The sequence below is a fragment of the Spirosoma aerophilum genome (assembly GCF_054782495.1).
The window spans coordinates 2,364,537-2,422,207 of the sequence record NZ_BAAGSJ010000013.1; the positions used below are offsets into that span (position 1 = coordinate 2,364,537).

Consider the following 57,671-nt stretch of genomic DNA (forward strand, 5'->3'; position numbering starts at 1 on the left):
AGCGCCGGAACATGAATCTGGGCTAAGTCATCTCTGAAATCCGTTTCGGCAAACGCCTTGGCACAATCGAGCGTGGCTCTGTGCGAGGCTACATACGCGCGGGCAAAATCGCCGTCGAGGTGAGCCTGGCTTACCGGATGGCTGATCAGGTTGACCCCATAGAACTGTTTGCCAAACGTTTGCAAAAAAGCGGCCCGGTCTTTCTGAAGGTTCTCGGTGATTTCGTCAAAAACTTCCTTGTCAACGCCATCGGGGTTATCGTCCGTTTTGAGTAGATAAGGCGTTACAGCACTAACAAAAGCAACTTTTGATACTCGTGCACCGCCATGGCGACTCATGTACCGGGCTACTTCGCCCCCGCCCATCGAGAAACCAACCAGCGTTACATTCTGAAGATCCAACTCATCCATAACGGCTTTCAGATCGTCGGCGAGGGTATCATAATCATAGCCCCCCCAGGGTTGAGAAGACTTACCAAAACCCCGCCGATCGTAGGCGACCACCCGGAGGTTATGAGCGGGCAATTCAGCCAGTTGATAATCCCACATTTCGTGGCTCAGCGGCCAGCCGTGAATGAGCACCACCGTCGAACTGGAGTTGCCATTGCCCAGGTCCTGATAGAATAATTTAATGTCGTTGCCAAAGGCATCTGTACCAGCTTTTATATAGCTCATACCTGTTCAGTTTTTTGTTGAGTAATTGGACACACTTACTAATAGAACTGTAGGTACGATGAATGGTTAATGATGGATTTAAAAGAGCCTGATTTTTTATTGATCGAACAGAATAAGCCAAACGTTTAAGCCCTTTAACCAGTAAATGACTCAGGTGACGGTGTTGTACTTAGAACGTACCTACGGACTAAAGCCGAACGCGGCCCGGCCCGTAGGTACGTTCTAAGTACAACCAAACACATCACATTAAGACGCCCTGAAATACTTCATCCAGACGGGACACGGGCTTTATGTTGATTTTGAAACCTTTGGTGTCCAGCCCCTTCAAGTTGTACTTGGAGATAAACATCTGTTTGAAGCCCAGCTTTTCGGCTTCAGCAATGCGTGACTCAATCCGGCTCACGGCCCGTACTTCGCCACCCAGTCCAATTTCGGCGGCAAAAGCTACCGATGGGGGTATGGCAATGTCTTCGTAGCTCGATACAATGGCAGCACAAACGGCCAGATCAATGGCCGGGTCTTCAACCCGAAGGCCACCGGCAATATTCAGGAATACATCCTGCTGACCAAGGCGAAAGCCGCCACGTTTTTCCAGAACGGCCAGCAGCATATTCAATCGCTTGGCATCAAAACCCGTACTGCTCCGCTGGGGTGTTCCGTAAGTAGCCACACTAACCAGCGCCTGACTCTCGATCATGAGCGGCCGGTTTCCCTCCAGCATGGACCCGATGGTAACGCCACTGAGTGCTTCATCACGCTGAGAGATCAGAATTTCGGACGGGTTCGTTACCTGCCGGAGCCCGGAGCCGAGCATCTCGTAAATGCCCAGTTCGTCGGTGCTGCCAAAGCGGTTTTTGGTGGTACGCAAAATACGATAGGTGGTGTGCCGATCGCCTTCAAAAGTCAGCACCGTGTCGACCATATGCTCCAGCACTTTCGGGCCCGCCAGTGAGCCTTCTTTCGTGATGTGGCCAATCATGAATACCGGCACACCACTTTCTTTGGCATACTTCATGAATTCTGCGGCACATTCACGCACCTGCGACACACTCCCTGCTCCTGACTCAACCAGCGACGACTGCATCGTTTGGATCGAGTCGATGATCAGGATTTCCGGTTCGAAGTGTTCCACCACCCGAAAGATATTCTGGGTTGACGTCTCGGTCATGACGTGGCAATCGCTGGTGGGGGCATCGAGTCGTTCGGCCCGCATTTTAATTTGCTGTTCGCTTTCTTCACCCGACACATACAGCACGCGCATACCCGCCAGACTCAGGGCGATTTGCAGCAAAAGCGTTGATTTCCCGATGCCGGGTTCACCACCGATCAATACCAGTGACCCGGCTACGATGCCACCACCCAACACCCGGTTCAGTTCGCCATCGGTAGTATACGTACGAGGCTGCTCCTCGTAGTTAATGGCATGAAGGGCTTTGGGCTTTGCAGCTATCTTGACTCCTCCGGGACCGGCAGACGGGCTTCGCCAGCCCCCTTTCTCGGGTTCATCTTTCTGAACGACTTCTTCTACGATCGAATTCCACTCCCCGCAAGACGGACACCGGCCCATCCATTTGGCAGATTGGTTGCCGCAGTTCTGACAAAAAAAGGTAGTTTTTAATTTGGCCATTTTATGATGAGCAGGCTGTGTAAGCCAGGCAGGCGTAAATAATTTGTGATGCCGTTAAACTAAACGAAAGGTATGCTATCAAAGCTCCAAAAGACATCAATAGCCGCCAATAAGCCACTACAAACAGAACGCCATTCACTCAAAATAAGTTGACGCGCCGTATCGTTTCTGCTCGATTTACGTTTAACAACCAATACATTCATTTACGCAGCTAAAACATGAAAAAAATCCTGCTTTTCGCATCAATTCTCATTATGCCAGCGCTTTCGTTTGCGCAGGGCGGTTTTCAAATCGGTGTCAAGGGGGGCGTTAATCTCTCTAAACTCAGTTTCGGTGAGTTTCTTAAAACGGGCACAAACGGCACGGGTGCACCTACTGTAAATATTGACGGACAAACATTCAGAAACAGTATCAGTGATAGTTTCGACAGTAAAACGGGAACATCGTTTGGTATTTACATGCGCTTCGGCAGGAATTTATTCATTCAGCCCGAGTTGCTGTATTCGACCCGAGCGGGTCAGTTCAGCGTTATCCGGAATGGGCAAACAGAAATGGTCACCGTAACCACCAGCAGTTTCGATGTACCCCTATTGCTGGGTATTAAGGGAGGTCCGATCCGGGTTGTAGCAGGACCGGTTGTTTCGTTCCGGGTCGATGATAATCAGAAGTTAGGGCAGGCGTTGAGTCAGTACACAAGCGGCACCCTCAACGACGCTTGGTCCAAAGCGTACTATGGCTATCAGGTGGGTGGTGGTCTGGATATAGGCTCGTTTGGTCTCGATGTTCGCTACGAGGGAAATCTTTCTGATATTGCCCAGATTCAGGACAGCCAGGGAAAATTTAGCCAACGACTGAAGTCATGGCAGCTAACGCTGGCCTATAAAATCTTTTAAACACGCAGGAAAGTCGGTGTAAGTCAGTAAGCGGCTTCGCCTAAGTCAATAAGTCAGTAAGTGGCTGACGCGAGAGATTGCTTTCGCGTCAGCCACTTACTGACTTATTGACTTAGGCGAAGCCGCTTACTGACTTACACCGACTTATTGACTTAATTCAACAACCGGAGCCAGTACTGGGCCAGGCGTTGGGTGATGTCTTTCATGCGCCGACGGGAGATCGCTACTTCGCGGCCATCAGCCAGACGAACCTGACGTTCACGGTTAAAGATATTGCGCTGAACGTAAGCGAGGTTGACAATGTAAGATTTGTGAATGCGAAGAAACAATGAGCCGTCGAGTGTTTTTTCGAACTCTTTCAATGTCTTTGACACCAGATAACGTTTCCGATCACGAGTGTGCAAAAATGTATAATTACCTTCCCCCTGAAGACATAAAATATCGTCTACAGAAATGAAAATCGTGCGATTCAGATAGGGCAAGGCAATGCGTTGAGCACCCCGCTGATAAGAAGTCGGAAATTGTGGAACAACGGCTAAAGGCTGAGCGGATGGGAAAATTGAGGCTTCCATAGTAGAGAATAGTTTTGGTTCAGTGTGTAAGTTGCTGACTGATGAAACAAAACTACTTTATGGCCGCTGGTTGAAAAAAAATGGCTTGATCAGCAAGGGCCACCCAAACAGGGTAACCAGTTACTAATCAAGCCATTATCTTTAATATTGTAATGCTGTACGGGTGAATTTACCCAACTTATTGCGTAAAACTACGTAGTTGAGCCCTACGCTTATTTGCTACTTTTTATGGGCATATACCCAACATTTTTAGCTAACGGCAACGGGTTGAAAGTCGCGGATACGATCAACGAACACCTGCGCACGACGACGGGAGATTTTCACCTGCTGTCCATCAATGAGTTCGAGCTCACCCTCTTTTTTGATGAAGAACTTACGAACAAAGCCCAGGTTAACGATACAGGATTTGTGTACCCGCACAAACGCCTGGCCATCGAGCAATGTTTCGTATTCTTTTAGCGTACGGGAAACCAGCATTTTGGTCCCGTCTTTAAGGAAGAAGTTGGTATAATTGCCACAACCCTCTAGGCGAACAATTTCATCGACAGAAACTGTTCGTTTACGGTCATAAAACGGAATGAGTAGCTTCTGCAAACATGTAGAATCGGCAATTTTTTCCACACTATTGTGGAAAGGTCTGGACATGGTTTCGAAAAGAGAGTCGTTAGCGAATGCGTTCATAGTCGTCTTATGAGATGATTGTGTACTAATGATTGAGGGTTGATAATCAGATATTTAACCTACCATTTTATGAATAAAAATGGGTGTAAATACCCTCTTGTCTACCAACTACAGTTACAACAATCAGTCCTAGTTAGCCTACTATGTATATATAACTCTAAATTAATCTCAATCTTTGCCGCAACTTGCTTAAGGACAATATATTTTTACCGTTCAATAAACAAACTCTAACTAACTATTTGTATACTAAAATTCATAATTATAAATACGAAGCCTTTTCTTAAGGAATGATTAAGCGAAACACAGTGTAGACAGGCTCTACGGCTCTCCCCAGATTTACGTACCTTTGCAGAAGCAAGATGTGAACTATGTAGTGTATGCTGGATAAAGTAAAAGACATATACCAGGAGATTAACGAGTACGACATTAATACCCCCGAACAGCTTGAGCAATTCCGGATGAGATTTATTAGCCGGAAAGGGGTTATAACCGAATTATTTGAGGGCCTGAAAAGTGTGCCACAGGGCGACAGACGTGCTGTTGGACAGGAACTGAATGGCCTGAAGAATCTGGCCCAGGAGCGCTTCGATACGTTTACACAGATTATAGAAGATCAACGGTCTGCGGCCAATAGTGCCCCACCCGTCGATCTTACCTTACCAACAATACCAAATCTTACGGGCACTCAACATCCGTTGAGCCTGGTTCGCCAACGGATCATTCAGATCTTCGAACGGATCGGCTTCAACGTAGCAGACGGCCCCGAAATTGAATCGGACTGGTACAACTTTGGTGCCCTGAATTTTCCCGACAACCATCCGGCCCGCGATATGCAGGACACGTTTTTTGTGGAGAAAGCCGGGGATGGCAGTTCTTCGGACATGCTGTTACGCACCCACACGTCGAACGTTCAGATTCGGTTGATGGAACGTCAGAAAAATGCAGGTACGGCTTTCCGGCCCATCCGGTCAATTATGCCGGGTCGGGTATACCGCAATGAAACGATCTCAGCGCGTGCTCACTGCATGTTTCACCAGGTGGAGGGAATTTATATCGATAAAAATGTTGGGTTCAAAGACCTGAAAGATACCCTGTACCATTTCGTGAAGGAGATGTTTGAGCCGGGGACACAGATTCGGTTCCGCCCCTCCTACTTCCCTTTTACTGAACCCAGTGCCGAGATCGACATTTCCTGCCAGATCTGCGGTGGCAAAGGGTGCAACATCTGTAAACATTCGGGTTGGGTAGAGATTGCCGGTTCGGGCATGGTCGATCCGCAGGTGATTGCCAACTGCGGTATTGACCCCGAAGAATACACGGGTTTTGCCTTCGGAATGGGTATAGAACGCATCACGCAGCTGAAGTATGTAGTAAATGACCTTCGCCTGTACACCGAAAATGATGTACGCTTCCTGCGTCAGTTCGAAGGACTTTAATTTAAGGAGGAAAGGGAGGAGTGGGAAGCAAAGGAGGAAGGAATAGTATATTCCCCTTCCTCCCTTTCTTCCCACTCCTCCCTTTCCTCCATTTTTATGTCTCCCATTCGCCTATCTGATCTCGCATTTACGCTCGACGCCGTCATTGATGAAGCTTTCGGGCAGAAGGCCGTATGGGTTGTAGCAGAAACCAGCGATATAAAAAATTATCCCGATCGGGGCTACTGCTTTCTCACGCTGGTAGAGCGCGAGGCTAACGGCCGCGAAACGCTGGCCAAACTTGACGCCTGTATCTGGCGAAGAAATTACCATGCCATCGGTGATTTCGAACGGGCAACGGGGGTTGCTTTCGCCCGCAACATCCAGTTGTTGTTATTGGTTTCTGTCGGCTTTAGCCCGGTGTATGGCTTACGGCTGGAGATCCTGAAAATTGATCCATCCTACACCCTCGGCAACCTCGAACGGGAACGGCAGGCAGTGCTCGACACCCTCGTCAAGAACCACCCCGATCTGGTCTGGATGGAAGATGGGCAATATATTACGGCGAACCAACTGCTACCCCGACCAGCGGTCATCCAGCGAATTGCTTTAATTACCGCCCCTAACTCCGATGGCTGGCGTGACTTCCGCCATGAATTGACTCAGAATCCGTTCGGCTACGATTTCGTTGTTGATGAATACCTGACCCAGGTTCAGGGACAGGGCGCTGAACGGGCCATTTGTACGCAGTTAGAGCGCATATTGGCCACTGACGCTGCCTACGATGCCGTTGTCATTGTACGGGGGGGCGGCTCTCAGTTAGACTTCGGCTCGTTCGATTCGTATTTGATGGGGCATACAGTCGCTGGCTTTACCATACCGATTCTGGCTGGTATTGGGCATGAACGTAATGTGAGCATTACCGACCTGCTTTGCCACCAGAGTGTAAAAACGCCAACCAAAGCTGCCGGATTTCTGATCGAGCACAACCGACAGTTTGAAGAATCCTGTCTGCAACTACGTGATCGCCTGGCAGTGGTTACCCGCAATGCCCTGCAATCGGCCCGGGAGGAACTGGATCGGGAAACAGAACGGCTGCGTTTTGTTACGCAAACGTACTTTCGTGAATGTCATATAAACCTCACGGAAAAAGCAGTTACCCTACGCCACCTGGATCCGTCTAATGTACTCCGACGGGGCTACGCACTTTTACTTCGTAATGGCCGGATATTGACCCAGACAACTGATATTCAGATCAATGAAACGCTACAGGTACAAATGCACGACGGGACCCTTAGCACGCAAGTCATTGATTTACAACCTTAAAGACCGGCATATACCGCGCTTGTCACCCGACCATAACGACAAGCATACCCTGTACCGGTGCAACTGACACAACGAATGACATATCAGGATGCTTATGACCAGTTAACCACGTTGGTCTATGAAATTGAAAATGAACAGGTTCCTCTGGATGAGCTACCTGGCAAAATTCGTTTGGCCACCGAACTGATTACCTTTTGCCAGGAAAGGTTGCGAGCGGTTGAAACGGAATATCAGGAAGTTATCGAACGTTTACCAAAGCGTTGACCTTTGGAATTTATTAATGGACTCATGTGCAACCTTTGCTAAACCTTACCTAATTTTATCCCGGAGTCAATGCTTCCAGGATAATTTCTTCAGGGTGCTCAGCGTAGGTATCGGTTGTGAGGTAGTCCATAGCACCATTTTGCCTGATCGAGTCGTTATTTTATGAATTTATTTGCCAACCTAACTACTGTTTTAAATTCGGAAGTTCTCTCGCGTATAGCTGCCTATATCGACGAACCCATCGAAAAAACAAGCAAAGCCGTCGACGGCCTTGTATATACCATTGTGGGAGGGCTGATGAAACGCACAACAAGTGAAATTGGCGTTAATCAGTTGTACAACCATATCCAGAAAGGCCGTTACGACGGCACTTCACTCGATAGTCTGGCCACTGTTCTCCGGGACCCTTCCCTTACCAATACGCTGATCACGCAGGGCAACGACGTTATCAGTCACTTACTACCTGCCATGAAGAGCTCCATTGGCAGCATGATCTCCAGCTATGCCGGTATTCGGAATTCGTCGGCGATTTCGCTGCTTGGGCTAACGACCACCATTGTCCTTCAGGTACTTGGCAAGCAGGTGAAAGACCAGAAGTTAGATGCGGATGGCCTGGCGTCTACCCTATTCTCCGAACGCGAAGCACTGGTCAATCTGGTACCGGAAGAGTTTATGCCGCGGCTCGTTGAAAAAGTGGGGCTCCATCAGGTTGTGGCCGGTCTGGCAGCCCCTGCCCGGCGGGCCGTTGCCGAACCACAAGGCCGGTCGGTCACCACGGCCACCCGTCCAGCCATTACCTACGATCTGGCCGATGACTCCGACAACGACAGTGGCGCTCTAACTAAATGGGGCGTTGGCGCTCTGATTGCGGTAGGCCTTGCTTTTGGCGGCTATTACCTCTATCAGAACACGCAGAAATATTCGAACGGCGACGAAGCGAACGAGGTGTCGACCGTTGCCAATGACACGATCCAGGCCGACACCGTTACGCGGTCATTAGCGGTACCCAAAGAGCAGGCACCAAAAACAACTCCTGCATCAGCGTCGGCTACCGCAGCTTCGGCAATAACAAGTGCTACCGGGCTTTCTGGCACAGCCACTGGCGGTAGTCTGACCCAGCAACTAACTCCTTATTTAGGCAATCCGGCATTACCTAAAGGGCGTTCCTTTCCGTTAACGGGTGTTGCTTTCCAGCCAGGGTCGCTGTCCTTGACGCCAGGTTCACAGGCAACCCTCAATGAATTGTCTACGTTGCTGAAAACGTATCCGCAACTTCAGGTTCTGTTAATTGGCTTTGCCAACGACGCCCAAGGTGGGTTTACGAACAAGAGCCTGTCGTTCAAGCGCGTAAATACCATCAAACAGCAACTGGTCTCGTCGGGTATTAACTTCATGCGCATTGACGCGGTTGGTCGGGGAACGGGTGTCGCTAAAAACGATACGTCAGGTGTTCCCAAGCCAACGATGCGAAAGATAGTGCTGAAAGTAGTGTCAAAATAACAGCACCCGGGGCATTTATCATAAGCGAAAGGCCTGCCTGATAATCAGGCAGGCCTTTCGCTTATGTATTATACCTGCTTTCCGGGAAATTTAGAAAACACTTTATTAACAGCCTCATTAATCTGCTGCTGGGTTACGCCCTTTTTCCCCAGAATACTCGATACAGCGGCATCCCAGATCAAGTTCTCGCGCTGCCGGTCGACAATGTGCAGATTGAGTGTTCCCTCCCGATAGGTACCCACCGGCACTTCCTGACTCTGCCAATGATACCGGCGCTGGCCTATATAGCGCGGAGCCTCATAGATAGTTGTGGGCCGTGTCTGCGTCTTTTCGTTTACCACCGCCCCGATATTAACGAGCATATCGGGCAGTCCAGACGAAGACCGGTCATCGATTTGCCTGTATCCCCGATTAATCAGCTCGGCGGCAACCGCTTGCTTTACCTGCTCCATGGCCGATTGATAAGCGGCTCCGGGCATGGGGCTTATGCGGGTTGTATCCATAAACGCAAATGTCCGATACGCATTCCAGGTAGCTGCGTTATCGCGCTCATTTCGAATAATTTTATAGGAGGGAGAGCACCCTGCTATAAGGAGGGACGTAAGCAGAATTAATAGACTAACGCTTGTTTTCATAACGAGTCGATTTATAGGCATAAAACAGATTTCAAACCGGTTTTGTCTGCAAAAAGTCAATCTTCTAGTTAGTGGTAAACGTCAGACGGTCCAAACAACTTTCATTCGTTGCAGTTCCTTATGGGAAGTATGTATTCACGAACTAAGTAGACGTATGAATCCAGAAACAGGAAAAACTGCCCTTATCACCGGTGCCTCAAGCGGCATTGGTCAGGAACTTGCCAAACTCTTTGCACAGGATGGCTATAATCTGGTGTTAGTGGGCCGAAGCGACGACAAGCTGGACCGGTTAGGCGAAGTATTTAAAAGCAACTACGGTACTCAGCAGATTACCATTATTAATAAAGACCTGGCTCAGGAAGATGCGGCTCAGGATGTTTACCAACAGGTAAAAGACAAAGGCATTACCGTTAATGTGTTGGTTAATGATGCTGGCGTGGGCCTCTACGGGCTGTTTGCTACCGATACCGAATGGGAGCGGGAGAAAGCGATGATACACCTTAACGTATTAACGCTTACCCAGATGACCAAGCTCTTTCTGTATGACATGCTGGTGCGCAACGAAGGTAAAATTTTGAACCTGGCGTCATTGCTCTCCATCACACCTTCGCCCCTGATGGCCGTATACGCGGGTACAAAGGCGTATGTGTACAATTTCACACAATCCTTGGTCAACGAGTTGAAAGATACGAATGTGACCATTACGGCTCTGCTGCCTAATGCCACAGATACCGATTTCTTCAACAAAGCTAACGCGGAGAACACGAAAATAACCGACGAATTACAAGACCCGGCTATGGTAGCTCAAGCCGGTTATGACGCGCTCATGGCGGGTAAACCTAAAATTGTGCCCGGTGGCTTGAAGAATAAGTCGTATGAAGTGATGGCGTATGTGGCCCCACAGGAAACGATGGCATCCCTGATGCGGGACAAGATGGCGCAAAAGCCGGATCCGGAAATGGAAAAGGAAGCGTCTGTATCACTGGCATGGGGCATTGGTTTCGGGATCGCCGTCATTGCCGGGATCGCAATGACCATTGGCTACAAAAACGCCAGTCCGTATGACCGTATGCGGTACCGCTACAAAGCGAAATCGGCTGGCGACTCGCTCTCTAATACACTGTCATCTGTAGTAGACAAGGTCGTTCACGGTGTTGTGGATGCTTACCAGAACACGAAAGACAAAGCGCAGAAGCTGGCAGAGAAGGAAGAGAAACTGGAAGCCGAAGTAGCTGCCTAAATGATCAATAACCAAAACAACCCAGTGAGCTGCTAAACTCATTGGGTTGTTCTGATTTTAGCCTCAATCGAACATGAAAAACTCATCATTTTGGCGCATTGCTACGGCCGTTTTCGCGCTTGGCAGTATCATTTACACAACGACATCCAGCAGCCGGTCACGGCAGCAGAGTAAGGAACGGCATGACACGGATCAGAGCGGTTCAGAATATGAATATGATGTACCCGTTGAATACGAAGAGGTTTTTGAGAAAAATATGATTGTTCCGGCGGGCTGGGCATTCGGCGTGGTCTGGTCGACGATCTATTCCGGCCTTGCTGCATTGCTGGTGCATCAAGCCCTGCCTTCTCAGGAAAATAACCCAAGGTATAAAAATGCCTTACCCTGGTGGTGGACCAGTTGGACACTGAACGCCATATTTGGCCGGTTTTTCTCGCAAAACGATCCACGGAGCATTGTCATTTCTGATCTCACCACCAAGTTTAATCTACCGGCGGCCCTGGCCTTGCACCAGAGTCTGGAAATTGGCAAGACCGATGTCCCCTCCCCTGAAAAGTATCTTCGTATTCCTGTCAGTTTGTATGCAGGCTGGCTCACAGCAGCAACGGTTGTTGGCACACCCAACACCTTACTAACGCTTAACGCCTGGGAACCCGATGAGGCACGCGACGAGCCCGTTTCGGCCGGTATTTTAAGTGCCACAGCCGGTGCGGGTTACCTGATCGCCAATCGGCTTAATGACCCATGGTACATGGTTCCGTTCGTGGCTGGCTTTGGAGGCATCGCAACCCGGCAGTGGAAGAAAGAGCCAATCGTGGGCTGGACAGCGGCACTCCTGGCAGCGGCTTACGTGGGCGTGCTGGCCTATTGGTTACCTAAAGGTAAATTTCACGACTATCACCAACGGGTAATTGACGATACAGAAGCCGAAGTAATTTCGGGACCCGTCGAAACCTGGGAGCCTCACCAGGCCGAAATCGCCCGCGAGCGTATGAAACCCATTGAAGCCGAAGGGCTCGATTAATGATAAAGCCGCCTTGTGGAAACAGGGCGGCTTTTTTTTATCAATTGGGCAGACCGCCCCTAAGGTGCTGTGAAATGAAGCAAAAGACACTTATCAATTGACAGGACATAATTAATAGGGCTGAACCATACGTCGGCCCGCTATTTCACAGATTCAATAAATTTCATCACCTTCCTTTACTTACTGAAAGCCTTCATCCATCAGGCCATTATTTCCACTTCTGTACTTCCAAGTAATCATAAAAAACGCCATAATGTCGCGAAATAGGCTTGAAAAGGCGTTTTCTCCGACAAAATGGCGGAAAGAACAGCCCGGCCCGTGATTTGTTACTAATGCTGTATACCATAAACTAACCTAATCCTTCACTGTCATGGACTTTAAGAATTACACCCTGAAAGCACAGGAAGTCGTACAGAAAGCGTCGGAGATTGCTCTTGGCAACGGGCAGCAATCCATTGAAACAGGACACCTGCTTCAGGCGATTCTATCGGAAGATGAGAACGTCGTTGGCTATATTGCTAAAAAAATAGGTATTAATTTACAAAACACGCAGGCTGCCCTGCAAGCCATTCTGACTACCTATCCCAAGGTGTCGGGGGGCAATGGCAGCGTATATTTAAGTAACGATACAGCGGCCGCCCTGGCCAAAGCCAGTAACTATACGAAAGAGTTTGGCGATGAATTTGTCAGTGTCGAACTCATGCTGTTGGGCCTAATGGGCGGTAAAGATCAAATTGCAACCTTATTGAAAGATGCCGGTTTCAACGAGAAACAAACGAAAGCGGCTATCAACGAACTTAGAAAAGGAAACTCGGTGAAAGACCAGAACGCAGAAGCTAAATATCAATCCCTGGAGCGGTTCAGCGTCAACCTGAACGAACGCGCCCGGACGGGCAAAATCGACCCGGTCATTGGCCGGGATGAAGAGATTCGGCGGGTGCTGCAGATCTTGAGCCGCCGGACCAAAAACAACCCGATCCTGCTCGGTGAGCCGGGTGTCGGTAAAACAGCCATTGTCGAAGGACTCGCCCAGCGTATCGTATCGGGCGACGTTCCGGAAAACCTGAAAACCAAAACCATCGTCTCGCTCGACATGGGCCTGCTCATTGCGGGTGCCAAGTACAAAGGCGAATTCGAAGAACGCTTAAAAGCAGTCATCAAAGAAGTGACGGATTCAGATGGACAGATCATTTTGTTCATCGACGAGATTCACACGCTGATTGGCGCGGGAGCCGGTGGTGAAGGCGCCATGGATGCCGCCAACCTTTTGAAGCCGGCCCTGTCGCGTGGCGAACTGCACACCATTGGCGCCACCACGCTGAAAGAATACCAGAAATATATTGAGAAAGATAAAGCGCTCGAACGCCGGTTCCAGGCCGTTATGGTCGATGAACCCGACATGGCCGATGCCATCTCCATCCTGCGCGGTATCAAAGAAAAATACGAACTGCACCACGGTGTTCGGATCAAGGACGATGCGGTTATTGCAGCCGTTGAACTTTCGACCCGCTACATCACCGATCGGTTTCTGCCCGACAAAGCCATTGACCTGATGGATGAAGCGGCTGCCAAACTCCGCCTGGAAATGGACTCGGTTCCCGAAGAACTCGATGAGTTGAACCGGCGTATCATGCAGCTTGAGATCGAACGGGAGGCCATCCGTCGCGAAAACGACAAGGAAAAGGAAACTGTCCTTAACAAGCAGATTGAAGACCTGAGCGAACAGCGCAACGACCTGAAAGCCCGGTGGGAAACCGAGAAAGAATCGGTCAATGAGGGACGGACGCTGAAAGAGCAACTCGATCAGTTACGCTTTGAAGCCGAACAGGCCGAACGGGCCGGTGATTACGGCAAAGTAGCGGAGATTCGTTACGGTCGTATCCCTGAAATCGAGAACAAGCTGAACTCGCTTTCGAAAGAGGGCGGCAATAAAGACTCGTCGGACCGGATGATGCAGGAGGAAGTTACGGCGGAGGATATTGCCGAAGTGGTTGCCAAGTGGACCGGCATTCCCGTCTCGAAAATGCTCCAGAGTGACCGCGAGAAACTGCTCAATCTGGAAAAAGAACTGGGAAAACGCGTAGCCGGACAAGCTGAAGCCATTGAAGTAGTGGCCGACGCCGTTCGCCGGAGCCGCGCCGGTATGCAGGACCCCAAACGGCCAATCGGCTCGTTCATCTTCCTCGGAACTACCGGCGTTGGTAAAACCGAAGTGGCCCGAACTCTGGCCGAATATCTGTTCAACGATGAGAATGCACTGGTACGTATCGACATGTCGGAGTATCAGGAACGCCACGCTGTGAGCCGACTGATTGGTGCCCCTCCGGGATACGTGGGGTATGACGAAGGGGGTCAGCTGACCGAAGCCGTTCGCCGGAAGCCCTACTCGGTCGTGCTCCTTGATGAAATCGAGAAAGCGCACCCCGACGTCTGGAACATCCTGCTGCAAGTGCTCGATGAAGGTCGATTGACGGACAATAAAGGTCGCGTGGCGAACTTCAAGAATACGATCATCATCATGACCTCCAATATCGGCAGTCACCTCATTCAGGAGAAATTTGCCGAAGATGAAGGCTGGAACCATACGCTGGTGCTGGAAGAAGCAAAGTCGGCGGTGATGGAGTTGCTCCGCCAGACCATCCGTCCCGAGTTCCTGAACCGGATTGACGAGATCGTGATGTTCGAACCGCTAACCCAGGCCAACATCCGCAAGATTGTTGATATTCAATTCCGTCAGATCAAGCAACGGCTAGCCGAAAACGGTGTGCAGCTCGACGCAACGGATGAAGCACTCAACAAACTCGGCGAAGAAGGGTTTGACCCGCAGTTTGGTGCCCGTCCGCTGAAGCGGGTGCTGCAACGCCGGATACTTAACGAACTCTCGAAGAGCATTCTCTCGGGCGAAGTCAAGAAAGACTCTGTCGTGCTGATGGAGCTGAACCACGAGGGCGAAATTGCTTTCACCAACCTGGATGCAGAAATTGAATTATAATTGATTCATCGCTACATGAAGAAGCCCGGCTGCTGCGAAGTGGCCGGGCTTCTTTATGTAGCGATGAACTTCTTAACAGTGTACTCGCCTATAACTTTATCACCCGTTTCGATACCATTCCATTACCGATTTGCACTTGTAGCACATACGTTCCGGCGGGATACGTACCCACGTGTAGGGTTGTAATTTCTTTTGTGGTTTCCTGCTGCATCAACACCAACCCGTTGGCGGTGGCCAGACGTAGGGTGGCAGAATTTTTTGTCGACAGACCCCGTATCTGTACCGTGAGGGTAGCCGATGTCGGAATGGGATAAATGGATACAGCCGCTGCCGGCTCTTCGATGGCCAGCAACGGTATAACGGCTATGGTAGCCAAACGTCCGGCCACTACACCATTACCACACCCATTGCTAACGCTTGTCAGGTAATATGCCGTCGATTGAACTGGCTTGACCGAAAAGGTGTATGCGGGGGCGCTGGCCTGAACAGTCTGCACCGTTCCCGGACCGGCCTGTGTACTGTCCCGGTAGGAGAATGACCACGGGCCATCGCCGGTGAGTGCTACCAAAAGCGAGGCCGTTTGCCCCTGTAGAATCGTCTGGCTGCCCGTTATCGTGGCTGTTGCAAGCGGCCGGACCTCTACCTCCTGTGTTGCCTTTGGCCCTTCACACCCATTGCCGGTCTGGGTAACATAGTAGTTAAATTTACCTGGCTGTGATGTGTTGACAATGGGGGGTATTGGTGTTCCTGTTCCATTCGGACTCCCGATATACCAGCGCAAATTGAATCCGGTCGCCTGGAGCACGGGTGGTAACGCGTTCTGACAAACGGTAAGCGACTGCACTTCGGGAGCCGCCGGGGCCGATTTGATAATGATGGGCACTTCATCACTTACAGCTACCGGGTTGCTGCTAACGATCCGCACCCGGTATCGGGTCCCGGCGGTAACCGGTAACGTTCCGCTCACAATGGATACCGTATCGCCGGTTGCGCTTCCAATCGTGGCGGGACTGGCAAAACTGCCAGCTACATTAGACAATTGAAGCGTAAACACATTGTCTTTCTCAAAAGAACCATTGGTCGTAAAGGGCACGGGCAATACACTTCCTGCACAAAAGCCAGTACCTACGCTTAAACTGCCGATTTTCAGGGTCACTGGCGTAGCCGGAAAAACAATCTTTGCCTGATAAGCCCCCCGCGCCCCTTGCCTGAAGAAAGCATTCTGTACCTCATACAACGGCATCCACGTATAAACAGTAACCGAATTGATAACCGCTTTCACCAGAAAATTACAGTATCGGATATGCCACGGATAGCCGTTTCGGGCGGGTTGAAACGGGTTTGACGAAAATAGATAGCTACCCTGTTCGTTTGTCCGGGCTGTCAGAATGGGGGAGTTCGTCACAGCATAGGAAAACCAGTCGACGGGATAAACCGTCAGATCAGCATTTTTGAGGGGCCTTCCCTGGGTATTAACTACACGAATGCCAATTGTATCCGGGAAGGCATCGGTAATGTACCGTTCGCCTTCTATGGGTTGCCCGGCTGTAGCATTTAACAGACTCGTCGTATGTTCATCCCAAGTTATATTACCGTAGGGATAATTCATAATAGAGCTTACCGGCTCAAACGTTTCCTGACTGATTGGGTTGTTTTTTCCCTCTACCCGTAAGGCATAAATATCGATGGCGCCCCGGGCGTGGCCAAATTCGTGGGTCAATCCATCGGTGGCGGTCCTGGCAAAAGGGCCGTCGAAGTAATTCCATTGCCAACTATGATAGATGGTGTGATAGGCGCCATACCACCCTCCCCCCACTGTGTTATCCGAGAACCCATTGATGACAATATTGTAATCATAAGCGGGTTGCGGCCTGAAGACCACCTCTCCCACCGATCCAGCGAATACATAGACGGAATCGACCCGAAAATTATAAACGCCCTTGAAAGCAGTCGAGCTGTTGAAGTTGGCGTTTACAGTATTTAGCTGTTCCCGCACAATCTGGCTGATGGGCTTCGAGAGGTTTTTTTCGTAATAATCTGCCGTTTGTTTTTCAACGGCTACGATCAATCGGAAGGTCCAGACCGGTTGGGAAACAGCCGCTGTGCAGGCAAACAAACCAGTACAGAAAAAGAGTAGTAACCGCCGTAGTGATCTAGTCATAAAAAAAAGGGTGTGTCGTTTATCTGGCATTATACGGCAAGATAAACGATACACCCCTTTGTATGCATGACTGGCGTCAGCCAACTAATTGACCCTTAGCTTATCGAAGCAGCCCGTCTCGTTTGGCCCGATCCCGTACGCGCTGAGCGCGGCTCTGGCTATCGGGGTGGGTAGAGACGATGGTGGCTACTTTACCACCCTGGCTACCCCCACTCTGCTTGGCCAGCTTCTCAAATGAGGTGGCCAGCGCCATGACATTGTAGCCGTTCTTTTTCAGAAAATCGTAGCTGTAATCGTCGGCTTCGGTTTCCTGCTGCCGACTGAATTTAGCGCCCAGCAAATAGTCAGCAGCCGCCCCCAGTTGCGATCGGGACAACTTGCCCAATGCCCCTGACGTTGATCCAAAAAGATTCCGGATTGCCGACCGGTTCAGAGAGCTTTTTATTCCATCGCGGGAATCATGATTCGCTACGTGACCAATTTCATGCCCCATGATGGCCAGCAACTCCTGGTCGGTCATGATGTCCATAAGCCCTTTAAAAACACGCACGCTACCATCGGCGGTGGCGAACGCGTTCACATCGGCAACTTTGTACACTTTATAGTTGATAGGTATGCCGCCTATGGTCTGATGCCGACTAACAATTTTATTGAGCCGAACGGTATACGGATCATTGGCCGCGGCTACCGGGTTTTTAGCATCCATCTCTTTCACAGACTCTCGTGAAAGTTCCACCACCTGGGCATCAGATAAGGTAGCTGACGTAGCCGCCTGCATAAGCGCCTGCATGACGCTGGGACTCGAATTCGACTGGGCGCGGCTCACTCCCGAAGCCAAGGCCAGCACAAAAAATAGACTGGTTGTATATTTCATATGTTGAATGGTTTAGTCGTTCGTAACTGGTACTTCTGCTATCGAACGCTATCTATTGACTGTTTTTCGTTCAAAAAGTTTAAGCCGGGATACGAGACGGGCCACCCATCAGCCCAATCAACAACGCTGCGAACAGGCCATATAGGCCCTGACTGTACCGGAAAAGCAGATTTCTGCCGGAATTTGCCGGATGGAAATTTCGTTGGCATTTTTGCTGGCAAAAGGGACCTATTCCCTTGAATGACCAACCCGAAAAGAACCCAATGAAAGAGCAATCACGCAAAAATTTTGTCAAAAAAACAGTGGCCGCCGGACTGACGGCCAGCTTGCCAACCCTCGAAAACGCCCCGAAAGAGATGTTTGTTCACCACGTTTTATTTTATCTGAATAACCCCGGAAGTGAAGCTGATAAAGCGAAGTTACTGGAGGGTTTGAACAAGCTGGCCAAATGCCCAACCATCAAAATGGTACACATTGGCACGCCAGCCGCCACCAACAGGGCCGTCATCGAGCGGGCTTACACCTACTCATGGCTGTGCTTTTTCGACAGCCCTGCCGACGAAGAAGCTTACCAAAAACACCCCATCCACGATGATTTCCGCAACAACTACGCATCGCTCTGGGAAAAGGTCGTCATTTATGATTCCGTAGGGCCGAAGCGGTAAACATGACGATTGTACCTACGGATTTTAGTCCGTAAGCCATACTCATACTGTTTACGGACTAAAATCCGTAGGTACAATCCAGTGGTACATCTCACGCCTAAATACTACTACTAGCTTTTCCCCTCGAAAACGAAATAACTGCACCGGTCAGCACCAGTCCGGCCATGACCAGGTAAGCGTAATGCATCCCTAACAGTTGGGCATTTGTTTCTTCGGGATGTACACCATTGGCCAGCGCATACCGGTTTCGGGTGCTGTACCAAACGGCGGCAGCGAGGGCTATACCCACGACAAATCCCAGGTTGCGCATGAAGGCGATCATGCTGCTGGCAATACCCCGCTGATCCAGTGGAGCCGCATTGAGAGCGCTGCTGCTGTTGGGCGACTGGAAAAGTCCGAAGCCCAAACTCACCAGCGAACTCCGCCACACAACGTCCTGCCAGGTCCAGCTGGTGTCCAGAAACGAAAAGGCAAAATAGCCGCTGGCCGTAATCAACAACCCAAAGCTAGACAGCCAGCGCGTGCTGACCCGGCTGGATAGATAGCCACCCAGGGGCGCAACAACGCTTAGGGTCAGCGGACCCGCCAGCAGAATAAGTCCGGCCTGCGCCGGATTTAATTTGAGGAGTTGTTGCAGAAAGAACGGAATCACAAATAGATTTCCACCCGAGGCCAGAAAGCCGCAGAAAGCGGCCAGAATAGCCATAGTAAACGGCCGAACCCGAAACAGACTTAGCCGCAGCATGGGATCACTGACCCGCATTTCCCAGAAAAGAAAAGCGACCAGCAGGACAGTCCCCACAGAAAGCAGCCCAATCACCAGCGGATTATCCCAGCCATACCGGGGTTCCGGTCCAAATTCAATGGCGGTGAGCAAGGTTGTAACACCCACCAGAAATAACCCGGCCCCAACCAGATCGAATCGTTGACCCGTTACTTTGGGGCTTTCGGGCAGGATGGTCCAGGCGCGCCAGATCGCCAGCAAACCAATGGGTACGTTCACAAAAAAGATACTTGACCAGCCAAATTTCCCCAGTAACAACCCGCCAATAACAGGGCCTGCACTGGAACCTGCCGCCACGACCGAACCCATGAGCCCCATGGCCTGACCGCGCTCTTTCGATGAGAATGCATCGCTGATAATAGCCGGACCAATGGCATAAATCATGGAAGCTCCCAGTCCCTGAACGACTCGAAACGCCACCAGCGACCATAAATTCCAGGCCAATCCACAAAGCAATGACCCGAAAACAAACACGCAAAAACCGGTAATATACAGCTGCCGACGACCCACCCAGTCGGAGAGTTTACCCATGATAAGCAGGGTGCTGGTCGTAGTCAGCAGGTAACAGAGAACGATCCACTCGATGCTGTCGCCAGCGTTAAGTTCACGCCGGATCGTTGGCAGTGCAATGTTAACAATGCTGCTGTCGAGCGTAGACATGAACGTACCGAACATGACCGTACCCAAAATAATCCACTTGTTGGGTAAAGATGACGTGGTCGCAGAAACGGGTGGTGCTGACACAGATAAAAGGGTTAATTCGGAAACCTAACTGGCTGAATGAGCCGGTTGTTCAGGGCAGTATAGGGATACTTAGTGCAAAAACGACCATTCAAGAAGCAAATGGATTTTGATTGCTTATCTTACTACGTTCATTCCGCAAGCTAACCATTATTCTACAACCGCTTCGGCGGACCGACTGATGAAAACATCCAGACGAAGTTTTTTACGTAAGACCAGCCAAAGCAGTTTAGCCCTTCTTTCAACGAGTAGTCTGGCCACGACATCGCTCGAAAAGCTAACCCCAACGGCGGAGCCAACAGAACCAGTTGCTGCCCTAAAACCCGATCATGTCGTTCGGTCGTTGCCCGAAAATATGGTCTGGGGTTATTTTGGCGCGGATGTTCCACCCGTCTACAAAGTGAAGGACGGCGATGTGGTTGAGATTCAAACCGTCAACCCATCGGGAGTTAGCCGCACGAACCCGGAAGAGTTTTACACCAAAAATAATTTACCCCTCGACCAGCACGCGCAGGGAGTGATTGCCATCCTGAAAAACGTGAAGCCTGAACCATCGGGTATTCGGGGGCATATGCTGACCGGCCCTGTTTACATCGATGGAGCCCAGCCCGGCGACACGCTGGAAATTCGTATTCTTGACCTAACCTTTCCGGCTGGCTTTGGTGTCAACAGCGTATGGCCGGGCGGGGGCGGCATTCCCGACGAAGTGAAGACCCGTGAAACGTTTGTCTATCGGTACGATGCGAAGCGAAAGATAGCCACCCTGAAAGAAGGTCTTGAGATTCCACTAAAGCCATTTATGGGCGTTATGGCCCTGTCGCCACCGGCCGATATGGGTCGTCAGAGTTCAATTCCGCCCAATTTTTTTGGTGGGAATCTGGACATCAAGCATTTAACCAAGGGCACAACCCTATTTCTGCCGGTTTCCGTACCGGGTGGGTTATTTACTACCGGCGACGGTCATGGCGCACAGGGTAACGGCGAAGTGAGTGGTGTGGCTATTGAAACAGCCATCAACCTGACCGTCAAATTCATTGTGCATAAAGGCAAAGCCCTCAAGCAACCACGAGCCGAAACACCTACGCACTTTATAGCCGTTGGTCTCGACAAAGACTTAAACAAAGCGATGAAGAATGCGCTTTCCGAAGCTTGTGCCTTTATCCGGGATGAACTGGGCTTTACCTTCAACGAAGCCTTATCCATTGCCAGCACGGGTGTTGATTTCGAGGTTAGCCAGGTTGTCGATCAAACGCTGGGCGTTCATGCGATGATCCCCAAGTCGATCTTCACCAAAAAGAAATTCGATTTCTGGGCCTAACAGACGACGGACGGCTTGCTGTTTAGTGGGCCGTCCGTCATACGTCTGCTAAAATTCATACCTTTGAATTTTACAACTAGCCTCATTATGAACACAACCACCGTCGACCAATTTTATCAGCAGCTTACCGCCGGCATCGATAGTGATGTGCGCGCTTTTCTTCCCGACGGAATTAATCGGGAGATTGGTCACTTCAATGTGTTCAGTATGGTCGAGTTGACCAAACGACTTCAGAAAAATCCGGTCATGCCCTACAACCGGAGGGCCTATTACAAAATAAGTCTGATTAGTGGTCGCAACCGGGCTGAATACGCCGACAAGGTGATCAACATTGAGAAAAACGCTCTTCTGTTTGCCACGCCGAAAGTCCCCTACCATTACTTACCGCAGGATGACAACCAGACCGGGCACTTCTGCATCTTTACCGACGAATTTTTGGTTCAGAGCAAAAGTGGAGTTGTCCTCGATGAATTGCCCATTTTTAAGCCGGGCGGCTACCCCGTTTTTCAACTGAGTGATGAAGACGCCGACGACATCGGCTATATCTTCCGCAAGATGGAAAAGGAACTGGCCTCTGATTATGCCTACAAATACGACCTGCTGCGAAACTACGTACTCGAATTGATCCATTACGGACAGAAGCTCCAGCCAGCTACCTCGCTTTATCCAACGCATACGGCCTCAGCCCGGGTCTCGTCCCTCTTTATCGAACTGCTGGAACGACAGTTCCCCATCGAATCTCCACAGCAAAAGCTTGGCCTGCGTACCGCCAAGGATTATGCCGACCGGCTGTCTGTCCATGTGAACCACCTCAATAAAGTATTGAAAGAAAATACGGGGAAAACTACCACCGACATCATCAGCAGCCGGATTGTTCAGGAAGCCAAAATTTTGCTGAAACAGACCGACTGGAATGTTTCCGAGATTGCTTATAGTCTGGGGTTCGAAGAGGTCGCCCACTTTTCAAACTTCTTCCGAAAGCAAACGTCGTTTTCACCAGTAGCCTTCCGGGCTTAACACGTCCGATTTGAATTTCGCAACGATCGGATTGATGTTTGCAACCAAACTCCTCCCCTCCAGGCCGACCTTTGTTCCGTCAAATTCACAAACAACTGATGGAAAATACAGCATTATCAACACGTACAAAAATTGCCCTGGTTACGGGCGGAAGCCGGGGATTAGGTAAAAACATGGCCCTTAGTCTGGCCAAAAAGGGAATCGATGTTATTTTGACTTATCACAGCAAGCAGGACGAAGCACAGGCCGTTGTTACCCAGATTGAACAGATGGGCCAAAAAGCCGCCAGTCTCCAACTGAATACCGGCGATGTGAAAAGCTTTGATACGTTTTTGGGCCAATTGACCCAGGTTCTTACCACAACATTTGACACCGACCGCTTCGACTTTCTAATCAACAATGCAGGCACCGCCGGACGCACGGCCATTGTCGAAACGTCGGAAGAAGACTTTGACGGATTGATGAACATTCACCTGAAGGGCGTATTCTTTCTAACGCAAAAGTCGCTGCCGCTACTCAACGACGGTGGTCGAATCATTAATATTTCTACCGGCCTGACTCGATTCACCACACCAGGCACGGCTATTTATGCCACCATGAAAGGAGCCATCGAAACGCTAACCATGTATTTGGCCAAGGAGTTGGGCCCACGAGGTATCAGCGTTAACACAGTGGCACCGGGAGCCATCGAGACGGATTTTGGCGGGGGCATGGTTCGGGACAATCCAGCCATCAACAAACATATTTCCGATATCACAGCGCTGGGACGCGTTGGCCTTCCCGACGATATTGGCGGTGTAGTTGCCTTCCTGTGTACCGACGAAGCCCGCTGGATAAACGCCCAGCGCATTGAAGTATCGGGCGGTATGAACCTGTAAATCGCGTCAGTTAGCAAACATCCCGTGGTTGTCCATCTCTTTACCTGTAAGGAGATGGACTTTATTTTGCCACTACCTGCACCACATATGTTCGGACTGTCTGGCCACTCCCCGACTGATTCATGGGCTTGGTCGAGAAAATGACGTTAGCGGTACCTACCGTAACCCCTTTTATCTGAAAAACGGTTGGGCTGGCATTCGCCTGCCGGAGCGTATCAACTGCCGGAGCGAGCTGTTGTCTGGAAACCTCCACGACTTCCTGATTATCGGACGTGCCGATCAACTCTGACCCATTGGTTCCCCGTCCGGATAGCGTGATCTCTTTAATCTCACCCACCGACACCTTCAGGCGTTTTTTCATGCCGATATCCGATTGACCGGTACGGTTACAGGCAGCCAGCCCAATGGTGAATAGGATGATGAAAAGTCGGATCGATGCAGACCGGAAGCCGGCTACAGGCACTGCCACTGGGGGAAGGAACATCGTTGAGGTAGTCATGTCTCCAATAACTGCCCGGCCGGCCTAACGGTTTTAATTACCAGGAATATATAGCACCGACTGTCCCGGTCGGGTGTGACATGGCCGAATCAAGTTAGCTATATTCCTTCCCGACCGGGACTGTCGGTACTACATCGTAATCATTTCGCTTTGCGCTGGTAGAAGACAAAGCCGTTCTCTTGACCGGTTTTCCGAACATCCGGCAGGGAGTCGAGCAGGGTTGGTTCTTCGCTGGCTTTGCGGATGAACAACACATCTTTGTCGATCTGGCCGCGCAGCAGCCACGCATCGTCATAATATTTTTTGTCCGTAACGGCTGTCTTCTGGGTATAGAAATAAGGGCCGTAGCTATGATAGCCATATGTCCTGACATACACATCCTGTCCTTGCGCCCGCTCAAAAAAGCGCATGGCCGCATCCTGCGAAATACCTTCAATCCGCCCAATGAAAAACCAGAGTGTCAGGGTAATAAAAACGGCCATTCCGCCAAAAAGAGCGAAAGAGGCCCGCCCGGGTTCACGCCGGTTAAACCAGAGAATGGCCAGTACCAGAATACAGAAAAGCCAGATACCGGGGATTACCTCCCAGCCTGTCCAGTTGATTTTCGCATCTAAATTTTGCTGAGTAAACGCGTCCTGATCGGCATAGGCCTTCACCACATCCATATGCTGAGCCAGAATGGGCACGCCAACAATAGCGATCACATAAATACCCCCAATCACGATCAGCCCTGCCCGCATCCAGTTGTTGAACTGAATCTTGCGCTCCTCCAACTGCATGAGCGTGAGGGCGGCAAAGTACGTAAGCGGGAAATAACAGAGGGAGGAATAGTGGACAATTTTGGACTGAACGATGCTAAACAGTACCAGTACTACCCAGAACAGAATGAGCATCCATTTGCGAAACTCACGCTGGTAGTTTCGCTCGATAAATAGGGAGCCAAACGCACGGATCCCAAAAACAGACGCCGGGAAACACCCTACCAGTAAGATAATGATGTGGTACCCCGGGAAACCTACGTGCCCGGCATCGGGCGTACTGAACAGGCGAAAATTATAGGCAAGAAACTCACGCATCAGCGCCGGGCCATGCAGGTAAATATCGAGGCCATACCACACCAGCGAGACAAAAGCCGCTGCCGCCGAAAAGGCCAGAAACTGTAAGGGCGAAATGAACCACCGAAACCGGCTTAATAACCAATAAACGACTAAAACCAGGCACACGATCAGGTAGGCAACCGGGCCTTTTGTCAGTATGCCCAGGCCGAGCACAAAGCCTCCCAACAGAATGTACGTCCATTCACCTCTAGGCACCGTCATAGCGCCCCCCAGACGCTCCCGTTTCCAGGCGGCAAAAATGATATTGACGATACCAACGAAAATAAACAGGTTAAAAAACGGATCGATGATACCCGACCGAAAATACAGATGTGGCGTTACCGACCCCAGATAAGCCAGCGCCCACAACCAGCCAAAGCGGTGCCCGTGCAGTTTCTGACCCAGATTATAGAGATATACCAGCGTGATCATACCACAAATAGCATTGGGCAGCCGGGCGGCAAACTCATTTACACCAAAAAGATGCATCATGGACGACTGGAACCAGAAAAACAGCGGAGGCTTCTCGTAAAATGGCTTGAAGTCAATATGAACGTGTAAGTAATCACCCAGTACGATCATTTCGCGGGCACACTCGGCAAAGTTGATTTCGTCCCAGTCGAAGAGTCGAACGCCACCCAGAAAGGGAATAAAAAACAAGGCCCCCAAGACGACCAGCACCAACGAATAAAAGAGTTTTTGATTCATTAAACTATATAGGTAATGACAAAAAATCTCCTCCCCTGCGAGGAAAAGAAGCGTAAAAATAGCCGAAAAAAGATTGACGGGATTCACGATATTCGCGCCGACAAGTCAGTTTACCAGAAACTCCTTATGCTCGCGAATCATCGATTTACCAATTTACCGGCTTATACTCAACTCCAGGCCCATTACGACAGTCTGAAAGATCGGCAACTGCGCGACATGTTCGCTGAGGATCCAGACCGCTTTGACAAATTCACCCGTCAGTTTGAGGATATCCTGCTCGATTTCTCAAAAAATCGAATAACCAGCGAAACACGTACGCTGCTGGAGCAACTAGCCGAACAAGCTAGTCTGAAAGATGCAATTGGCAAAATGTTTTCGGGTGATAAAATAAACCGAACCGAAGACCGGGCCGTACTTCATGTTGCCCTGCGCAACCGCTCAAACACGCCTATCCTGGTAGATGGAGCCGATGTGATGCCGGATGTGAACGACGTGCTGGCCCATATGAAGTCGTTTACCGAACGAATCCGGTCGGGCGACTGGAAAGGCTATACCGGCGAGGCCATTACCGACATCGTGAACATTGGTATTGGTGGTTCTGACCTGGGCCCGGTGATGGTAACCGAAGCCCTGAAACCTTATGCCGACGACAAAAAACTGCGTGTTCACTTCGTATCGAACGTGGATGGGGTTCACATTTACGAAACACTGCAAACCGTACGGCCCGAAACGACGCTCTTCCTGATCGCTTCCAAAACCTTTACCACACAGGAAACCATGACCAACGCCCAAACGGCGCGGCAGTGGTTTCTGGATGCGGCCCAGGACGAAGCGGCAATTGCCAAACATTTCGCGGCCCTGTCGACCAATAAGAAAGACGTTGAGAAGTTCGGTATCGACCCCGATAACATGTTTGGTTTCTGGGATTGGGTAGGTGGCCGCTATTCACTTTGGTCGGCCATTGGTCTGTCTATCGCCCTGTACATTGGTTTCGATAAATTTGAAGAACTGCTGGAGGGAGCCCACGCCATGGATCTTCATTTCCGGGATACGCCCCTGGATCAAAACCTGCCGGTCATTCTGGCGCTGGTCGGCATCTGGTACAATAACTTCTTTGGTGCGCAAACTGAGGCCATCCTGCCTTATGACCAGTACATGCACCGCTTTGCGGCTTATTTTCAGCAGGGCGATATGGAAAGTAACGGCAAATCCGTTGACCGCGACGGTAATCCTATCGATTATCAGACCGGACCTATTATCTGGGGTGAGCCCGGCACCAATGGCCAGCATGCGTTCTACCAACTCATTCACCAGGGGACAAAGCTCATTCCGTGTGATTTTCTGGCTCCGGCCATCAGTCAACGGCCTATTGGCGACCATCACAAAATTTTAATGGCAAATTATTTTGCCCAGACGGAAGCCCTGATGAATGGTAAAACAGAGCAGGAAGCAGCCGACGAATTGCGCAAATCGGGTAAGAGCGACGAGGAGATTCAGTTCCTTGCTCCGTTCAAAATGTTCTCAGGTAACCGACCGACCAATTCTATTTTATTTAAGCAATTAACCCCCCGGACGCTGGGTAGCCTGATCGCCATGTATGAACACAAAATCTTCGTTCAGGGCGTTATATGGGATATTTTTAGCTTCGACCAATGGGGTGTTGAACTGGGCAAACAGCTTGCCAGCCGCATTCTTCCTGAGTTGCAGGATGATGCACCGGTAAGTACCCACGACAGCTCGACGAATGGCTTGATGAACGCATTTAAGTCCATGCGAAAGTCATAGGATAAACGTTTGTGTAACGCTATGTTTCTACTCATTCGAAACATTAAATTTTATGCCAGAGTGAGAATAGTTCAAAACAATGCCTGCGAATGGCCTGTTAATGGGGTGTAACTACGGTTACACCCCATTTTTTTTATAACTCAACGATAAAACAAAGCGCTATGAAACGGCAATTTTCACTTCTGGCTTTAAGCCTTATGGGAATCGGCATTGCAAATGCCCAAACCACAACCAATACGTATTCAACGACCAGCTCGACAACGAACCCAACGTATACGTCGCCGGTAACGACCGACAGTACGAATTCGATGCGCAATGGCACGATGAACAACACGAACTCGCCTACCACCACAAACTCGATGAGTAATGGGACGACGAATAACATGAACTCAACGACGCCTAACAGCACGTACTCAACCAACGGCTCGACGACGACGGATGGTACAACCACCACCACAACTTATAGCACGACAGACAGTCCTGATCGGGTAAAAGCGACTAAAGATTATAAAAACTTCGTGTTTGGTGTCTACGCCGGTTTAAACTCTACGAAGTTAAGAAACGAGCCAAAAAATACGGGTGGCAACATCTCCGGTCGTCTGGGTTATCAGGCAGGTTTCTTCGTTCGTGGGGGCAAACGTCTTTTCGGACAACTGGGAGCTGAGTACTTTGCGTCTAGTTCCAACTATTTCACCGCTGGCGATGGTCAGTCGGTAGCCAGCATTCAGGATCAAATAAATATCCAGTACATTCAGATTCCTGTTTACATCGGTTATAAAATCGTTGAATCGGATCGTGGTATTTCAGCTGTCCGCCTTCAGGCTGGTGTTGAATATGCAAACAACATCAATTCAAGCAGTGGTAAATTTAACCTTTCCAATGCTGAAATCAGAAGCGGTTCACTCAATGGCTTAGGCCAGTTAGGCTTTGACATTGGCCCCCTGCTGATCGACTTAACCTATCACTATGGCTTCAGTGATGCCATCAAAGGCACAAGTGCTTCAACCGGTTTTTCAGGTTCAGCACGTCGTATCCTGAGCGCCAGCGTAGGATTTAAATTCTAAGTCTGCGCCACACGAAAAGTCAAAAGCCACCTTCCAACGAAGGTGGCTTTTTTGTTTAATTCAGGGTCATTACGCTAATGATATATGATCGTATCAGCAACACACATGACCCAAAATAATACACTGATATTCAAATAATTATCAACAAAACACGAACAAATTACGTCTTAACCCTGTCTGAATTTACCACTTATTCTGCCAAACATTAACCGGCCCGGAACGGTTGTAAACAGACATACTCAACGTGTTATAATTATGAAAACATTAACTAAAACAGTCCTGCTCCTGGCAGGCGTATGCAGCACAAGTGTCGTACTGGCCCAGCAAAATTCATACAATGACCGGTACGACCGATACAATGAGCGGCCCTCGCGCCGTGATGAGCGTCGGGACGATCGACGTCTGGAAGACCGGCTTGATGAACGGCGCGAGTACAACCGTCGGGAGGAAGAAGAACCCCGTTACAACAACCGCTACGAAGACCGTCGGGGCGACAGTCGGCGGGACGATCGCATGTACGACGAACGCGATCTGAGCAAAGCTTACGATGAAGGGTTTGAAGATGGCCAGCGGAATCAGATCGTCAGCGAACGCCAGGAACGTCGCGAAAATTACAAGCACTTCACATTTGGTGTGTATGGTGGAGCCAACTCCACCCGCTTTGAAGGAGAGACGGTGGATGGACAGGGCTTGACGGGTCGTTTGGGTTACCAGCTTGGTTTTCTGGTACGGGCCGGTGGTCGGGTATATGGACAGATTGGAGCGGAATATCTGGCTTCCAGTTCTCAGTTTTTCAAACCCGGCGACGGTCAGCTTAATGGGGTAAACGATATCACATCTAACATCGACCAGCGGTATTTACACATTCCTGCCTATATCGGTGTCAAGTTAGCGCAGTCAGATCGGGGTGTATCCGGTATACGGCTGGCCTTAGGAGCGGAATATGCCACCCCTTTGAGCACCGATAAAAACGATTTTAACTTAGGTAACGCCGATTTTCAGGCAGCTACCGTTAACGGCCTGGCCAACCTGGGCTTCGATGCGGGCCCAATTGCCCTTGATTTCGTTTACCATTATGGTTTCGCCGATGTACTTTCCAGCGGCAACAGCAAACGCCGGATATTAGGGGTGAACCTAGGGTTCAAGTTTTAAGTTAGTGAGTCGGTAAGCGGCTTCGCCTAAGTTGGTAAGTCAGTAAGTGGTTGACGCGAAAGCAACACTCGCGCGTCAGCCACTTACTGACTTACTGACTTACCAACTTACTGACTCACCAACTAACTTTTTCCATGAACACCCTCTTCCCTATTTTTGTCAAGGCCGAGAAGTTACATATTCTTATTGTGGGCGGGGGGTATGTCGGCCTCGAAAAGCTTACGGCTCTGGTGGGCAACTCGCCGGAAGCCCGCATTACGCTCTTAGCCTCTCAGATTCGGGATGAGATATGGGAGATGGCCAGGCAGTATCCTAAACTGCAACTGATTCAAGAGCCCTATCATTCGCTTTTCTTATCCGATAAAGACATGGTGATCGTCGGCACCAACGACAAAGCGGTTAACCGGCAGGTACAGGAAGACTGCAAAGCCCGGCGAATTCTGGTCAATGTGGCCGACACCCCCGATCTATGCGATTTCTACCTGAGTTCGGTCGTTAAAAAGGGCGATCTAAAAATAGCCATCTCGACCAATGGCAAGTCGCCTACCTTTGCGAAACGATTCCGGGAAGTACTCGAGGAAATCCTACCCGAGAGTTTGCAGGAAACCCTCGACAACCTGACCGCCATTCGCAATCAGCTAAAAGGCGATTTCGTGCAAAAGATGGAGAAGCTTAACGAAATCACGAAAGTACTGAAGTAGCTGTACCTACGGGTTGAAACCCGTACCAAACCAACTAATGTACATCCTCGCTATCTCCGGCAGCCTGCGGGCCGGTTCCACCAATACCTCGCTCCTTCGGGCGGCTGTTAATCTGGCCCCTAACATGGTATCTATAACCTTGTATGACGGGCTGGCCGACATCCCGGCTTTTAGCCCCGAACGGGACAAGGAAGATGCTACACCCTCTATTCAAGCGCTTCGTCAACTACTCAGAGAGGCCGACGCCATACTCTTCTGTACACCCGAATACATTCATGGCATGCCAGGTAGTTTGAAAAATATGCTCGACTGGCTGGCATCGTCGGGGGAGTTTGTCGACAAGCCCGTTGGCGTTATTAGTGCGGGGCCGTCTGATACGGGCGGTTCCCGGGCACATGAAGCCTTATCCTATACATTGAGCGTTTTAACGGCTTATCTGCCCGAGAAAGCGTCGTTGATCGTCCCTTTCGTTAAAACGAAACTGGATGCCAACGGTTCGGTTTCGGACCCTACTTTACTACAGCAACTTACCGGTGTGATCGATGCGTTGATAGAAGCCGTTCAGCACAGGAAATAAGCCTTTCGACCAATAGTCTCGACTATACATCCAGCTCGATCATCGGGTCCCAGAATTTAGTTTTGAAGTCAACAACCCGGTCATTATCTACCCTTACGCCTTCGTCTTCGAGCAGTTGCTGCATAATGGTTGGCCCGCCAAAAAAGTGCTTGCCTGTCAGTACACCGACACTGTTTACAACCCGATGGGCGGGAACATCCGGGCGATTATGACAACCGTTCATGGCCCAGCCCACCATACGGGCACCCGCCCGCAACCCCAGATACCGGGCAATGGTACCATACGTTGTCACCCGGCCTTTCGGCACTAAACGCACAACCTCATAGACCTCCTCAAAATAATCGCGTTGCTCGGGCATATCGTTCTCCGTATTCTATAGCAGGCTAACATGAATTCCATAAAAAAGGGTTGAACACTTTTGTCGTGCTCAACCCTTTTTATCAGGTAGAAAATCAATGCGCCATTAACCAGCTACGGACACGCGGGTTGAAGTCGTCGATGCATTCCCAATGAAAGGCGTGCCCGGCATCCTCATACAGGTGTAATTCGCTGGTTGGAATGGCACCGGCTACCTCTTCGGCCATCCATACCGGAGTGAAAATGTCGTTTCGTCCGCCAATAACCAGACAGGGTTTATGGATACTCCCTAATTCGGCCAGCGTGTTGTGGGTAATGCAAGCCTCGGCCTGGCCCTCAAGCCCATGCAGCGGTTGGGGGGCTGAATCAACGGCAGCCTGTTCCCGGCTAGTCAGAAAGTCCGCAAAGGTGTCATCATCATCCCAACTCCGTTTCGCGTAGATCAGCAGCTGAATATAACTGGCGAACTCCTCGGGTCGGAGCCGGGCTTTCAGGATTGCCATTTGCCGGAAAATGGCTTCGGCCTTACGGTCGCAACGAGCCCACGGACACATCAACACCAGCGACTGTACTTTGTCGGGGTGGCGCAGAGCCAGTTGCTGCGCAATGGTACTGCCCATCGAAACACCCACCACGCGCACGGCTCCCAGCCCAAGGCTGTCGATCAGTCCTGCGTAATCGTCGGCCATTTGGGCAGTGGTGTAGGGTCCCGCTGGTTTGTCGGATTTGCCAACACCCCGGTTATCGACCAGGATGCAGCGAAAGTTCTGCTGCCAGTAGTCAGCATGTTTTTTCCAGACTGAACCAGGGGCCGTAATGCCCATGATCAACAGCAGAGGCTCACCCGAGCCCCGCTCTTCATAATATAGATTGATGCCGTTGGTCTCCAGGAAAGGCATGGTTTTTTGAATTAATTGGTTAATTGGTTGCTTGGTGGAGTAGTGAATTGGTAGAGTAGTGAATTGGTGGCGTGGTTCGTTGCCTAATCCACCAATTCACTACTCCACCACCCCACTAATCACAAAACAGACGGCAGGAGCGTTTCGTAAACCCATCGGCCATCGTGGAGCGTAACGCCGTCGGGATCATCCATGGCTTCAGGGCCTTCGTCTTCGCAAATAATCCAGCCGTTGTATTGCTGTTCGATCAACCATTGGGTGATGCCCTTAAAGTCGACCTTCCCTTTACCCAGTAAGGCAAATTCCGGATCGCCATTCCAGTCTTTAAAGTGAACGAGGTTAATGAGCGACGCATACTCTTTCATCTTCGTCAGCGGGTCCATACCGCCATTGATCATGTGGCCCACATCGGGGGTCCAGCCGGTGACCGACGCATCCAGCCCTTCCAGAATAACGCGGTAGTCTTCCTCAGTGCGGGTTATTGACGAATGGGGCGAGTTGGGATGGAATGTACAGGGCACACCCTGCTCTACCGCCCGGCTCGATACCGTGTTGACGATATTGACCAGGTTCAGTCGGCGTGTTTCCAGATCATGCCGGCCTGTTGGCTTTTGTACCGTACAGAGCAGCGCACCCGGAAAGTGTTTGAGCAGGGCAATGGCCCGATCAGCCTCGTAACGTTCCTGCTCCGTTTCCTCGGCCCCGTTCCAGTCCAGAGCCAGAGCGATAGCGGCCAGTTCAACGCCCTTTTCCCGTAGCTTTTTGCCCAGGCTTTCAGGATCGGGCAAGTCACCCATCCAATTAAAAATAGGTTCAATTCCTGCAAAACCAGCCTGAGCCGTAATGTCGATCATGTGCCCCAGCTTGTTGGCGTGGGTTTGACCGTTGTTATTCATGAACCAGGTGTATGCTTCAGCACCGAAGCGAAATGGAAAGGAAGATGTCATAAAGAAAATTGGAACGCTGCTTTTTTGAAGTAGTACCGAGCTTATTAGTTAAGGCAGTCAGAGGCTTGTTTTACTTAACTACCAGATAAGTTATTGAGGCTCTCTGCGTCGTAAAAGACAAAAACCGCCCTTACCTACGCGTTCGTACGTAAAGAATAGACCAGTATATCTCACTCTCCAGATTATTTTTATCATTTTAATGAATAAAGACACTTAGCACCGGGCCATAGGGGTTAATATTTCGTTATACTTTTATACCTAAGCTACCCGTATCGACTCACTCAACGTCATAATTTTTGATCTGAAAGCTGCCCTATAGTATGGAGAAGTCCCCGAACAACGAGCGCAAACCCAGTGATCCGGCTGAACAGGCAGTCAACAATACACCCAAAAGTGGTGAACGACCTAACCAGGGTACCGAGATGACCAACGACCATTATGATCCTCAGGGTAAACCTGATGCAGATAAGAAAATTTTACCAGCCCCCGACAATGTCGGGGCTAAACATAAAAACCCAATTCTGGCTCAACCACCCGAAGCGTTTACGGGACTTACGCTTGGCAAACCGGCCACAGTAGCCGCTGGTGTAACCGCCGTGCTGAAGTCCATGGAGTTTTCGTGGTCAGAAGCAGGGGTCGGACGCGGAACTCATGCGCTGGTAAAGCTGAACCAGAAAGATGGTTTCGACTGCTCATCCTGCGCCTGGCCCGATCCCGATGATCACCGGTCAGTAGCCGAATTTTGCGAAAACGGGGCCAAAGCCACCGCATCAGACGCCGATACCCATCGGGCCGACCCGGAGTTCTTCGCTAAACACAGTCTGGTCGACTTGTCGCACATGACCGACCGTGACCTGAACAACGCCGGTCGGCTGACGCACCCTATGGTGCTTCGTCCCGGCGCTACCCACTACACCCGAATTTCCTGGCCAGAGGCTTTTCAGTTGGTTGCCGATGAACTCAACGCACTGCAATCACCCAACGAAGCCATCTTTTATACGTCGGGGAAAGTGCCCAACGAGCCCGCCTATCTTTACCAGCTGTTTGTGCGGGAGTTTGGCACCAACAACCTGCCCGACTGCTCCAACATGTGCCACGAGAGTAGCGGCTCAGCCTTGAGCCCTACACTGGGCTTGGGCAAAGGCTCCGTCACGCTGAATGATGTTCATGAAGCGGAGGTGATCCTCATTATGGGCCAGAATCCCGGCACTAACCACCCCCGTATGCTCACTGCTCTGCAAATTGCCAAGCGAAACGGAGCCAAAATTATTGCCGTTAACCCATTGCACGAAGCAGGTTTGAGCCATTTTAAGAACCCACAGGACTTTATGAATCCGATCAAGGCAGTGGGTACCTTATTAAGTGCAGGGACGCCTATTGCCGATTTGCATCTACAGGTAAAGATCAACGGCGATATGGCCGTGCTGCGGGGCATTATGAAACACCTGCTGCGAGCGGAAGAATTAAATCCGGGAGATGTCATTGACCACGCATTCATTAAAGAATATACCACCAACTATGATGAATTTCTTAATACCATCCGGAACACCAGCTGGGAGGATATTGAAGAAATGAGTGGTATATCGCGCAATCAATTGCTCGAAGCGGCCAATATCATCGCCCCTAAACAGAAGATCATCACCTGCTGGGCCATGGGCCTTACGCAGCAGAAAAACGGCGTGATGAGCATTCAGGAAATTGTGAATCTTCATCTGATGAAGGGGGCAATTGGCAAACCCGGTGCCGGTACGTGCCCCGTTCGCGGACACTCAAACGTACAGGGCGACCGCACGATGGGCATATGGGAGCGCCCACACAAGGAGTTTCTGGATGCGCTCGTAACCGAATATGGTTTCGAGCCCCCCCGCGAGCATGGCTATGACACCGTAGAATCTATTAAAGCGATGCACGAGGGCAAGACGCAGGTCTTCTTCAGCCTGGGCGGCAATTTTCTATCGGCTTCGCCCGATACGGAGTTTGTTGCCGAAGGGCTGCGTAAACAACGGCTTACGGTATTCGTCAGCACAAAGCTGAATCGGGGTCACCTCGTAACGGGCCAATCTTCCCTGATCTTACCCTGCTTCACACACCTCGACATCGACATGCAGCGTTCGGGGCAGCAGTTCACATCCTGCGAGAACTCAATGGGGGTTGTCAGTCAAAGTAAAGGGGTTCTTCAGCCACTGGAGGGTGAAATGCTGAGCGAAGTCGCCATATTGTCCGGCATTGCCATTTCCACACTTGGCGACCGCACCAAAGTCGATTGGGTGGGGTATACAGAAAACTATGACCGCATCAGGGATGCAATTTCGCGGGTTATTCCCGGCTTCGACAAATTCAATGAGAAGATTCGCAAACCGGGCGGTTTCTATTTGCCCAATGGCCCGCGTGAACGCAACTTCACCACCGAAAACGGAAAGGCCAATTTTACCGTGACGGATATGGTCCGGCATACTATCGAACCCGACCAACTCGTGTTGATGTCCATTCGCAGTCACGATCAGTTCAACACCACTATTTATGATTACAATGACCGGTACCGGGGCGTATATGGCGAACGGCGGGTTCTGTTCATGAATCGGCAGGATATGGCAGACCGTCAAATTCAGGAACGTCAACTGGTTAACATCACCAGCCATTTTGAGGGACAACAGCGTAAACTGGAGAAGTTTATCGCCATTCCTTACGACATTCCAAAGGGCAACACGGCTGGTTACTATCCGGAGGTTAATCCACTGGTGCCTGTTGCCAGTGTTGCGTACATCAGCAATACGCCCACCTCTAAATTTGTTGTCGTTACGGTAGAGCCGGTTCCAGAGCTGCTGCCGGAAGGAAGTACGTCTGCCAGGGCCATGACAGTTCATGCATGACCAGCGATGAACTCAACCAATCATAGACAGGAACCGTAAAGCGATTTGTTACCCTATTTATTGAGCCAGTTGATAGCGTAACGGGTTTCTATTGATACCGGACAAATAAGTCACATCAATACTGACCAGCCAGTTGTAACCGAGGTTTTGTAAAAACGTGCTGCTAACAGCTCCGTGAAAGGGGTTGTTAACAGCACGTTTTTACGTTTATAGGCAACTGTCAAATCGCATGAGCTCTATCCTAAAACACAATTGAGGCTTTGCATAGCCAACAGTCAGCAATCTACATCTGCCCACCTCCTTCTACTCGTAGCAGTCATAAAAAAGCTTAGTCTAAACGCAGGTTAATGTAACCTAATGAAAGTAAATGAATAGTGTCAACGAGTGAAATATTTGGAATAAGCTATCTAAGTAAAAGTACGCGCAACAAAATATTTCTATAAACTAAGTATTAACAGTATATGAAATAAGAATATATAGTTAGTCTAAATTTTATATACTTTATACTATTTAATTTATATAAAATAAACATAATCTTTATAATCTCTTTAAAACTAAAAACAGGATAGTATTAATTGTACCAATAAAGCCTTATTTTGTTTATTAAATGGATTAACTAGTTATCTATCAAGCTAACCAGAAAAGCCATTATTACCCTAATTTTCAATTTCCCTAAAAAAATCTACCTATCTCAATGATACATACCTTTTTACAAGTATCACCAAATATCCTTTATCTACTAGATGAAGATACAGACTAATATACAAAAGCTATAGTCTTTATACATTAACAAGTATGATCTTATCAAATAGAGTGTAAATAAAGATTATGACCTTGTTCATAAATTTTTATGACCATAGTCGTAGTTTTAAAAACTATTTATTTATAATTTTGATAATTCGTAAACTTAAAGTTTAAATTAATACTAGTGAATATAGTACTGATAGTGTGTCCATCGTAACAAAAATGAAATCTTAAATCAGGTAATCATGAGGATTATTACTTTCTATTTAGCCGTAACTTTAATTTTAGTTAAATTAATTTCAACAGCTGGGAAATTCGATTGGGGATCAACAAGCACCTTACTACTGAACCCCACAACGCTGAGTCACGATCAGGTCACTACCTATACCCTTAGCAATACCCGAACCCTTACGACCCTGGCCGCGCCCTTCCCAATTCCGGGCCAAATTGAAGCGGAAAGTTTTACCACGATGAATGGGGTCCAAACCGAAACCACGACGGATGCAGGGGGAGGACTCAACGTTACCCGAATCGACAATGACGATTGGATGGATTATTCGGTCAACGTACCCGTGGCTGGCACTTACACCGTTTCCTTTCGCGTTTCGAACACCAACGGGAATAGTAAACTGGAACTCCGCAATACAGCCGGAACGGCCCTTTGCAGCGTTCAGCCAACCTTAACGGGCTCCTACCAAACCTTTGCCACCGTTACAACTACCGTAACCTTACCCGCCGGCGACCAGACACTACGGGTATATGCGGTAAAAGGGGCTTTCAATTTTAATTGGATGTCCTTTTCATCATCGGCCATGTCGAGCCTAAGGGCCAGTTTTGTGCCCATATCCGGTCGTATCGAAGCCGAGACCTTTAGTGCCATGAATGGCATTCAAACCGAGACTACTACGGATGAAGGAGGAGGCCTTGATGTGACCAAGATCGATGATAACGACTGGCTCGATTATAATCTGACCGTACCGACAGCGGGTGCCTATATAGTTGCATTCCGGGTATCTAACACCAATGGAAACAGCAAAATTGAACTTCGTAATGCGGCCGGAAAGGCTCTTTGCAGTGTTCAGCCCACCCTCACGGGAAGCTGGCAAACGTTTGCCACGGTCAAAGCCATTATCAACTTACCGGCTGGTGACCAGACGTTGCGTGTTTACGCGGTGAAGGGAGCCTTTAATTTTAATTGGATGGGCATTACACCCCTCGTTTTTACCGCAACGCCCGGCCTGATTGAAGCAGAAAATTACGATGCCAGTAAAGGGATTCTGACTGAACCTACGACCGATGTAGGGGGTGGACTGAATGTCAAGTCCATCGACGATACGGACTGGACGGATTACTGCCTCAATATACCGGCATCGGGAAAGTACACGGCGAAATTTCGGGTGGCCAGTATGGTTTCGACCGGCAAAATTGAACTCCGCAACAGTACAGGTGCTACCTTATGCAGCGTCAGCGTACCACAAACAAACGGTCTGCAAACCTGGACAACTGCCAGTGTTAGTTTCAGCCTGACTGCGGGTAACCAGATGATCCGTATGTACGCCACAAAGGGGGCCTTTAACCTCAACTGTTTCAATGTTGTTAGTGAGCAGGCACCGACAATCGATTTTGCAACCCTGACCGATCGGCCCATCAGCCCAACCCCTTTTGACCTGGTAGCCAGCAGCACGAACACGACAGCGCCCATTTCTTTTTCCTCCTCCAACCCGGCCGTCGTTTCCGTTTCTAACAGCACCGGAGCCTGGAAAGCAACCGCTGTGTCATCCGGTACGGCGGTCATTACCGCTTCGCAGGCCCCTAATGTGATGTATGCGGTATCAGCCAGTACATCCAGAACCCAGGTCGTTTTAGCCCCTGCACCCGCTGTGGGCAAAGCAATACCGGGAAAAATTGAAGCCGAAAGTTTCGATGCTATGAGCGGCATTCAAACCGAAACCACAGCTGATGCGGGTGGAGGTCTTAATGTGGGCTGGATTGACGATAATGACTGGATGGATTATAAAGTCAGCGTTGCGACGGCTGGCCTTTATACTTTCAGCTTTCGAATTGCCAACGGATACGGCAACGGACGCATTGAAGTGCGAACGGCCAATGGCACAGCCCTGCTGGGTATTGATGTGCCGCAAACCGGTGGTTTTCAATACTGGCAAACGATCAATGCCACCGCTACTCTTGCCGCCGGGAACCAAACCCTACGGGTCTACGCCGTACGAGGGCTCTTTAACTTCAACTGGATAAACGTGATCAGTGGTCGCCTGGCTACTACGCCCTCAACGATCACGTTTAATCCACTGGGCGATCAGCCTGCCAGCACAAATACCTTCGATCTGGTAGCCAGCAGCACGAATACCGTTACGCCGATCACGTTTACTTCGTCGAACTCAGCGGTGGTATCAGTGTCTAACCGGACGGGATCCTGGAAAGCCACACCAGTGGCACCCGGGTCGGCAATCATTACGGCATCTCAACTCGGTAATGACACCTATCTGGATGCTACCCCAGTGACCAGAACACAGGTTGTTTCGCCACCTTCGGCGCTGACCGCCGACAAAAAAATTCCCATTGATGGGTCCCGCTGGTATCAGCTTAACAACACCAGTAATGGTCTGGAAGGCTTGTTCGATGGCAAAACCGATGCGGCTGTCATGACCGGCTGGGGCAAAATTCTGAATAATTTCGATGCCTATTATCCATTGGCAGAGGGCGAATCGATGTCGATCGAAAGCATCAAACTGTTCAGTGGCCAGGGCGCTATCGCTGATTACCCAATGACCCTGTCGATCATCGACGATCAATGGCAACGAATTCCGGTGGCGACTTTTATTGGTGGTCAATACAACACCTGGGTTGGCCCCTACCCCACGCGGCAGCTATCGGGCGATGGCCAGTTCAAGCTGGATGTCCCCATTACCAAAGCCCGTTATCTGGTCATAAACGCTTATTTTGGCTATCCGAATGAAATTGAGTTTTATGGTTCGTATGTAGCCGGTAAACAACCGACGGCTCTTCCTTTCAAGTCGACTCAATTGAAAAACATGTTTGGCATCAACGCCTTTGAGTGGGATTTTGAACACCCCAATACGCCCACCCAGATTGATGAAACCCGATGGGCGGCTGCCAAACATTTTACGGCGATACGCCACTACCTGGACTGGCAAAAGCTGGAGTCGACGGAAGGAAGCTTTACGTTCAATCCGTCTTTCAGCGGTGGCTGGAACATCGACGCGATTTATGAACGTGCCAAAGCCGACGGAAAGGTTGTTCTGGCCAGCCTGAAAACCATGCCTGACTGGATGATCAACACCTACCCGGATGCGGAAAAAGACAGCGAAAACGTGCCGGTACGTTACGGGAAAGATTTCACGAATCCGGCTTCCTACCTGGAGCAGGCCCGCATGGCGTTCCAGTTTGCCGCCCGTTACGGCAGCAATAAATACGTAGATCCTGCTCTGCTGAGCGTTAACTCACGACCTCGCTGGAACGGTGACCCAATCAATACGGTAAAAATCGGACTGGATCTGATCAAATACGTCGAGTGCGACAACGAACGGGATAAATGGTGGAAGGGCCGCAAAGCCTACCAGACCGGCCGCGAATATGCGGCAAACATGTCGGCCTATTACGACGGGCACAAAAACACGATGGGTCGTGGTGTGGGTGTGAAAAACGCTGACCCAAACATGACTGTCGTTATGGGTGGACTGGCGCTGGCCACCATGGGCTCCGATTACGTTGCCGGCATGATCGACTGGTGCAAACAATACCGGGGCTACAAGGCAGACGGTAAAGTGAACCTCTGCTGGGACGTCATCAATTACCATTTCTATCCGGACGACGCCAACTCGTCGCAGAGTGGTGTTAGTACCCGGGGTGTAGCCCCCGAGATCAGCGTAGCGCCTGCGGTTACCCAGAAGTTTCTCAAACTGGCTCATAATGCCGCTTACGATATGCCGGTTTGGATTACTGAAACAGGTTATGATGTCAATCAGGGCAGTCCTTTACACGCGATTCCCATTGGCAACAAGACGGCCAAACAAACCCAGGCCGACTGGATTCTGCGGACCTCCCTGTTATATGCCCGGCTGGGTATCGATAAAGTGTTCTTCTACCAGATGTATTCCGATGATCCAACCAGCCAGGGTCAATTCGGATCTCAGGGCCTGATCAATACCGACAAAACCCCAACACTGGCAGCTACCTTCCTGTACCAAACCAACAAACTGCTGGGTGAGTACAGCTATAAGCAAACTATCAACAACGACCCAACGGTGGATCGGTACGAGCTGAACGGCAAGTCGGCCTATGCCCTGGTGGTACCGGATGAGAAAGGACGTACAGCTACCTACACCCTTAACCTGGGCGCTGGTGTAACGGCGGCTGCGGTCTACACCCTCAAATCCGACGGCACCGATATGGCTATACAGACCTTACCCACAACAAACGGATTGATAACGCTAACTGTAACGGAAACCCCCATGTTCGTGCTCCCATCGACGGGCAGCGGCCGGGTAGCCGAGACGACTGTAGATGATGTCGACCGATCGCTGGCAACGCTTCGACTGTACCCGAACCCGGCGGTCGACGAAGTGGCAATCTCTCTCACCAACGGCAGTGTCGATAACGTGGAGGTGCGTATCCTGGACACAGGTACGGGTCGGGTTCACCAACAGCATAACCTGCTGAAGTCAGACACCGCACTTGTTCAAAAAATATCCGTTAGTTCGTTACCTCTTGGTCTTTACTTAGTCGAAATCAAACAGGGCGATAACAAAGAGTATCGAAAAATGATAAAAGTACAGTAAACCCCACACCAATTTATAAGTCATCCCTACTTGCCCGAATCCTATCAGTTTTCTATAAGCTGATTAGGGTTACGGATAAGTAGGGATTGTTGTTAAAGAAGTAGCTTAACCGTAAAAGCAGCAGTTGCAATTCGCCAGCTAATTTATTTCTTGTGATGATGAAATAGACACTTTACATCCTTTATGTAACTATAAGACACCATTAACTAAATACACACTAAACTATAAGGGAACTATCATGCTAAATAAAAAATCGACCGTTATTTTAGAGCTACCAATTTACCAAATGAAAAACTTTTAATCAGGAACTTCATACTACGACGACTGAATACAAAATTTGTTGTTTTTCATCAATTACGATTAAGTCAACATTAGCTTACAATTTATTATATCAACGAGTTATAAAACGCTATTAAAATTTATCTATGCCAAATTTTTCCGAAGAGATACCTTATGTTATTTTATCTCAGCAATATTGGGAAGAAAAAAAATCAATAGGGAGTAATATCTGGGATATAGCAGAGGTTTTATCAAAAAAACAACCGGTTTTACTGGTCAATCAGGCCATGGACTGGTCGTCTTTATTTGATAGAAAACAACGTAAAAGAAAGAAACGAAACGACTTTATTAAGGCTAATAACGGTCAGCACCTCATACAGATCAACGAGAATTTCTGGCTCTTCACACCCAAACGAATTCTAGGCTCATTCAACTGGATGCCCGATTCCAATTTGTATGATATGCTGAATCGGTACAATGGGTATGCCATGGCTTCCGAGATCAAAGAAATCATTCAGCAATTAGGGTGGCAGGATTACATGCTGTTGAATGATAATGACATGATCCGGGGTTTCTATCTGAAGGAATTTCTGAATCCCCGGGTATACATTTACTACCTGCGGGATAACCTGCTGGCTACTGCTTACTGGCAACGGCACGGGAAGCGAATGGAGCCCCTTCTGCTGAGTAAGGTTGATTTGATTGTCAGCAATTCGATGTACCTGACCGAGCAGGCCGCCCAGTATAACAAACGCTCCGTTTACATCGGGCAGGGCTGCGACTTATCCATCTTTGATCCAACCAATGTCCGAAAAGAGCCCGTTGATCTGGTAAACATACCGAGACCCCGGATTGGCTATATCGGAGCGTTGACCCAGATCCGGCTTGATTTTGAGCTGATCTTATCCATTGCTACTCAACGACCCGACTGGCAGATTATTCTGATGGGGGGCGCTGACGATTCGTTTCCCAAGAAGTGGTTCGAGAACCTGCCTAACGTAACGATCCTGGACGCGAAGCCCATTCATGTTGTTCCATCGTATGTGGCGCATATGGATGTGATGATAAACCCGCAAATACTCAATGTGGTAACGATCGGGAATTACCCACGTAAAATTGACGAGTATCTGGCCATGGGTAAACCCGTCGTTGCGGTTAAAACGGCCACTATGGCGCTTTTTGCAGACCATGTGTACCTGGCCGAAACAACGAATGAATTTATCGCGTGTATAGAGAGTGCGCTTAATAATGAGTGGCTTTCATCGGCCTCCGATCGGATCACATTCGCCCTAGAACATACCTGGGAGAACTCCGTGAACTTGATGACAGAAGCGATTGAAGAAACAGCCATGGTGCTGGGTATACAACCTGAAAAACACGATGAATTTTAAAAACTATCTGGAAGAACGACCGGCGCTAAAGCAGTTTGTGCATAGCCTGATCGTTCACGAAGCTCGTCCGCGCTGGTGGGTTAGCTGGTTTGTGAACCCTTTGGTTCATAAACGGCACCGCACGTCGGCGGTTCGGTCATCGGCCCGGCTCGATGTGCTGCCCTTCAGGCGTTTTGTTATGGAGGAACGCAGTAAAGCCGAAGATTACTGTATCATCAACAATGGTGTGGGAGACGTGACCATCGGCAAAAACTCGCTGGTTGGGGTTGGCTGCGTGGTCATCGGACCCGTTGCCATTGGGGCCAATGTTATCCTGGCCCAGCACATCGTCCTGTCGGGATTAAATCATTCGTACGAAAACATTGACCTGCCGATCCGTCAGCAACCGGTCGTGACCAAGGCCATCCGGGTTGAAGACGATTGCTGGATTGGGGCCAATGCCGTCATTACGGCAGGCGTTACGATTGGGAAGCATTCGGTGGTTGCCGGCGGGAGCGTAGTTACCCGTAATGTACCCCCATACACGGTGGTTGGTGGTAATCCAGCGCGCATTCTGAAGCAGTACGATCCGGAATCGGCCAGTTGGGTAAGTCCCCAAAAAGCTTCAGTATCATTGGCTTAGCGAAACGGACTTATAAAACTGCAACTAACCATCAATCTTTTTCACATTTCAAATGCATTCTTTTAATACTTGATTTCCTGTATGATATTTGATAAAGCCTACAGGCTAAGAGCTTTTCCGACAGACAGTTGATAGTTCACCTACCCTGCCTTTTCGCATAAATAGTAAATTACTATTTTTATTTATTTCTTAATAAGGCCTTGTCACTGACGATCCAGAAATAAGCTGCCTATCTATCCACCGCCCGCTTTAGGTACAACCCAAAGCACCAGGGAGCAACACAATACATTCAATTCTGTTTATTAACTATTTATACGTTTTCAGGCCAGGGTAAACGATTACCTGAAGCTGTATAGAAAACGGGCAGGACGATCAGGGGTGTAGAACACTAGTTGACCTGTCGATTTTATCACCAAATCTATTTTTTATGAGAACATCCGGTAACACGATGTTTGCAGATGTAACCCTGCTCATTACACACTATAATCGAAGCAATTCCTTAAAGCGTTTATTAGCAGCCTTCGCGGAACTCCATTGTTCGTTTGCCGATGTAGTTGTTTCAGATGATGGGAGCCAGCCGATGCATCTTGAGAATATAAAATCGCTGCAATCGCAATACAACTTTCGACTTATTACCACGCCGGTGAACAAAGGACTGGCCAATAACTTGAACAAAGGACAGGCGGCTGTAACGACACCCTATACACTTTATGTACAGGAAGATTTTGTGCCGAAGCCAGCTTTTACCAATGCCTTTCGGGATGCGTTGACCTTTATGCAGGAGGATGCCAGCCTGGACATGGTCCGGATGTATGCCTACGGGGCCTATCCTTATCTGAAACCGTTCAAAAACGGCTTCTCCGAGATGGCCTTCATGCCCTGGGCAACTAACTACAATAAGATTTATTGCTACAGTGACCACCCTCACCTCCGCAGAAGCACCTTTAACGATAAGTTTGGGCGGTATGTTGAAGGCATAAAAGGCGACCGGACCGAATACCGAATGTGTATTTCATTCGTCCAGAAGAAAGGGAAAGGGCTGTTTTACGATGATTTTCAGAGCCTGTTTTCTCAGGAAAATAATGCCGATGAGCCAAGTACCATGAAGCGCAGGGACTGGACACGCAGCAATAACCCACTTATTGCAACAGCCCGATACGTGTACCGCCAAATCCGGTACAATTATGATATTCGATTTCTTATGTGATTTTGCTTTCTTTTCCAATCAAACGTTATACAACCATGAATGAGACAACTTCGTACACACCGATCTCGGCTTATGTACTGACTTACAATAGTGACCGCTACCTCGATCAGCTGCTGACGCAACTCACCAAGATGGCCGATGACATTGTAATTATAGATAGTGGTAGTAAGGATCAAACCGAAGCGATTGCCAGGAAACACGGCAGTCGTTTTGTGTACAGAGCCCTCGATGATTTTCGAGCACAGCGCAATTTCGCCCTGCAGTGCTGTAAACACCGGATGGTGTTGTCTCTCGACTCGGATGAAATACCGAACGACGATTTTATAGAGGTAATCAATCAGATGAAGGTAAAGGGCTTTGACGTCGAAGCTTATCGAATTGAGCGCCACTGGATTGTGATGGGCAAAAAAATCCGGGCGCTCTACCCGACCAAAACGCCCGATTTCCCGATCCGTCTGATCAACCGGGATATCGTTTCGTTCGATGAAAACAGTTACCTGGTTCACGAAGCTCCTTTTGGGTACAGCAGTGTTGGCCACTTACCGGGTAGCATCAATCACTACACCTTCGAGACCTCAACCGAAATCAACCGGAAACTGGAACAGTATACCTCCATTGCCGCTACGGATGCCGTCGTTAAATACGGCAAGATCACATGGATACACCGGTTCGTGCATCCCCCTATTGTGTGGGCAAAATGGTATCTGCTGAATGGAGGCTGGCGCGACGGCAAGGTAGGCTGGTCGCTTGGCCGTTATGCGTTTTTATATACGCTGTTCAAGTTTCAGAAAGCCACGAAGCTGCCCCTGAAAAGCTAAATCGTCCGCATTCAAAAAGGCTCGGCCTGGTTCGTACTCAAGAATACAAACCAGGCCGAGCCTTTTTGAATGCCTGTCAAATGGTAGTCAGGTGAATGGTCGGGTAGCTCGCCAAACAGTAACTACCTGACCGTTCACATGACCCCTCTCACGCATCAATTGTTTCCAAGTACATAGCCAATATAGGTTGGCACCTTCTTGCCATTGCTGGCATCTTTGGCGGTACCACGCTGTATACGATAATCAATCGTAGTTTTTTGGCCGGTAACATTACCGTAGTACCCCATTAGCTGCCAATAGCGACCCGAGCCGGTCAACGACGTAACAGGGTTGTTTTTTCCGCCTGTCGTTATTTGCCAGCCTGCGGTTGAGCTAAGAATCACAGATTTGTCGAAAGTCAGGTTTATGACTCTCGTATTCGATGTAGACTTAACAACGGATGTCAACTGGGGGGGAGTCGTTTCGTAGGACGGGTTTGAGAAACCGCTCGTCTTCTTTTTATAAATGTTGACTAAACCCGTTGACGTATTGAAACTAAAGTTATCCGCTCCACTAACGCTAACGCTTTTTATGCTGCCACCGCCTACCAGCAGTGACACATCGCGCCACATAAGATCCTGGCTTAGTTTGCTATAATCAAGCGAAATAGTCATCACATTTCCCGAAACAGACTGCGATTTTACAACACCATTCTTCACTTCCATATACTCGGCAAACTCCTGCAGACCGGGAATCCAGGCCCGATCATTATTCTTACTGTGGTTCTGAATGTATTGTAAGAAAGCCTTGTAGTTGGTAAACTGAGAAGCCTCGTTATACGGGTAATTTAGCCCGTGCGAAAAACCCTGATAAACAAACTTCGTGTCGGCTGATGTGCCCGTTGATGCGTTGAAGGCATCGTCTACCCACTTTTTGCTGTTTGCCAGCTCCGTCGACGTCCAGTAATCGCCAAACCAGCGACGCGTGGTGATAAGCCGACGGGTTTCATTACTTTTTACACGTTCGCCCCATAGTACGTTATAATCGACAGGACCGTTATTATCGTCAGATGCATAGCCATTCGGACCGTAGCCTTGACTAGCTGTCAGAATGTAGCCCAAAGCGAAGCTTGGCTCCACAAATCCTTCATAATCCGTCGGTATAGTAAACGTTCGCGTTTTTATACCGATCTGATTGAATAGGTTAATCTCGTTCTGTTTCAGATCGTAGTACCGGCTGAAGTAGGCCGCGTGGGTGAGGCTGTGGTTTGAGAAGTCGATAGCCCCTGATGCGAACATGGTACGTGCCTGTGCCCAGCTCGTTACGGTGTTGTTTGTCCCGTTGTGCGTATCATTGGCGTTCCAGGCGAAGGTATAGTGCCATTTCACGCGCTTACCCGCCCCATCGGAATAGGTCAGGCCCGGGTACGACGTGCCATCGCCAGCGGTACCACCAACAACAAAAGGATATACGACGTTGAAATCCCCTATACCGCCATCATCTTTTACGGGGATAAAACCAATGGATTTGTTATACTTTAAATCGGCAAATGTAGCGGAGGGTGAGCTTGGTGTTGTGTTAAACGTTACTGTAATGGTAATATCTGCTCCGGCGGCTGCTCTGGCAGATCCCGACTGGGGCGAACCGGGGTCTGGTTCAATATGACTACAGTTTGTTGCACTAAATGTAACGGCCAAAGCACAGGCCAAACGTGATAAAGAATATAATCTCATGAGTATTAATAGTTGGCTGCACAAATATAATACAACACAAGTAAATTTATTATTCGGTAGTTTTTGACTCAAACCGTGCAGGACAAATAAACAGTATTATATATTATTATATATTTTATTGTTAACATTAATACAGAGTACTGATATATAGCTACTTACCATTTATTAGGCAGGAACACTCACCGAATAGGCTACTTAGACCCATGCTTATAATGTATTGATTTTAAAACTTTGTGTAAAGTAAGTAGGCCATAGCCCTACCATTAAAAAATTATTAGAGCGGGTAAATTTATCCAGATGTTAATTCTTTTACCCCTTGAGCTGTACTAAGGTGAATTCAGCGTCATCTTAGTACAACCTCTTTCCACATGATTTCAATTAGATAAGTTAATGAAACCCCATGGGCTATAAAACATCGATAAACTTAACATGGTCTGCATAAAAGAGACAGATAATTTACAAAAAAGCATTTCCCGATAGTTCACGATTGAGAATCGTGAACTATCGGGAAACAACAAAAAAAAGTCAATCAGTGAATTTTATTCTATATAATCAACAGATTAAGTTACTTTAAACTCATAAGGAAGCGTGAAAGTCGCACCAGAATCCATATTCAGAGTTTGTTGGAATTTTCCGATAAGCTTCATACGACTTCAAATAAATCTCCCGTATAGCTTCGTACGAGTGCCATGGCCCTAAGGTGTTCTCGCCAAAGGGGCCTGAAGAGCCAAGTTCATGCAGGAGATTCCGGGAGGGCTTGAGTACCTTTTCGGCGATCTCCCGGCTACCGAGTTTACGCATAAGCCGTAAACTGATATGACTTCCATAACGAACGCGCAGATACAGTCGATCATTATTCGACATCTGACTCTCCGGATAACCGGATATGTAGGTGCCGTTTAGCGGTAAAAAGTTATTTTGATTGATGCATTTAAACTTCCGGTAACCCAGATCGTGCAACTGCTCCAGCATGGAGGTATCCCCTAAATTATCAGCCTCAATTGAAACGTATTGGGGTAAATCAGAGGGCGATAAGGCAGCCAGACAGTAGCGGTCCATGCCTTCTATGTCAATCTTCAGATAATATGGAACGCCGTACTCTTCCAGGATTTCCTGAAAAGGGGTACATTCAATCTCGATGGCATGGTAAGGCAGGTTATCACGAGCGGCAATTTTTTCGTCGAACGAGTTCCAGATGGGATACACATCGTTGACATAGAAATTACTCGTTCCCTTGGACTGGCTTATGCCACAATTGACAATGTTCAGCTTACCCGCCTTAATATACTTCTGAAAGCGCTTCTCTGCTTTTTCAACAAGGGAAGGATCAGCTTCTACAGCCAGTACGTTATAACCATTGGTGAGATAGCATTCGGTATCTGAACCGTCGCACATACCAACATCATAGATTAAATGTTTTTTCATAAAAGAGAAGGCTTGAACTGGTTGAGTAATTTGACGAAAAACGGCTCCCTTAAACTTCCTGAAACTGTTGCACAAGTTTTGGTTTGGGCTCCGGCTTGTCGGCCCATCGGTCGCAGGTGGTGAAGAGGAAAGAGCTGATAAAAATGATGGTACTCGTTGGGAACTGACCCATGATCGTATTGGCATAGGCCATCGTGACAATGCCCAGAAACTCTGCCAGTAGCACGATCATCATGGACCGGAGCCAATCGTCGCGCATACGGAACACCTTGTAACTGCCAATGGCAATAAACGAGAATAGAACGAATAGATAAATGGTCAGCCCTACCCTACCGGTTTCAATCCAGATTACGACATACCAGGTGTCGGGGGCAATGAGCGCGGCCCAATAGTCGGGGTTATAGATATCGCCCGGTGCCATGGATGTTCCCAGGCCAGCGCCAAAGGGCAACGACTGCAGATAGCCAGCCAATACGGCCTGGTTCGATTTCCGGAGTTGAAAGGACGGGTCGTCGTTAGGTCGAAGCGCGGTGCGCATTCTGTATATCTGGTAATTTCCATTCCCGATGGATGTAAACATCAGGACGAAAAGCAGTCCTGCAGCGACTACACCACCGATCAGGATCTTAGTAACATCGCGTTTCAGGATCAGGTAGAACGGAAAGCCGGCCAGGATGACGAAAAGAGCGCTCCGGGTTCCCGTGACGGCGTATCCCCAGAAGAAAAACCCTGTCAGGCAAAAGAAGAAAATACGTAGCCATAACTTCTTTGTTTCGAAACCAAGAATCATACACACCAACGTGAGTCCTGCCATTTCCGCGCCCAGTTGGGCTGCATCAGAAAAGAACGAAAAACTCCGCAGGTGCCCGAAGAGTAAGTGTGTTTTGGCACCAAACTGATACAGCCAGACCTGCTCGCTTTCTGTTAAACCAATATATTGCTGTTTGAACGCCCATAAGGCAGCGACCACTGACCAGCCAATCCAGGTTACGAGCAGAATTTTAACATCCTTTCGAGTTATATCCAGCACCGATACAAGTATGCCGGCGCACAACCATTGAAAAGACACTGAGCGAAACCGGTACAGCCAGGAGGGCACCCGGTTGGGTGTATTGGGATTGAAAAATTCCAGAAACGAATAAGCTACCCAAATTAATAGAATGTAGAAGGCCAGATTTTTGAGCCTGCTCCAGTTCGCTTTTTTAGCATTGAGCGCCAAACTAAGCATACTCAGCGTGAGGACAGCTTCTACACTGGTACCAATGGGTGCATTAATGGGAACAAAGTGGCCAATAAACGGAACGAGAAAAGCCAGCTGTAGATATAGAAATAACCCGATCTTCGGGTCTACCAACACGGCTACCACAATAGCCAGGAGTGTTGGGCCTACGATCAGACCGGCAACACTCGGCATACCACCAATACTTATTGCATAACCGGCTAAAGCAGCCAGACAAATAGCTATAAATAGAAAAATTAGATTTGTTCTCTCAAAAATTTGGGACTGCATATATTTTCTACGCGTTAGACCTATATATAAAAATCATTATAAGCTATCAGGACGTTCACTTAGCTCTATGCCAGATTTTTTTATCTGAACAGGTGCTGGTGGCAGGGAGCTGAGCAATAGCCTGTCTTATCTATTAAGCATTTACGGACGTTGTTACATACTTATACTCGTTGGAGTCGAAAAAAGTTAACTCAAACGTGTTTTTCATAAACCGATAAACAAGGTAAAACTTCCTCAGAAACAGATAAGTCCGCTTGTCAAAGCCACGCTCCTTTCTAAACACAGCTGTACTGGGCTCACTCGATGAATTGGCCTGATCGAAAACAGACGTAAAATGTTCGAAGAACAAACCTTTACCCCCATTTTTTAAAAATGAAAGGCACATACTGAACTCTGTGATATCGCCATTTCGCCCTTCTACATATCGACCAAATTTTTCAAAGAATGTACTTCTCCGAAGGTGTGGGTGATCACTATAATAATAGAATTTGAGGTGGTTCATGTGCCAAGGCATTGGCTTGAAAACCATCTCTGAAAAGTCAGGGGCGTACGGCTTCAAATAAGGATATTTAAAATAAGCGTAAAACCGAACAATATCGAGCGTTTCGTTTTCATTCATTAAGCCCATAGCCCGGCTAAAATGTAACGCAAAGTCTGGCTTCGGCACGAAATCTTCCTGAACATATAACGTATAAGGGGTCCGGACTGCATCCTGCCCCTTATTAATATTATTTCCTAACCCCCGGTTTATGGGCGTAGTAATCAGTTGAAAGTTATACTCGCATTGCAGTTGCTGGAGTAAATATTTATGTTCGGGCAAACTGCCATCATCTGATACGACTATATCGGCAAATGAACAATTCAACTTTTGAAATGCAGACAATAAACGTTCCAGTGAACGACTCCGATTATAGTGGGTAATCAGTAGAGTTACTTCATTAAAGTGATGGTTTTGTGTCATGATAGAAAAGCTCAATTATCTTTTTAATACGATGTGACCTATTTTCTTAAAATCCTGTCTTTTATTTTTTTTGTCGAGCCGACAATTGATTATCCAACTGTATGTGCCTTCGGAACATAACTCCCCTTTGTACGTTCCATCCCAACCTTCGGCCAGGCTGGTACTGCTAAAAACAACGCTGCCCCACCGGTTATATATCTGAATAGCAAACTCACTCATGTTGGCAATGAAACTCTCATTGTAAAAAAACTGCATTTGATCGTTCATGCCATCATTATTTGGCGTGAACGCATCCGGAACAAACAGTTGCGGTGATTGGCAGTCCTGCGTGGTTGTAATGGTTAATGGATTGGAAATAGTACTGCAAGCTGTATCCGGTTGCGATCCGCTAAAAGCAGAACTACATAAAACGCGGTAATAGCGGACACCTGAAAAATTTATGGGTGCTTCATACATCGCCTGCGTCGCGTTCTGAATGTTATTCCACGAACTGCTGTCACTACTTTCCTGCCACTGATAAACCGGATTTACATAGCTGGTAACCGAGGCCGTTACCGACATTTTTGTGGTACCACTATTTTCGCATAAAACACGGGACGTGGCGGTTGTATCCTGAAAATTTACCTGAAGGGACTGCTGACAGGCTCTGATCTCAATATCATCGAGTGCCAAATCATTTCCGCAGCCACCCGGACCATTGTTGATAAGTTTGATAACAATGCCTCCCGAATTTTCCGGCGTTGTAAACTGAGTCGAATAACGCACCCAGGTTGGATTCGTTGTACGGCCAATCGTTCCGGTCCGTATCGTTTGTAAGACCTCACCATTTTGTCGTTCCACCCGCATGACGATGTCCGGGTCAAGCGGAACCTTTGTTACGCGGTTACAGCCGTTCGATTCACTATTGTTCATTAAATTCAACACCCAAACGGAGAATTCATAAGTTGTCCCGTTACATAGCTCCGTTATTGACTGACTATAAAACTCACCGGCATCGGCCGCTGCATTGACAAGCAGCATATTACCCTGAACATCATCGGGCGTATGATCTTCCGTTACGTTATGCCAGTTGCCCATAAAGCAGGTTGTGTAGTAACTCACCATATACTCACCATCTGCCGGGCACCTTCTTTCAATGTATCTGTAGGTAGTTTGACCCGGCTGCAATGGGCTGGCCGTTTTACTCCCAAACGTCTGATTAACAATAACTTTACCCTTCCCCCCAATACACGACTGTGCCTTGCCGGTATAGCAAAGACACAGGAGTATAGTACACAGGAGCAACACCCTACTCCCTATACAGTTGTTCAGACAATGGGTATTTATTTTTATAACTATCAAGGATACTTTACGATTATATTCTAGTAAACCTGCTTATCCGAACAGACAATAAGCGTTGTTAGTATATAAAAAAACAACGCTTATTGTCTGTTCGGATAAGTTATATCTATAGCACTAAGAACCGTGTGGTGTATGAATGAATGATTTATACGCTTTACGGATATTAAAGGTAGCACGGGCAAAACTCAGCATTAGAATGCCTACAGTCAGCAAATCACGAACCGATAGTCGTTTTAATAAATAAGACGGTATAGAGATAAATAAGCCTACACATAACACACCAAGAAGACCACTGAATAGCGCAATAAATAGCGTTGAACCACTCAGCAGGCTAACCACAACAGCCAAAGAGATAACACCCAGCATCAGCACTTTCGGCAGCAGCATGGCCTGTAATGTTTTAGACGCCACAACCATCCTTCCGGTCAACAAAGCACGCATGCCTTGTTTAAAATAATAACATAAGAACTGCCATTGGGCGGCAATCCACCGGGTCCGCTGGCTTTCGAATGTGGACCGTTTCGTCACTTTCTCATCGTAGATATAAGCTTGCTCCAGATAGCCTATTTTACAACCATTTATGGCAAGTTTCATCTCCAGTTCTTTATCAAAACCGCCCACGGTTAAGAGATTCGTCATGGCTGTTTTCATTGTCTGAAAATCAATAGCCATCCCCGAACCAATAATAGATGCTGAGAGATTTAAAGAGCGGTAGCCTTTTCGAAAAAGGTGGTTACTAATTTCTTCACTTATGGCATCTAAAAAGGCGACTTGTGTGTTCGTATTTTTAGCCACACGGTGTCCCTGAACCGCTCGCCAGCCCTGCTGAAAAGCCGTATTGACGCGGCTCAAGAAATCTGGTGCCATGTGATTATCGGCATCCGACACAACTACAACGTCATAGGTATTTTCGGGCAGGCGGCTCAGCGCTGAATTCAACGCTTTGGTAACGGTAGAAAAGTCGAAAGAAACCTCCAGTACGGTAATGGGTAGTTTTCGTAAGGTGGCCAGTGTAGAAGCCTGAAAAGAGTCGGCAATGACATAAATATCAAAAAACTCTTTAGGGTAATTCTGCTTCAAATTGACCTCTACCGAGTTGATAATAACACTGTCTTCTTTGTAGGCAGGTACCAGAACAGCCATTTTTTTAAAGGCCTGGCCAGACGTTGGAACCTCGCTGTCATCGGCCTTACCAAGCGCACCGGCAATCGCTAAAATCAGTATGTAGAGTACATTAAATATAAGGTAAGCAGCTAGTATAAGAGCTATATAATATAAAAACATCGTTGAGTTTGTTTATTTCAGCAGTGAATTTATGTATATAAGCAGATTAGGTCTGTAACCGAAAGGGTTTATTTATCGTAGAGGATTAGATATGCCTAAATGGTAAACTTAACTTATAGCCTAAATTGTACCTTTGTAAAATAATTAATTCAAATAATGCAATTACTGGCAATTTGCTGTATTTAGCAGATGGTCTAAAGTGGTGTAATTCATAGCCAGACAGCAAAAATTAATAAGCATTTGTTGACAAGTCTTAATTTTAATGGCATTTTTACATTGTTATCTTTCGATATTATTGATAATGTATAAACAATAAAATTATCTGCATTTCAGACTCGAAATGGCTTAGTGTTTTAAATACACATTTACTCAACTCTTTTTACTAATATGAATTTTATTTTTGTAAGCTTACAACAGATTGGTACAGACAGGACGTCGACATCTGTGGGTATAGCTAAAGAGCTAGCTAAAAACCATAACGTATTATATGTAAATTACCCTATCGACAGAAACGTACTTTATTTTCGAAAAAACAGTGTTTTTGATGAAGAACACATTGGACGTATAAAATCAAAAAGTGATACGCTGGTTCAGCTTGAAAAGAATTTGTGGGTATTATGGCCCCGTACCATAATCGAATCGATTAACTGGCTTCCTTCAACAGATATTTTTCAAGTATTCAACTGGATAAATAACAAGCGGTTCGCGGATGAAATAAAAGACGCTATTAAAAAATTAAATTTCGACTCATACATTATCATTAACGACAAGGATATTTTCAGGAGTTATTTTCTGAAAGATTTTCTAAAGCCTGAGAAATACATCTATCTGGATAGAGACAATACCGTGGGTACCAGTTACTGGAAAAAGCACGGCGCCGAACTTGAACCTAAACTGATGCAGAAATCTGACATTGTCGTTTGTAATTCAAAAGCATTTACAGAACGAGCTAAACTATATAACAACAATAGTTATTACATTGGCAACGGATTCGATACATCTCAATATACACTGAATCATTCGTTGCCCATCCCGGAAGACCTTGCCAACATTCCCGAGCCGCGAATAGGCTATATAGGGGCTTTAATAACCCTTCGGCTTGACCTGAAGTTGTTGATCGAGTTAGCAAAAGAGAATACGACCTGGAACTACGTATTTATTGGCTGGCAGGATCAGGAGTTTGAAGAGAGTGAATTGCATCATTTGCCCAACGTGTTCTTTTTGGGTAAAAAGCATACTGATATCATTCCTGCCTATATACAACACATGGATGTGTGTATTAATCCACAGGTTATTAACGAAATAACCGACAATAACTTTCCATTAAAAATCCTGGAATATTTAGCTGTTGGTAAACCCGTTGTTGCAACGGCGACCAATACGATGCAACAGGAGTTTTCAGAATACACCTATCTGGCAACGGATAAAGAGTCCTATGTAGAACAAATAGAACTCGCTCTAAATGAGAATAGTGAGGCCATACAGAAGGAGCGTATGGAGTTTGCCCAGGGCTTTAGTTGGGAAAATGTGATCAATAAATTGCTCGATACGATCAAGGACACGAACTATGCCTTCTCCGAACAATAAATCGGGTGAGGTGGCTTTACGGATAATATTAACGAAAAATGTACCCGTTAGCTAACGGGTACATTTTTCGTTGAAAGCTGCATTAATTTTAAGAGGCCTTCCCGTTCAACGCGCCAGGTGAATTTTTCCTCTACTGTTTTCCGGGCGGCCTGCCCCATATCCTGCCGCAGTTGTGCATTCCTTGACAGCAGAACAATTTTCTCGGCCATTAACTTAACATCTCCCTCCTCAACAATAAAACCGTTCTGACCGTCGAGAACGGCCTCCGGAATACCCGCGTGGTTCGTTGCCACAACGGGCAAATAGTGGGCCATAGCTTCCAGAATCGACACCGGCAACCCTTCTTCATCGCCTGTCAGCGGACAAACAACGGAGTGTTGAAGGAATAGATCTGCCTCTTTCATATGCTTAACGACTTCGGTATTGGGTAAAGCACCAAGCAGTTTAACCTTGTCCTCAAGTTGATGTTTCTTAACGTACTCTACGGCCGACTCATAAAGATCACCTTGACCGATGTACGTTAATGTGAGTAACGGATTTTCCTGAGCCGCATCCCGAAAAGCTTCCAGCAGTTTCAGGGGGGCTTTCTTCAAAACCATCCGGCCAACGGCTATGCATTTTATTGGCTGCCCACTTTTTTCTTTAACGAAAGCGGGTGGCACATTTACACCATAAGGTATAACGTGAATCAACTCTTCTTTTATACCAACTTTCATCAACGCTTTTTTACTATAATTACTCATTGTAATAATAGCGTCGATATTATTTAGTTTTAAATACTGTTGCCGCCAGAATTTTTCTTTCAGTTTAATTGAAATATCATATCCGTGAGCATGGGCAAATACTTTAATACCCAGTTTATGCGCCAGATCAATGATGGTTGTACTCACATCAAGGTATTCGCCAAGTATTACTTTTACCTGATTATCGACAAGAAATTTCTCTACTTTTTTATTGTAGTATAAGTTTGACCTGGCTTTAATATTTAAAAAACTTAAAGAATGAAGAAAGACCTTATTTTTTAAGTCAAGATGCAGTAGCTCGGACATTTCAGGAAGTATTATTTTCGGAGCGTCAACGTCCCAGTGTCCATTGTACGGAGGCTTATTACTTCCTACGATCAAAACCGTTTCTGAAGGCAGTAAATCCTCCATATGACGCCGTATAAAACTTTCTGATACAGCGCCCAGATTCGGAGCATAAATAGCTAGTTTATTCATGGTTGAGTATTATTAAAACAAATCCAAATAGGTTATCCTTCATCTGATAAAAAATGATTGATAACCTATTTTTCCAAACGTTCGCACGTACTATATCAGAAACAATTTTTATTGCTTACTGAAGCAGTTTCCCAACGCATTCACCGTTTTTAATTGTAAATGAACCCGACCAGTTTTTAGCTTTCGATTTAGCATAAAAATTATAAGTTCCAGCCGGATAGCTAAGCGTTACAGAACCATCTGCCCCACAGGTAGGTGTTGCTGACTGAGCCTGGGTGATCAAGCCTTTCAGGACATTATCAACATACAACTCAATGTCTAAATATCCTCCGTTATTTGTCCAGAAAAACACATTACCTGTGGTTACGATTCCACTAACTTCCACACTTTTGGTAACCTCGTCATTATTGGTTCCGCTTCTGGCTGTTAGCGTTGCCGTATAGATTCCGTTCGATTTAAATATAACGATCGGGCTTTCTGTAGTCGTGGCCTGGCCATCACTGAACACCCATTGGTAACGTTCGGCATTTGTCGATTTATTGGTAAATTGAATAACGCCAGGTTTACTCGCATCCGGCGCCATATCGAAATCAGCAACGGGTCTGGGTTGAACTTTTGTCGTGCAACTTAGCGCTACGCCAAGCAATAGAAATAGGCAGATTAGTTGTTTCATAAATTGTAGTGGTAACTTCTTGCAGTAAAGTGGCCATTAGGCCGTTGGTGTATTTATTTATTAGTTGATATTAAAATGGTTTATCAGTTATTGGCTTATGGGCGAAAATCGGCTTAGCTCCCGTTTGATACGATTCGAGAAGG

General features: G+C 48.1%; 46 protein-coding genes (2 of these 46 cut by a window edge). 24 read left to right on the forward strand and 22 right to left on the reverse strand.

The annotated features are described in order from the left end of the window. Both ACYVK4_RS21240 and radA read right to left on the reverse strand, forming a co-directional pair. Positions 1 to 674, reverse strand: partial view of an alpha/beta fold hydrolase gene (locus tag ACYVK4_RS21240; RefSeq protein WP_461129529.1) — the 5' portion only. 214 nt of this gene lie to the left of the window's left edge; the window shows 674 of its 888 coding nt (coding positions 1-674); it begins with the start codon at positions 672 to 674; its stop codon lies beyond the left edge, outside the window. Positions 675 to 915: 241 nt separating this feature from the next. Next, a complete protein-coding gene (gene radA / locus ACYVK4_RS21245) occupies positions 916 to 2,301 on the reverse strand; it encodes a DNA repair protein RadA (protein ID WP_461129530.1) in 1,386 nt (461 codons plus the stop codon). Between the two features lie 218 nt (positions 2,302 to 2,519). Here radA and ACYVK4_RS21250 point away from each other — a divergent pair, with 218 nt between their 5' ends. After that, the gene (locus ACYVK4_RS21250; RefSeq protein WP_461129531.1) at positions 2,520 to 3,194 is read left to right on the forward strand and encodes a porin family protein; all 675 of its coding nucleotides are present in this window, start codon (positions 2,520 to 2,522) and stop codon (positions 3,192 to 3,194) included. Positions 3,195 to 3,346: 152 nt separating this feature from the next. Here ACYVK4_RS21250 and ACYVK4_RS21255 read toward each other — a convergent pair whose 3' ends face one another. Further along, positions 3,347 to 3,766, reverse strand: coding sequence for a LytR/AlgR family response regulator transcription factor (locus tag ACYVK4_RS21255; protein WP_461129532.1), 420 nt, complete (start codon positions 3,764 to 3,766; stop codon positions 3,347 to 3,349). A gap of 249 nt (positions 3,767 to 4,015) precedes the next feature. Continuing rightward, positions 4,016 to 4,447, reverse strand: a complete 432-nt coding sequence (locus ACYVK4_RS21260) for a LytR/AlgR family response regulator transcription factor (protein WP_461129533.1) — start codon at positions 4,445 to 4,447, stop codon at positions 4,016 to 4,018. A 377-nt stretch (positions 4,448 to 4,824) separates the two neighbouring features. Here ACYVK4_RS21260 and pheS point away from each other — a divergent pair, with 377 nt between their 5' ends. From pheS to ACYVK4_RS21280, 4 genes are all read left to right on the forward strand, one after another. After that, positions 4,825 to 5,883 (forward strand): phenylalanine--tRNA ligase subunit alpha, encoded by a 1,059-nt coding sequence (gene pheS, locus ACYVK4_RS21265; RefSeq protein ID WP_461129534.1) that lies wholly within the window; start codon positions 4,825 to 4,827, stop codon positions 5,881 to 5,883. A 96-nt stretch (positions 5,884 to 5,979) separates the two neighbouring features. Next, positions 5,980 to 7,188 (forward strand): exodeoxyribonuclease VII large subunit, encoded by a 1,209-nt coding sequence (locus tag ACYVK4_RS21270; RefSeq protein WP_461129535.1) that lies wholly within the window; start codon positions 5,980 to 5,982, stop codon positions 7,186 to 7,188. Positions 7,189 to 7,263: 75 nt separating this feature from the next. Then, positions 7,264 to 7,452 (forward strand): exodeoxyribonuclease VII small subunit, encoded by a 189-nt coding sequence (gene xseB, locus ACYVK4_RS21275; protein WP_461129536.1) that lies wholly within the window; start codon positions 7,264 to 7,266, stop codon positions 7,450 to 7,452. 162 nt (positions 7,453 to 7,614) lie between these two features. Next, complete coding sequence (locus tag ACYVK4_RS21280) at positions 7,615 to 8,952, forward strand: DUF937 domain-containing protein (protein WP_461129537.1); 1,338 nt, start codon at positions 7,615 to 7,617, stop codon at positions 8,950 to 8,952. 68 nt (positions 8,953 to 9,020) lie between these two features. Here ACYVK4_RS21280 and ACYVK4_RS21285 read toward each other — a convergent pair whose 3' ends face one another. Further along, positions 9,021 to 9,587, reverse strand: coding sequence for a DUF4136 domain-containing protein (locus ACYVK4_RS21285; protein ID WP_461129538.1), 567 nt, complete (start codon positions 9,585 to 9,587; stop codon positions 9,021 to 9,023). Positions 9,588 to 9,741: 154 nt separating this feature from the next. Here ACYVK4_RS21285 and ACYVK4_RS21290 point away from each other — a divergent pair, with 154 nt between their 5' ends. The 3 genes from ACYVK4_RS21290 (at position 9,742) to clpB (ending at position 14,843) form a co-directional block, all read left to right on the forward strand. Then, on the forward strand, positions 9,742 to 10,827 hold the full coding sequence (locus ACYVK4_RS21290; RefSeq protein ID WP_461129539.1) for an SDR family NAD(P)-dependent oxidoreductase: 1,086 nt from the start codon (positions 9,742 to 9,744) through the stop codon (positions 10,825 to 10,827). 73 nt (positions 10,828 to 10,900) lie between these two features. Further along, positions 10,901 to 11,851 (forward strand): TspO/MBR family protein, encoded by a 951-nt coding sequence (locus ACYVK4_RS21295; RefSeq protein WP_461129540.1) that lies wholly within the window; start codon positions 10,901 to 10,903, stop codon positions 11,849 to 11,851. Positions 11,852 to 12,221: 370 nt separating this feature from the next. After that, entirely contained in the window at positions 12,222 to 14,843 is a 2,622-nt protein-coding gene (gene clpB, locus ACYVK4_RS21300; RefSeq protein ID WP_461129541.1) for an ATP-dependent chaperone ClpB, read from the forward strand. Between the two features lie 88 nt (positions 14,844 to 14,931). Here clpB and ACYVK4_RS21305 read toward each other — a convergent pair whose 3' ends face one another. Together ACYVK4_RS21305 and ACYVK4_RS21310 are read right to left on the reverse strand one after the other, a co-directional pair. Continuing rightward, complete coding sequence (locus tag ACYVK4_RS21305; protein ID WP_461129542.1) at positions 14,932 to 17,004, reverse strand: T9SS type A sorting domain-containing protein; 2,073 nt, start codon at positions 17,002 to 17,004, stop codon at positions 14,932 to 14,934. A gap of 100 nt (positions 17,005 to 17,104) precedes the next feature. Further along, positions 17,105 to 17,878, reverse strand: coding sequence for a M48 family metallopeptidase (locus tag ACYVK4_RS21310; protein ID WP_461129543.1), 774 nt, complete (start codon positions 17,876 to 17,878; stop codon positions 17,105 to 17,107). Between the two features lie 263 nt (positions 17,879 to 18,141). Between ACYVK4_RS21310 and ACYVK4_RS21315 the strand changes: the two genes are divergently transcribed. Next, on the forward strand, positions 18,142 to 18,543 hold the full coding sequence (locus tag ACYVK4_RS21315) for a Dabb family protein (protein ID WP_461129544.1): 402 nt from the start codon (positions 18,142 to 18,144) through the stop codon (positions 18,541 to 18,543). Positions 18,544 to 18,640: 97 nt separating this feature from the next. Here ACYVK4_RS21315 and ACYVK4_RS21320 read toward each other — a convergent pair whose 3' ends face one another. Then, the gene (locus tag ACYVK4_RS21320) at positions 18,641 to 20,071 is read right to left on the reverse strand and encodes an MFS transporter (protein WP_461129545.1); all 1,431 of its coding nucleotides are present in this window, start codon (positions 20,069 to 20,071) and stop codon (positions 18,641 to 18,643) included. A gap of 178 nt (positions 20,072 to 20,249) precedes the next feature. On the opposite strand from ACYVK4_RS21320, the gene ACYVK4_RS21325 reads away from it, so the two are divergent. The 3 genes from ACYVK4_RS21325 to ACYVK4_RS21335 all read left to right on the forward strand — a co-directional run bounded on the left by ACYVK4_RS21325 (position 20,250) and on the right by ACYVK4_RS21335 (position 23,281). Next, positions 20,250 to 21,386 carry an acetamidase/formamidase family protein gene (locus ACYVK4_RS21325; RefSeq protein WP_461129546.1) on the forward strand — a complete coding sequence of 379 codons (1,137 nt, stop codon included), beginning with the start codon at positions 20,250 to 20,252 and terminating at the stop codon, positions 21,384 to 21,386. Between the two features lie 87 nt (positions 21,387 to 21,473). Then, positions 21,474 to 22,403, forward strand: coding sequence for a helix-turn-helix domain-containing protein (locus ACYVK4_RS21330; protein WP_461129547.1), 930 nt, complete (start codon positions 21,474 to 21,476; stop codon positions 22,401 to 22,403). Between the two features lie 98 nt (positions 22,404 to 22,501). Then, complete coding sequence (locus ACYVK4_RS21335) at positions 22,502 to 23,281, forward strand: SDR family oxidoreductase (protein WP_461129548.1); 780 nt, start codon at positions 22,502 to 22,504, stop codon at positions 23,279 to 23,281. Between the two features lie 61 nt (positions 23,282 to 23,342). On the opposite strand, the gene ACYVK4_RS21340 is transcribed toward ACYVK4_RS21335, so the two are convergent. Both ACYVK4_RS21340 and ACYVK4_RS21345 read right to left on the reverse strand, forming a co-directional pair. Continuing rightward, positions 23,343 to 23,765, reverse strand: coding sequence for a hypothetical protein (locus tag ACYVK4_RS21340; protein WP_461129549.1), 423 nt, complete (start codon positions 23,763 to 23,765; stop codon positions 23,343 to 23,345). 155 nt (positions 23,766 to 23,920) lie between these two features. Further along, on the reverse strand, positions 23,921 to 25,585 hold the full coding sequence (locus ACYVK4_RS21345) for an ArnT family glycosyltransferase (protein ID WP_461129550.1): 1,665 nt from the start codon (positions 25,583 to 25,585) through the stop codon (positions 23,921 to 23,923). 126 nt (positions 25,586 to 25,711) lie between these two features. Between ACYVK4_RS21345 and pgi the strand changes: the two genes are divergently transcribed. The 5 genes from pgi to ACYVK4_RS21370 all read left to right on the forward strand — a co-directional run bounded on the left by pgi (position 25,712) and on the right by ACYVK4_RS21370 (position 30,864). After that, positions 25,712 to 27,370, forward strand: coding sequence for a glucose-6-phosphate isomerase (pgi, locus tag ACYVK4_RS21350; RefSeq protein ID WP_461129629.1), 1,659 nt, complete (start codon positions 25,712 to 25,714; stop codon positions 27,368 to 27,370). Between the two features lie 161 nt (positions 27,371 to 27,531). Further along, positions 27,532 to 28,434 carry a porin family protein gene (locus ACYVK4_RS21355; protein WP_461129551.1) on the forward strand — a complete coding sequence of 301 codons (903 nt, stop codon included), beginning with the start codon at positions 27,532 to 27,534 and terminating at the stop codon, positions 28,432 to 28,434. Positions 28,435 to 28,689: 255 nt separating this feature from the next. Beyond that, complete coding sequence (locus ACYVK4_RS21360; RefSeq protein WP_461129552.1) at positions 28,690 to 29,586, forward strand: hypothetical protein; 897 nt, start codon at positions 28,690 to 28,692, stop codon at positions 29,584 to 29,586. A gap of 134 nt (positions 29,587 to 29,720) precedes the next feature. Continuing rightward, positions 29,721 to 30,287 carry a precorrin-2 dehydrogenase/sirohydrochlorin ferrochelatase family protein gene (locus ACYVK4_RS21365; protein ID WP_461129553.1) on the forward strand — a complete coding sequence of 189 codons (567 nt, stop codon included), beginning with the start codon at positions 29,721 to 29,723 and terminating at the stop codon, positions 30,285 to 30,287. Positions 30,288 to 30,324: 37 nt separating this feature from the next. Beyond that, the gene (locus ACYVK4_RS21370; protein WP_461129554.1) at positions 30,325 to 30,864 is read left to right on the forward strand and encodes an NADPH-dependent FMN reductase; all 540 of its coding nucleotides are present in this window, start codon (positions 30,325 to 30,327) and stop codon (positions 30,862 to 30,864) included. Between the two features lie 22 nt (positions 30,865 to 30,886). On the opposite strand, the gene ACYVK4_RS21375 is transcribed toward ACYVK4_RS21370, so the two are convergent. The 3 genes from ACYVK4_RS21375 to ACYVK4_RS21385 all read right to left on the reverse strand — a co-directional run bounded on the left by ACYVK4_RS21375 (position 30,887) and on the right by ACYVK4_RS21385 (position 33,067). Then, positions 30,887 to 31,222: an MGMT family protein gene (locus ACYVK4_RS21375; RefSeq protein ID WP_461129555.1), complete on the reverse strand. Its 336-nt coding sequence runs from the start codon at positions 31,220 to 31,222 to the stop codon at positions 30,887 to 30,889. Positions 31,223 to 31,316: 94 nt separating this feature from the next. Beyond that, complete coding sequence (locus tag ACYVK4_RS21380) at positions 31,317 to 32,120, reverse strand: alpha/beta fold hydrolase (RefSeq protein WP_461129556.1); 804 nt, start codon at positions 32,118 to 32,120, stop codon at positions 31,317 to 31,319. A 119-nt stretch (positions 32,121 to 32,239) separates the two neighbouring features. Beyond that, positions 32,240 to 33,067, reverse strand: a complete 828-nt coding sequence (locus ACYVK4_RS21385; RefSeq protein WP_461129557.1) for a sugar phosphate isomerase/epimerase family protein — start codon at positions 33,065 to 33,067, stop codon at positions 32,240 to 32,242. Positions 33,068 to 33,387: 320 nt separating this feature from the next. Between ACYVK4_RS21385 and ACYVK4_RS21390 the strand changes: the two genes are divergently transcribed. The 6 genes from ACYVK4_RS21390 to ACYVK4_RS21415 all read left to right on the forward strand — a co-directional run bounded on the left by ACYVK4_RS21390 (position 33,388) and on the right by ACYVK4_RS21415 (position 45,815). Continuing rightward, positions 33,388 to 35,937, forward strand: coding sequence for an FdhF/YdeP family oxidoreductase (locus tag ACYVK4_RS21390; RefSeq protein WP_461129558.1), 2,550 nt, complete (start codon positions 33,388 to 33,390; stop codon positions 35,935 to 35,937). A 989-nt stretch (positions 35,938 to 36,926) separates the two neighbouring features. After that, positions 36,927 to 41,498 (forward strand): carbohydrate-binding protein, encoded by a 4,572-nt coding sequence (locus ACYVK4_RS21395; protein ID WP_461129559.1) that lies wholly within the window; start codon positions 36,927 to 36,929, stop codon positions 41,496 to 41,498. A gap of 425 nt (positions 41,499 to 41,923) precedes the next feature. Beyond that, complete coding sequence (locus ACYVK4_RS21400) at positions 41,924 to 43,168, forward strand: glycosyltransferase (RefSeq protein WP_461129560.1); 1,245 nt, start codon at positions 41,924 to 41,926, stop codon at positions 43,166 to 43,168. Beyond that, positions 43,158 to 43,790, forward strand: coding sequence for an acyltransferase (locus tag ACYVK4_RS21405; RefSeq protein ID WP_461129561.1), 633 nt, complete (start codon positions 43,158 to 43,160; stop codon positions 43,788 to 43,790). The genes ACYVK4_RS21400 and ACYVK4_RS21405 overlap by 11 nt, the downstream gene beginning before the upstream one ends. Positions 43,791 to 44,217: 427 nt before the next feature. Next, positions 44,218 to 44,997: a glycosyltransferase gene (locus tag ACYVK4_RS21410; protein ID WP_461129562.1), complete on the forward strand. Its 780-nt coding sequence runs from the start codon at positions 44,218 to 44,220 to the stop codon at positions 44,995 to 44,997. Between the two features lie 35 nt (positions 44,998 to 45,032). Continuing rightward, on the forward strand, positions 45,033 to 45,815 hold the full coding sequence (locus ACYVK4_RS21415; protein ID WP_461129563.1) for a glycosyltransferase family 2 protein: 783 nt from the start codon (positions 45,033 to 45,035) through the stop codon (positions 45,813 to 45,815). Positions 45,816 to 45,970: 155 nt separating this feature from the next. Here the strand turns inward: ACYVK4_RS21415 and ACYVK4_RS21420 are convergent, their stop codons facing one another. The 6 genes from ACYVK4_RS21420 to ACYVK4_RS21445 form a co-directional block, all read right to left on the reverse strand. Then, positions 45,971 to 47,527, reverse strand: a complete 1,557-nt coding sequence (locus ACYVK4_RS21420) for a polysaccharide deacetylase family protein (RefSeq protein WP_461129564.1) — start codon at positions 47,525 to 47,527, stop codon at positions 45,971 to 45,973. Positions 47,528 to 48,103: 576 nt separating this feature from the next. Beyond that, complete coding sequence (locus ACYVK4_RS21425; protein ID WP_461129565.1) at positions 48,104 to 48,952, reverse strand: FkbM family methyltransferase; 849 nt, start codon at positions 48,950 to 48,952, stop codon at positions 48,104 to 48,106. Positions 48,953 to 49,001: 49 nt separating this feature from the next. Beyond that, positions 49,002 to 50,462 carry an O-antigen ligase family protein gene (locus ACYVK4_RS21430; RefSeq protein ID WP_461129566.1) on the reverse strand — a complete coding sequence of 487 codons (1,461 nt, stop codon included), beginning with the start codon at positions 50,460 to 50,462 and terminating at the stop codon, positions 49,002 to 49,004. 133 nt (positions 50,463 to 50,595) lie between these two features. Continuing rightward, positions 50,596 to 51,438, reverse strand: a complete 843-nt coding sequence (locus ACYVK4_RS21435; protein ID WP_461129567.1) for a glycosyltransferase — start codon at positions 51,436 to 51,438, stop codon at positions 50,596 to 50,598. Then, a complete protein-coding gene (locus tag ACYVK4_RS21440) occupies positions 51,439 to 52,500 on the reverse strand; it encodes a gliding motility-associated C-terminal domain-containing protein (RefSeq protein WP_461129568.1) in 1,062 nt (353 codons plus the stop codon). It abuts the gene before it with no gap. 378 nt (positions 52,501 to 52,878) lie between these two features. Further along, entirely contained in the window at positions 52,879 to 54,048 is a 1,170-nt protein-coding gene (locus ACYVK4_RS21445) for a glycosyltransferase family 2 protein (protein WP_461129569.1), read from the reverse strand. 387 nt (positions 54,049 to 54,435) lie between these two features. Here ACYVK4_RS21445 and ACYVK4_RS21450 point away from each other — a divergent pair, with 387 nt between their 5' ends. Continuing rightward, on the forward strand, positions 54,436 to 55,635 hold the full coding sequence (locus ACYVK4_RS21450) for a glycosyltransferase (RefSeq protein ID WP_461129570.1): 1,200 nt from the start codon (positions 54,436 to 54,438) through the stop codon (positions 55,633 to 55,635). 47 nt (positions 55,636 to 55,682) lie between these two features. On the opposite strand, the gene ACYVK4_RS21455 is transcribed toward ACYVK4_RS21450, so the two are convergent. The 3 genes from ACYVK4_RS21455 to ACYVK4_RS21465 all read right to left on the reverse strand — a co-directional run. Further along, the gene (locus ACYVK4_RS21455; RefSeq protein WP_461129571.1) at positions 55,683 to 56,855 is read right to left on the reverse strand and encodes a glycosyltransferase family 4 protein; all 1,173 of its coding nucleotides are present in this window, start codon (positions 56,853 to 56,855) and stop codon (positions 55,683 to 55,685) included. Positions 56,856 to 56,970: 115 nt separating this feature from the next. Continuing rightward, positions 56,971 to 57,528 (reverse strand): PKD domain-containing protein, encoded by a 558-nt coding sequence (locus ACYVK4_RS21460; RefSeq protein WP_461129572.1) that lies wholly within the window; start codon positions 57,526 to 57,528, stop codon positions 56,971 to 56,973. Between the two features lie 87 nt (positions 57,529 to 57,615). Next, a protein-coding gene (locus ACYVK4_RS21465; RefSeq protein WP_461129573.1) for a glycosyltransferase family 2 protein crosses the window boundary here: on the reverse strand, positions 57,616 to 57,671 show its end. Its footprint extends 829 nt past the window's final position; the window shows 56 of its 885 coding nt (coding positions 830-885); its start codon lies off the right edge, out of view — the gene reads right to left on this strand; it ends in the stop codon at positions 57,616 to 57,618.

Excerpts from the sequence above, each read along its gene's own strand:
- radA (WP_461129530.1), bottom strand. The coding sequence starts at position 2,301 with ATGGCCAAATTAAAAACTACCTTTTTTTGTCAGAACTGCGGCAACCAA.
- ACYVK4_RS21250 (WP_461129531.1), top strand. The coding sequence starts at position 2,520 with ATGAAAAAAATCCTGCTTTTCGCATCAATTCTCATTATGCCAGCGCTT.
- ACYVK4_RS21255 (WP_461129532.1), bottom strand. The coding sequence starts at position 3,766 with ATGGAAGCCTCAATTTTCCCATCCGCTCAGCCTTTAGCCGTTGTTCCA.
- ACYVK4_RS21260 (WP_461129533.1), bottom strand. The coding sequence starts at position 4,447 with ATGAACGCATTCGCTAACGACTCTCTTTTCGAAACCATGTCCAGACCT.
- pheS (WP_461129534.1), top strand. The coding sequence starts at position 4,825 with ATGCTGGATAAAGTAAAAGACATATACCAGGAGATTAACGAGTACGAC.
- ACYVK4_RS21270 (WP_461129535.1), top strand. The coding sequence starts at position 5,980 with ATGTCTCCCATTCGCCTATCTGATCTCGCATTTACGCTCGACGCCGTC.
- xseB (WP_461129536.1), top strand. The coding sequence starts at position 7,264 with ATGACATATCAGGATGCTTATGACCAGTTAACCACGTTGGTCTATGAA.
- ACYVK4_RS21280 (WP_461129537.1), top strand. The coding sequence starts at position 7,615 with ATGAATTTATTTGCCAACCTAACTACTGTTTTAAATTCGGAAGTTCTC.
- ACYVK4_RS21285 (WP_461129538.1), bottom strand. The coding sequence starts at position 9,587 with ATGAAAACAAGCGTTAGTCTATTAATTCTGCTTACGTCCCTCCTTATA.
- ACYVK4_RS21290 (WP_461129539.1), top strand. The coding sequence starts at position 9,742 with ATGAATCCAGAAACAGGAAAAACTGCCCTTATCACCGGTGCCTCAAGC.
- ACYVK4_RS21295 (WP_461129540.1), top strand. The coding sequence starts at position 10,901 with ATGAAAAACTCATCATTTTGGCGCATTGCTACGGCCGTTTTCGCGCTT.
- clpB (WP_461129541.1), top strand. The coding sequence starts at position 12,222 with ATGGACTTTAAGAATTACACCCTGAAAGCACAGGAAGTCGTACAGAAA.
- ACYVK4_RS21305 (WP_461129542.1), bottom strand. The coding sequence starts at position 17,004 with ATGACTAGATCACTACGGCGGTTACTACTCTTTTTCTGTACTGGTTTG.
- ACYVK4_RS21310 (WP_461129543.1), bottom strand. The coding sequence starts at position 17,878 with ATGAAATATACAACCAGTCTATTTTTTGTGCTGGCCTTGGCTTCGGGA.
- ACYVK4_RS21315 (WP_461129544.1), top strand. The coding sequence starts at position 18,142 with ATGAAAGAGCAATCACGCAAAAATTTTGTCAAAAAAACAGTGGCCGCC.
- ACYVK4_RS21325 (WP_461129546.1), top strand. The coding sequence starts at position 20,250 with ATGAAAACATCCAGACGAAGTTTTTTACGTAAGACCAGCCAAAGCAGT.
- ACYVK4_RS21330 (WP_461129547.1), top strand. The coding sequence starts at position 21,474 with ATGAACACAACCACCGTCGACCAATTTTATCAGCAGCTTACCGCCGGC.
- ACYVK4_RS21335 (WP_461129548.1), top strand. The coding sequence starts at position 22,502 with ATGGAAAATACAGCATTATCAACACGTACAAAAATTGCCCTGGTTACG.
- ACYVK4_RS21340 (WP_461129549.1), bottom strand. The coding sequence starts at position 23,765 with ATGTTCCTTCCCCCAGTGGCAGTGCCTGTAGCCGGCTTCCGGTCTGCA.
- ACYVK4_RS21345 (WP_461129550.1), bottom strand. The coding sequence starts at position 25,585 with ATGAATCAAAAACTCTTTTATTCGTTGGTGCTGGTCGTCTTGGGGGCC.
- pgi (WP_461129629.1), top strand. The coding sequence starts at position 25,712 with ATGCTCGCGAATCATCGATTTACCAATTTACCGGCTTATACTCAACTC.
- ACYVK4_RS21355 (WP_461129551.1), top strand. The coding sequence starts at position 27,532 with ATGAAACGGCAATTTTCACTTCTGGCTTTAAGCCTTATGGGAATCGGC.
- ACYVK4_RS21360 (WP_461129552.1), top strand. The coding sequence starts at position 28,690 with ATGAAAACATTAACTAAAACAGTCCTGCTCCTGGCAGGCGTATGCAGC.
- ACYVK4_RS21365 (WP_461129553.1), top strand. The coding sequence starts at position 29,721 with ATGAACACCCTCTTCCCTATTTTTGTCAAGGCCGAGAAGTTACATATT.
- ACYVK4_RS21370 (WP_461129554.1), top strand. The coding sequence starts at position 30,325 with ATGTACATCCTCGCTATCTCCGGCAGCCTGCGGGCCGGTTCCACCAAT.
- ACYVK4_RS21375 (WP_461129555.1), bottom strand. The coding sequence starts at position 31,222 with ATGCCCGAGCAACGCGATTATTTTGAGGAGGTCTATGAGGTTGTGCGT.
- ACYVK4_RS21380 (WP_461129556.1), bottom strand. The coding sequence starts at position 32,120 with ATGCCTTTCCTGGAGACCAACGGCATCAATCTATATTATGAAGAGCGG.
- ACYVK4_RS21385 (WP_461129557.1), bottom strand. The coding sequence starts at position 33,067 with ATGACATCTTCCTTTCCATTTCGCTTCGGTGCTGAAGCATACACCTGG.
- ACYVK4_RS21390 (WP_461129558.1), top strand. The coding sequence starts at position 33,388 with ATGGAGAAGTCCCCGAACAACGAGCGCAAACCCAGTGATCCGGCTGAA.
- ACYVK4_RS21395 (WP_461129559.1), top strand. The coding sequence starts at position 36,927 with ATGAGGATTATTACTTTCTATTTAGCCGTAACTTTAATTTTAGTTAAA.
- ACYVK4_RS21400 (WP_461129560.1), top strand. The coding sequence starts at position 41,924 with ATGCCAAATTTTTCCGAAGAGATACCTTATGTTATTTTATCTCAGCAA.
- ACYVK4_RS21405 (WP_461129561.1), top strand. The coding sequence starts at position 43,158 with ATGAATTTTAAAAACTATCTGGAAGAACGACCGGCGCTAAAGCAGTTT.
- ACYVK4_RS21410 (WP_461129562.1), top strand. The coding sequence starts at position 44,218 with ATGAGAACATCCGGTAACACGATGTTTGCAGATGTAACCCTGCTCATT.
- ACYVK4_RS21415 (WP_461129563.1), top strand. The coding sequence starts at position 45,033 with ATGAATGAGACAACTTCGTACACACCGATCTCGGCTTATGTACTGACT.
- ACYVK4_RS21420 (WP_461129564.1), bottom strand. The coding sequence starts at position 47,527 with ATGAGATTATATTCTTTATCACGTTTGGCCTGTGCTTTGGCCGTTACA.
- ACYVK4_RS21425 (WP_461129565.1), bottom strand. The coding sequence starts at position 48,952 with ATGAAAAAACATTTAATCTATGATGTTGGTATGTGCGACGGTTCAGAT.
- ACYVK4_RS21430 (WP_461129566.1), bottom strand. The coding sequence starts at position 50,462 with ATGCAGTCCCAAATTTTTGAGAGAACAAATCTAATTTTTCTATTTATA.
- ACYVK4_RS21440 (WP_461129568.1), bottom strand. The coding sequence starts at position 52,500 with ATGGGCAACTGGCATAACGTAACGGAAGATCATACGCCCGATGATGTT.
- ACYVK4_RS21445 (WP_461129569.1), bottom strand. The coding sequence starts at position 54,048 with ATGTTTTTATATTATATAGCTCTTATACTAGCTGCTTACCTTATATTT.
- ACYVK4_RS21450 (WP_461129570.1), top strand. The coding sequence starts at position 54,436 with ATGAATTTTATTTTTGTAAGCTTACAACAGATTGGTACAGACAGGACG.
- ACYVK4_RS21455 (WP_461129571.1), bottom strand. The coding sequence starts at position 56,855 with ATGAATAAACTAGCTATTTATGCTCCGAATCTGGGCGCTGTATCAGAA.
- ACYVK4_RS21460 (WP_461129572.1), bottom strand. The coding sequence starts at position 57,528 with ATGAAACAACTAATCTGCCTATTTCTATTGCTTGGCGTAGCGCTAAGT.